52 protein-coding genes, 1 tRNA gene and 2 riboswitches (1 of these 55 cut by a window edge) are annotated in these 55,963 nt (G+C 68.0%); of the genes, 24 read left to right on the top strand and 29 right to left on the bottom strand.

Annotation, left to right across the window (positions count from 1 at the left end):
* The 4 genes from V3B30_RS17810 to dtd all read right to left on the bottom strand — a co-directional run.
* Positions 1–18: transfer RNA gene (locus V3B30_RS17810), tRNA-Ile, on the bottom strand (it extends 58 nt beyond the left edge of the window).
* Between the two features lie 52 nt (positions 19–70).
* Complete coding sequence (locus V3B30_RS17805) at positions 71–739, bottom strand: hypothetical protein (RefSeq protein WP_262083527.1); 669 nt, start codon at positions 737–739, stop codon at positions 71–73.
* Between the two features lie 134 nt (positions 740–873).
* Positions 874–2,727, bottom strand: a complete 1,854-nt coding sequence (rpoD, locus tag V3B30_RS17800; protein WP_100474042.1) for an RNA polymerase sigma factor RpoD — start codon at positions 2,725–2,727, stop codon at positions 874–876.
* Positions 2,728–2,817: 90 nt separating this feature from the next.
* Complete coding sequence (dtd, locus tag V3B30_RS17795) at positions 2,818–3,258, bottom strand: D-aminoacyl-tRNA deacylase (protein ID WP_262083528.1); 441 nt, start codon at positions 3,256–3,258, stop codon at positions 2,818–2,820.
* 61 nt (positions 3,259–3,319) lie between these two features.
* On the opposite strand from dtd, the gene V3B30_RS17790 reads away from it, so the two are divergent.
* The 4 genes from V3B30_RS17790 (at position 3,320) to V3B30_RS17775 (ending at position 7,573) form a co-directional block, all read left to right on the top strand.
* Positions 3,320–4,240: a lauroyl acyltransferase gene (locus V3B30_RS17790; protein WP_100474043.1), complete on the top strand. Its 921-nt coding sequence runs from the start codon at positions 3,320–3,322 to the stop codon at positions 4,238–4,240.
* Between the two features lie 85 nt (positions 4,241–4,325).
* Entirely contained in the window at positions 4,326–5,462 is a 1,137-nt protein-coding gene (gene ribA / locus V3B30_RS17785) for a GTP cyclohydrolase II RibA (protein WP_100474044.1), read from the top strand.
* 75 nt (positions 5,463–5,537) lie between these two features.
* Positions 5,538–6,038: a PH domain-containing protein gene (locus V3B30_RS17780; RefSeq protein ID WP_100474045.1), complete on the top strand. Its 501-nt coding sequence runs from the start codon at positions 5,538–5,540 to the stop codon at positions 6,036–6,038.
* Positions 6,035–7,573, top strand: coding sequence for a PH domain-containing protein (locus tag V3B30_RS17775; RefSeq protein WP_262083529.1), 1,539 nt, complete (start codon positions 6,035–6,037; stop codon positions 7,571–7,573). Before V3B30_RS17780 ends, V3B30_RS17775 begins: the two co-directional genes overlap by 4 nt.
* 52 nt (positions 7,574–7,625) lie before the next feature.
* Here V3B30_RS17775 and V3B30_RS17770 read toward each other — a convergent pair whose 3' ends face one another.
* A complete protein-coding gene (locus V3B30_RS17770; protein WP_100474047.1) occupies positions 7,626–8,684 on the bottom strand; it encodes a CDP-glycerol glycerophosphotransferase family protein in 1,059 nt (352 codons plus the stop codon).
* Between V3B30_RS17770 and V3B30_RS17765 the strand changes: the two genes are divergently transcribed.
* On the top strand, positions 8,683–9,489 hold the full coding sequence (locus V3B30_RS17765; RefSeq protein ID WP_100474048.1) for a glycosyltransferase family 2 protein: 807 nt from the start codon (positions 8,683–8,685) through the stop codon (positions 9,487–9,489). The genes V3B30_RS17770 and V3B30_RS17765 overlap by 2 nt on opposite strands.
* 30 nt (positions 9,490–9,519) lie before the next feature.
* Here V3B30_RS17765 and V3B30_RS17760 read toward each other — a convergent pair whose 3' ends face one another.
* The 5 genes from V3B30_RS17760 to def form a co-directional block, all read right to left on the bottom strand.
* On the bottom strand, positions 9,520–10,776 hold the full coding sequence (locus tag V3B30_RS17760; protein ID WP_100474049.1) for an O-antigen ligase: 1,257 nt from the start codon (positions 10,774–10,776) through the stop codon (positions 9,520–9,522).
* Positions 10,777–10,926: 150 nt separating this feature from the next.
* Positions 10,927–12,636, bottom strand: coding sequence for a glycosyltransferase family 39 protein (locus V3B30_RS17755; protein WP_262083530.1), 1,710 nt, complete (start codon positions 12,634–12,636; stop codon positions 10,927–10,929).
* Positions 12,637–12,659: 23 nt separating this feature from the next.
* Entirely contained in the window at positions 12,660–13,991 is a 1,332-nt protein-coding gene (gene rsmB, locus V3B30_RS17750; RefSeq protein ID WP_262083531.1) for a 16S rRNA (cytosine(967)-C(5))-methyltransferase RsmB, read from the bottom strand.
* Between the two features lie 3 nt (positions 13,992–13,994).
* On the bottom strand, positions 13,995–14,918 hold the full coding sequence (gene fmt, locus V3B30_RS17745) for a methionyl-tRNA formyltransferase (RefSeq protein WP_329809761.1): 924 nt from the start codon (positions 14,916–14,918) through the stop codon (positions 13,995–13,997).
* Positions 14,919–15,038: 120 nt separating this feature from the next.
* On the bottom strand, positions 15,039–15,551 hold the full coding sequence (gene def, locus V3B30_RS17740; RefSeq protein WP_262083533.1) for a peptide deformylase: 513 nt from the start codon (positions 15,549–15,551) through the stop codon (positions 15,039–15,041).
* Positions 15,552–15,677: 126 nt separating this feature from the next.
* On the opposite strand from def, the gene V3B30_RS17735 reads away from it, so the two are divergent.
* The 9 genes from V3B30_RS17735 to V3B30_RS17695 all read left to right on the top strand — a co-directional run bounded on the left by V3B30_RS17735 (position 15,678) and on the right by V3B30_RS17695 (position 25,210).
* A complete protein-coding gene (locus V3B30_RS17735; RefSeq protein WP_262083534.1) occupies positions 15,678–16,808 on the top strand; it encodes a LysM peptidoglycan-binding domain-containing protein in 1,131 nt (376 codons plus the stop codon).
* Positions 16,809–16,938: 130 nt separating this feature from the next.
* Positions 16,939–18,066 (top strand): DNA-processing protein DprA, encoded by a 1,128-nt coding sequence (gene dprA / locus V3B30_RS17730; RefSeq protein WP_262083535.1) that lies wholly within the window; start codon positions 16,939–16,941, stop codon positions 18,064–18,066.
* A gap of 43 nt (positions 18,067–18,109) precedes the next feature.
* A complete protein-coding gene (locus tag V3B30_RS17725; protein WP_005419622.1) occupies positions 18,110–18,583 on the top strand; it encodes a DUF494 family protein in 474 nt (157 codons plus the stop codon).
* A gap of 39 nt (positions 18,584–18,622) precedes the next feature.
* Positions 18,623–19,372, top strand: a complete 750-nt coding sequence (locus tag V3B30_RS17720; protein ID WP_100474055.1) for a pilin — start codon at positions 18,623–18,625, stop codon at positions 19,370–19,372.
* Between the two features lie 49 nt (positions 19,373–19,421).
* Positions 19,422–20,351: an RDD family protein gene (locus V3B30_RS17715; protein WP_262083536.1), complete on the top strand. Its 930-nt coding sequence runs from the start codon at positions 19,422–19,424 to the stop codon at positions 20,349–20,351.
* Positions 20,352–20,544: 193 nt separating this feature from the next.
* Positions 20,545–23,034 (top strand): DNA topoisomerase I, encoded by a 2,490-nt coding sequence (locus tag V3B30_RS17710; protein WP_262083537.1) that lies wholly within the window; start codon positions 20,545–20,547, stop codon positions 23,032–23,034.
* 98 nt (positions 23,035–23,132) lie between these two features.
* Positions 23,133–23,723 (top strand): Sua5/YciO/YrdC/YwlC family protein, encoded by a 591-nt coding sequence (locus tag V3B30_RS17705; RefSeq protein ID WP_100474058.1) that lies wholly within the window; start codon positions 23,133–23,135, stop codon positions 23,721–23,723.
* 43 nt (positions 23,724–23,766) lie between these two features.
* The gene (locus V3B30_RS17700; RefSeq protein WP_100474059.1) at positions 23,767–24,456 is read left to right on the top strand and encodes a hypothetical protein; all 690 of its coding nucleotides are present in this window, start codon (positions 23,767–23,769) and stop codon (positions 24,454–24,456) included.
* A gap of 34 nt (positions 24,457–24,490) precedes the next feature.
* Positions 24,491–25,210 (top strand): hypothetical protein, encoded by a 720-nt coding sequence (locus tag V3B30_RS17695; RefSeq protein ID WP_262083538.1) that lies wholly within the window; start codon positions 24,491–24,493, stop codon positions 25,208–25,210.
* 46 nt (positions 25,211–25,256) lie between these two features.
* On the opposite strand, the gene V3B30_RS17690 is transcribed toward V3B30_RS17695, so the two are convergent.
* The gene (locus tag V3B30_RS17690; protein WP_262083539.1) at positions 25,257–26,033 is read right to left on the bottom strand and encodes an SDR family oxidoreductase; all 777 of its coding nucleotides are present in this window, start codon (positions 26,031–26,033) and stop codon (positions 25,257–25,259) included.
* A 111-nt stretch (positions 26,034–26,144) separates the two neighbouring features.
* On the opposite strand from V3B30_RS17690, the gene V3B30_RS17685 reads away from it, so the two are divergent.
* Complete coding sequence (locus V3B30_RS17685; protein ID WP_100474062.1) at positions 26,145–26,360, top strand: hypothetical protein; 216 nt, start codon at positions 26,145–26,147, stop codon at positions 26,358–26,360.
* Positions 26,361–26,458: 98 nt separating this feature from the next.
* On the opposite strand, the gene sppA is transcribed toward V3B30_RS17685, so the two are convergent.
* The 4 genes from sppA to V3B30_RS17665 form a co-directional block, all read right to left on the bottom strand.
* Positions 26,459–28,381, bottom strand: a complete 1,923-nt coding sequence (sppA, locus tag V3B30_RS17680; protein ID WP_262083540.1) for a signal peptide peptidase SppA — start codon at positions 28,379–28,381, stop codon at positions 26,459–26,461.
* A 115-nt stretch (positions 28,382–28,496) separates the two neighbouring features.
* Positions 28,497–29,861 (bottom strand): MATE family efflux transporter, encoded by a 1,365-nt coding sequence (locus V3B30_RS17675; protein ID WP_100474064.1) that lies wholly within the window; start codon positions 29,859–29,861, stop codon positions 28,497–28,499.
* 206 nt (positions 29,862–30,067) lie between these two features.
* Positions 30,068–30,646: a DUF3106 domain-containing protein gene (locus V3B30_RS17670; protein WP_262083541.1), complete on the bottom strand. Its 579-nt coding sequence runs from the start codon at positions 30,644–30,646 to the stop codon at positions 30,068–30,070.
* Positions 30,639–31,643 (bottom strand): hypothetical protein, encoded by a 1,005-nt coding sequence (locus V3B30_RS17665; protein ID WP_262083542.1) that lies wholly within the window; start codon positions 31,641–31,643, stop codon positions 30,639–30,641. The genes V3B30_RS17670 and V3B30_RS17665 overlap by 8 nt, the downstream gene beginning before the upstream one ends.
* A 412-nt stretch (positions 31,644–32,055) precedes the next feature.
* Here V3B30_RS17665 and V3B30_RS17660 point away from each other — a divergent pair, with 412 nt between their 5' ends.
* The gene (locus V3B30_RS17660) at positions 32,056–34,233 is read left to right on the top strand and encodes a primosomal protein N' (protein WP_262083624.1); all 2,178 of its coding nucleotides are present in this window, start codon (positions 32,056–32,058) and stop codon (positions 34,231–34,233) included.
* Positions 34,234–34,328: 95 nt separating this feature from the next.
* Here the strand turns inward: V3B30_RS17660 and V3B30_RS17655 are convergent, their stop codons facing one another.
* Positions 34,329–34,949: a glutathione S-transferase gene (locus V3B30_RS17655; RefSeq protein WP_100474067.1), complete on the bottom strand. Its 621-nt coding sequence runs from the start codon at positions 34,947–34,949 to the stop codon at positions 34,329–34,331.
* 112 nt (positions 34,950–35,061) lie between these two features.
* Positions 35,062–35,841 carry an NYN domain-containing protein gene (locus tag V3B30_RS17650; RefSeq protein WP_100474068.1) on the bottom strand — a complete coding sequence of 260 codons (780 nt, stop codon included), beginning with the start codon at positions 35,839–35,841 and terminating at the stop codon, positions 35,062–35,064.
* Positions 35,842–35,964: 123 nt separating this feature from the next.
* Between V3B30_RS17650 and V3B30_RS17645 the strand changes: the two genes are divergently transcribed.
* Positions 35,965–37,245 carry an NAD(P)/FAD-dependent oxidoreductase gene (locus V3B30_RS17645; RefSeq protein WP_100474069.1) on the top strand — a complete coding sequence of 427 codons (1,281 nt, stop codon included), beginning with the start codon at positions 35,965–35,967 and terminating at the stop codon, positions 37,243–37,245.
* A gap of 82 nt (positions 37,246–37,327) precedes the next feature.
* Here the strand turns inward: V3B30_RS17645 and V3B30_RS17640 are convergent, their stop codons facing one another.
* The 3 genes from V3B30_RS17640 to V3B30_RS17630 all read right to left on the bottom strand — a co-directional run bounded on the left by V3B30_RS17640 (position 37,328) and on the right by V3B30_RS17630 (position 38,587).
* Complete coding sequence (locus V3B30_RS17640) at positions 37,328–37,804, bottom strand: hypothetical protein (protein WP_262083543.1); 477 nt, start codon at positions 37,802–37,804, stop codon at positions 37,328–37,330.
* Positions 37,805–37,807: 3 nt separating this feature from the next.
* Positions 37,808–38,239 carry a nuclear transport factor 2 family protein gene (locus tag V3B30_RS17635; protein ID WP_262083544.1) on the bottom strand — a complete coding sequence of 144 codons (432 nt, stop codon included), beginning with the start codon at positions 38,237–38,239 and terminating at the stop codon, positions 37,808–37,810.
* A 72-nt stretch (positions 38,240–38,311) separates the two neighbouring features.
* On the bottom strand, positions 38,312–38,587 hold the full coding sequence (locus V3B30_RS17630) for a GIY-YIG nuclease family protein (RefSeq protein ID WP_262083545.1): 276 nt from the start codon (positions 38,585–38,587) through the stop codon (positions 38,312–38,314).
* Positions 38,588–38,627: 40 nt separating this feature from the next.
* Positions 38,628–38,717: riboswitch (glycine riboswitch) on the top strand.
* Between the two features lie 13 nt (positions 38,718–38,730).
* Positions 38,731–38,834, top strand: a riboswitch (glycine riboswitch).
* An 85-nt stretch (positions 38,835–38,919) separates the two neighbouring features.
* Between V3B30_RS17630 and V3B30_RS17625 the strand changes: the two genes are divergently transcribed.
* Positions 38,920–39,537: a trimeric intracellular cation channel family protein gene (locus V3B30_RS17625; protein WP_262083546.1), complete on the top strand. Its 618-nt coding sequence runs from the start codon at positions 38,920–38,922 to the stop codon at positions 39,535–39,537.
* Between the two features lie 193 nt (positions 39,538–39,730).
* Here the strand turns inward: V3B30_RS17625 and V3B30_RS17620 are convergent, their stop codons facing one another.
* The 6 genes from V3B30_RS17620 to V3B30_RS17595 form a co-directional block, all read right to left on the bottom strand.
* The gene (locus V3B30_RS17620; RefSeq protein ID WP_262083547.1) at positions 39,731–40,804 is read right to left on the bottom strand and encodes a 3-deoxy-7-phosphoheptulonate synthase; all 1,074 of its coding nucleotides are present in this window, start codon (positions 40,802–40,804) and stop codon (positions 39,731–39,733) included.
* A 295-nt stretch (positions 40,805–41,099) separates the two neighbouring features.
* Complete coding sequence (locus V3B30_RS17615) at positions 41,100–41,357, bottom strand: hypothetical protein (RefSeq protein ID WP_262083548.1); 258 nt, start codon at positions 41,355–41,357, stop codon at positions 41,100–41,102.
* Between the two features lie 166 nt (positions 41,358–41,523).
* Positions 41,524–42,261 carry a DNA alkylation repair protein gene (locus V3B30_RS17610; RefSeq protein WP_262083549.1) on the bottom strand — a complete coding sequence of 246 codons (738 nt, stop codon included), beginning with the start codon at positions 42,259–42,261 and terminating at the stop codon, positions 41,524–41,526.
* Positions 42,258–42,758, bottom strand: coding sequence for a MarR family transcriptional regulator (locus tag V3B30_RS17605; protein WP_262083550.1), 501 nt, complete (start codon positions 42,756–42,758; stop codon positions 42,258–42,260). The genes V3B30_RS17610 and V3B30_RS17605 overlap by 4 nt, the downstream gene beginning before the upstream one ends.
* A 72-nt stretch (positions 42,759–42,830) precedes the next feature.
* Positions 42,831–44,129 carry an ATP-binding protein gene (locus tag V3B30_RS17600; RefSeq protein WP_262083625.1) on the bottom strand — a complete coding sequence of 433 codons (1,299 nt, stop codon included), beginning with the start codon at positions 44,127–44,129 and terminating at the stop codon, positions 42,831–42,833.
* 32 nt (positions 44,130–44,161) lie between these two features.
* Positions 44,162–44,869, bottom strand: coding sequence for a response regulator transcription factor (locus V3B30_RS17595; RefSeq protein WP_262083551.1), 708 nt, complete (start codon positions 44,867–44,869; stop codon positions 44,162–44,164).
* Between the two features lie 106 nt (positions 44,870–44,975).
* Here V3B30_RS17595 and V3B30_RS17590 point away from each other — a divergent pair, with 106 nt between their 5' ends.
* Both V3B30_RS17590 and V3B30_RS17585 read left to right on the top strand, forming a co-directional pair.
* Positions 44,976–45,905 carry a pepsin/retropepsin-like aspartic protease family protein gene (locus tag V3B30_RS17590; protein ID WP_262083552.1) on the top strand — a complete coding sequence of 310 codons (930 nt, stop codon included), beginning with the start codon at positions 44,976–44,978 and terminating at the stop codon, positions 45,903–45,905.
* 68 nt (positions 45,906–45,973) lie between these two features.
* On the top strand, positions 45,974–47,137 hold the full coding sequence (locus V3B30_RS17585; RefSeq protein ID WP_262083553.1) for a serine hydrolase domain-containing protein: 1,164 nt from the start codon (positions 45,974–45,976) through the stop codon (positions 47,135–47,137).
* A 49-nt stretch (positions 47,138–47,186) separates the two neighbouring features.
* Here V3B30_RS17585 and V3B30_RS17580 read toward each other — a convergent pair whose 3' ends face one another.
* From V3B30_RS17580 to V3B30_RS17570, 3 genes are all read right to left on the bottom strand, one after another.
* The gene (locus V3B30_RS17580; RefSeq protein ID WP_014038665.1) at positions 47,187–47,798 is read right to left on the bottom strand and encodes a DUF6445 family protein; all 612 of its coding nucleotides are present in this window, start codon (positions 47,796–47,798) and stop codon (positions 47,187–47,189) included.
* Positions 47,799–47,930: 132 nt separating this feature from the next.
* On the bottom strand, positions 47,931–49,580 hold the full coding sequence (gene groL / locus V3B30_RS17575) for a chaperonin GroEL (RefSeq protein ID WP_057500842.1): 1,650 nt from the start codon (positions 49,578–49,580) through the stop codon (positions 47,931–47,933).
* Positions 49,581–49,661: 81 nt separating this feature from the next.
* Positions 49,662–49,949 (bottom strand): co-chaperone GroES, encoded by a 288-nt coding sequence (locus V3B30_RS17570; RefSeq protein WP_006396661.1) that lies wholly within the window; start codon positions 49,947–49,949, stop codon positions 49,662–49,664.
* Positions 49,950–50,261: 312 nt separating this feature from the next.
* On the opposite strand from V3B30_RS17570, the gene V3B30_RS17565 reads away from it, so the two are divergent.
* From V3B30_RS17565 to V3B30_RS17550, 4 genes are all read left to right on the top strand, one after another.
* Complete coding sequence (locus V3B30_RS17565; protein ID WP_262083554.1) at positions 50,262–52,052, top strand: endonuclease; 1,791 nt, start codon at positions 50,262–50,264, stop codon at positions 52,050–52,052.
* Positions 52,053–52,120: 68 nt separating this feature from the next.
* On the top strand, positions 52,121–52,459 hold the full coding sequence (gene cutA, locus V3B30_RS17560) for a divalent-cation tolerance protein CutA (protein WP_262083555.1): 339 nt from the start codon (positions 52,121–52,123) through the stop codon (positions 52,457–52,459).
* On the top strand, positions 52,456–54,837 hold the full coding sequence (locus tag V3B30_RS17555; RefSeq protein ID WP_262083556.1) for a protein-disulfide reductase DsbD domain-containing protein: 2,382 nt from the start codon (positions 52,456–52,458) through the stop codon (positions 54,835–54,837). The genes cutA and V3B30_RS17555 overlap by 4 nt, the downstream gene beginning before the upstream one ends.
* Positions 54,834–55,397, top strand: a complete 564-nt coding sequence (locus V3B30_RS17550) for a TlpA disulfide reductase family protein (RefSeq protein ID WP_100474079.1) — start codon at positions 54,834–54,836, stop codon at positions 55,395–55,397. The genes V3B30_RS17555 and V3B30_RS17550 overlap by 4 nt, the downstream gene beginning before the upstream one ends.
* Positions 55,398–55,963 lie beyond the last annotated feature (566 nt).

The raw sequence follows: 55,963 nt of genomic DNA, 5'->3' as shown, positions 1-55,963 counted from the left end.
CCGTTGAGCTATAGGCCCGGCGCAGCCTCACAGTGTAGTGAGGCCGGCAAAGGGTTTCCACTGCGCGCCACTACTGCCCCAGGCGCTGCATCAACCGATCCAACGGCGCACGGTTGTGGTATTCACCGCGCAGGCGGCGTTCGCGCTCATCGCACTGTCCGTTGTCGGCCACTACCAGGTCGGTGCCGCGCAGCAGTACTCGCGTCGTGCAGCGCCCCTGATGCAGATGCAGCACGTCCTCATCCTCCTCTGGTGCAGCGCGACCCAGAACCCGCGGCGCCGCTCCCTCGTGGTTACCGGGCACGCTCAGCTCGAATGCGTCCCCCTTGGCTGCGATGTCGATGGCATTTCCGTCACTGCGCTCCCAATGGGCGACCCAGTCGGTCAGGCTGGTCTCGACGTAGCTGCTGGTTTTCATCACACGCGACTCCGGCGCCCAGCCCACCACCTCTTTGCTCGGCGAACGTGCTTTCACGCAGTAGTAGCTGTTCCAGCGGTCGCCGATCACCAGGCCGGTGCCCGGTTCCATCTCCTCGCCACTGCGGCACCCGTCCCGCTCCTCGTCCAGGCAGCCTTCTGCCTCGCCCAGCAGCAGCACCTGCCCGGCATCGACCACGCGGCCCACGGCATAGTCGAACTGGCTGCTGAAGAAACTCTCGGCATTGCATGCCGGTGGTTGTGGAGTATCCGCCCAGGCAACCAGCGGTGACAGCGAGAGCAGCAGGATCGGCAGTTTCATCGGCATTCCATTGACCAGTGCGAAAACAGGACACGCATCCTTTCCCGTCGCGCGCGACGCGGACGAACGCGGGCAAAAAAACAGACCCCGCTTGCGCGGGGTCTGTCGGGTGCTTCATATGCAGCGGATACCCGTCAATCGATATCCAGGAAGCTGCGCAGCTGCTCCGAGCGGCTCGGGTGACGCAGCTTGCGCAGGGCCTTCGCTTCGATCTGGCGGATGCGCTCGCGGGTCACGTCGAACTGCTTGCCGACCTCTTCCAGCGTGTGGTCGGTGTTCATGTCGATGCCGAAGCGCATGCGCAGCACCTTGGCTTCCCTCGGGGTGAGGCCGGCCAGCACGTCGCGCACGGTTTCAGACAGGTTGATGTTGGTGGTGTTCTCGATCGGGGACTCCACGTTGGTGTCCTCGATGAAGTCGCCCAGATGGGAATCCTCGTCGTCGCCGATCGGGGTTTCCATCGAGATCGGCTCCTTGGCGATCTTCATCACCTTGCGGATCTTGTCTTCCGGCATGTCCATTTCCTTGGCCAGCTCCTCCGGCGTAGCCTCGCGGCCGTACTGCTGGAGCATCTGGCGGGAAATGCGGTTCAACTTGTTGATCGTCTCGATCATGTGCACCGGAATACGGATGGTGCGCGCCTGGTCGGCGATCGAGCGGGTGATCGCCTGGCGGATCCACCAGGTGGCGTAGGTCGAGAACTTGTAACCGCGACGGTACTCGAACTTGTCCACGGCCTTCATCAGGCCAATGTTGCCTTCTTGGATCAGGTCGAGGAACTGCAGGCCGCGGTTGGTGTACTTCTTGGCGATCGAGATCACCAGGCGCAGGTTGGCCTCGACCATTTCCTTCTTGGCCTTGCGCGCCTTGGCTTCACCATAGGCCATGGCACGGCTGATTTCCTTCAGCTCTTCCAGGTCCAGCTGGGTCAGCTTCTCGATGTCGATCGTCGCCTGCTGTTCGGCGATGATCTGGTCCTTCACTTCGCGCAGGGCCGACGACCACTTCTGCTTGCGCTTCAGTGCGTCTTCCACCCACTCCAGGTTGGTCTGGTTGCCTTCCCAGGAACGGATGAAGTCCTTGCGCGGCATGCGGGCGGTAACGGTGGCCAGGTTCAGCACGCGGCGCTCATGGGCCTTGATCGACGCCATGGTGTCGCGCAGCTGCTTGGTCAGCACGTCGGTCAGCGGCAGCGGCAGCTTCAGAGTGACGAACACCGCCGACATCTCTTCGCGCAGGCGCGGCAGGTTCTTCTTGTCGCCCTTGGTCGCGGCCTTCCTGAAGGCGTTGAAGGCATCGCTCAGCGCCTGCATGCGCGCAGCGACTTCCTCCGGATCCGGACCGGTCGGCGCGGCTTCTTCATCGCCACCCTCGACATCATCGTCCTCGTCCTCATCGCCTTCGGCGTCGGCATCGCTGCTGTCATCGGCAGCGGCCGCCGGCGGCGCCGGCTCTTCGTCGACCAAGTCGTTGAAACCGACGATCACTTCGGCCAGGCGCTTCTTGCCTTCCTTGTGGGCTTCGTAGTCGGTCAGCAGCGACTCGACCGAGACCGGGAACTGGCCCAGGGCGGCCTGGACCTGCGAAAGGCCTTCCTCGATGCGCTTGGCGATGGCGATTTCGCCTTCGCGGGTCAGCAGCTCGACGGTGCCCATTTCGCGCATGTACATGCGCACCGGGTCGGTGGTACGGCCACCTTCGGTGTCGAGCGCGCTCAGCGCGGCGGCAGCTTCCTCGGCCGCGGTGTCATCGACTTCGCGGTTGCCGGTGTTGCCATCGTTGAGAAGCAGGGTTTCCACATCCGGCGCAACTTCATGGACATCGATGCCCATGCCGTTGATCATGCCGATGATGTCTTCGATCTGTTCCGGGTCGACCATGTCGTCCGGCAGATGGTCATTGACTTCGGCGTAGGTCAGGTAGCCCTGTTCCAGGCCCTTGCTGATCAGTTGCTTGATTTCGGATTGGGCAGGACGTTCGTTGGCCATGTAGTGCTCGCGCCACCGGCTAGGGAGAAATAGGGAACGTAGCATTATACCAGCCCGGGGCCCCGCCTGCCGGGCGGTGGTCCCGGCGGCCTAGGGCCTGAGAAGGAAGGTCACGGGACCGTCATTGACCAGGCTGACGACCATATGGGCACCAAATCGGCCCGTTTCCACCCCTGGCGCGTGATTTTCACGGCAGATCTCGACAAATTGATTGAACCCGCGTTCAGCCTCGTCCGGCGGCGCGGCGCTGGTGAAGCTCGGGCGCATGCCCGAACGGGTGTCGGCCGCCAGGGTGAACTGGCTGACCAGCAGCAGGCCGCCACCAGTGTCGCGCAGCGACCGGTTCATCTTCCCGGCCTCGTCGGCGAACACCCGGTAGCCCAGCAGGCGCTCGGCCATCCGCCGCAGCTGGGCCTCGGTGTCACCCGGCTCCATGCCGACCAGGGCCAGCAGGCCGGGGCCAATCTGGCCCACCGCCTCGTCATCGACATGGACGGCAGCCTGGCTGACACGCTGGATCAGGACGAGCATCGTAGGCTTCCAATGAACAGGGCCGGCCACGATAGCAGCGCCCTTGGCTAAACTGGCGCCGATGAATCCGCAACGCAAAGCCCGGCTGGTATACCGCGCCACCACCCTGTTCGCCCGCCTGCCCTGGCCGCTGCTGCGGGGGCTCGCGCGCGTCCTGGCGTGGACCTGGGTCCGTCTCAATGCCCGTGAAAGCCGCGTCACCCGGCGCAATCTCGAACTGATCTATCCGGAACTGGACGGCGCTGCACGCGACCGCCTGCACCGTGAACTGCTGCGCTCCACGGCGCTGCAGGCCATCGAGACCCTGCGCCTGTGGAGCCAGGAACCGGCCGACAACCTGCGCCTCCACCTGAAGCAGCGCCACGGCGAAGCCCTGTACGACGCGGCACTGGCCAGTGGCAAGGGCGTGATCGTGGCCGCCCCGCACTTCGGCAACTGGGAGCTGCTGAACCAGTGGCTGGCCTCGCGCGGTCAGATCGCCATCGTCTACAAGCCACCGGAGGACGAGGCCAGCGATGCCTTCCTGCAGTTGGTGCGGGGCGGCCAGAACGTGCAGCAGGTGCGCGCCGAAGGACCGGCCGTGCGCCAGCTGTTCAAGGTGCTCAAGGACGGCGGTGCCACCGGCATCCTGCCCGACCAGCAGCCCAAGGCCGGCGACGGCGTGTTCGTGCCGTTCTTCGGCGTGCAGGCGCTGACCATGACCCTGGTCAACCGGCTGGCCGAGCGCACCGGCGCTACCGTGCTGTATGGCTGGTGCGAGCGCATTGGGCCGGACATGGAATTCGCCCTGCATATCGAAGCGACCGACCCCGCCGTGGCCGACCCGGACCCGCAGGTGGCCGCCACCGCGCTCAACGCCGGCATCGAGCGCATCGCCCGCCGCGACCCGGCGCAGTACCAGTGGACCTACAAGCGCTATACGCTGCGGCCACCGGGCAGTGGCGAGGAAGACCCCTACGCGACCGAAGAGCATCCCCACTGACGGCCGCTCCACCCAGGTCCCCGGCCCCTGCGACCGGCGGCCGCACCACGTTGAATACGACGCCGGCGCCCCCATAGAGACTGCGATGTCCGCCTCCCCCGGTCCTGCCATGCCCGCTGCTTCTTCCCTGTTCGGCGACCCCGCCGCGATCCGCTGCGAACGCGCGGTGGCCGAACTGCGTGCCGGCCGCCCGGTGCTGCTCCACGATGGCCAGGGCCAGCGCCTGGCGGTGATCGCCCTGGACAGCGCCACCGCGAGCAGCTTCGCCGCCTTCGCCGGTGCCGCGCGCGAGCGCCACTACCTGTTCCTGACCGCCACCCGCGCCCGCGTGCTCGGCGTGGAGGCTCCGGAAGGCGCGCGCCTGCCGCTGGCCGGCATTGCCTTCGATGCCCTGCCCTCGCTGGGCTACCTGCGCGAGCCCGGCCCGATGCCGGACGGCTGGAGCGCCGGCGACGCCTTCGATGCCGGCGCAGTGGAACTGGCCCGCCTGGGCCTGCTGCTGCCGGCAATGGTGGCCGTGCGCCTGGATGCCGATGACCGCACCTTCGATGGTGCCGCCGAGGTGGCCCTGTGCGACCTCGCCGAAGGCGCCGCGCATGCCGCCCACGATTACGAACTGGTGGCGCGTTCGCCAGTGCCGCTGCGCGACGTCGGCATGACTACCTTCGCAGTGTTCCGTGGCGGCGTGGCCCAGCGCGACCAGGTCGCGATCATCGTCGGCGAACCGGATCTGTCGGCGGTGGTGCCGGTACGCGTGCACTCCTCGTGCCTGACCGGCGACCTGTTCGGTTCGCTCAAGTGCGACTGCGGCGACCAGCTGCGGCGCGGCCTGCGCAAGCTGAAGGAACTGGGCGGCGGCGTGCTGCTGTACCTGGACCAGGAAGGCCGCGGCACCGGCATCGCGGCCAAGATGCGCGCCTACGGCTACCAGCACGATGGCCTGGACACCATCGATGCCGATGCACAGCTGGGCTTCGGCGCCGACGAGCGCCGCTACGGCAGTGCGGTGGCGATGCTGCATGGCCTGGGCATTTCGCGCGTGGCCCTGCTCAGCAACAACCCGACCAAGGCACAGCGCCTGCGCAACGCTGGTATCGAGGTGCTGGACTGCATTCCGGTCACCGGCGAGATCACCGCCGAGAACGAGCATTACCTGCGCACCAAGGCTGATCGCGCAGGCCACATGCTGGACGTGGACGCGCTGATCCAGGCTGCGCAGTAACGCAGCCGACCTGCTACCGTCTGCGCGGTGCGGTTTCGGCCGCCATCGCCCGCCCTGCCACCTGACGGAGCCCGCGTGACCGACGTCCCCCTGCCTTCCCCACCCACCGATGCCTGGCAGTCGCTGCCACAACGCGCCGCCCGCCTCGCTGCACTGGAAGGTGCTTTCGGCGGCCTGTTCGTGCCGGGCCTGCCACTGGCTGCGGCCGCCTGGTTTCTAGATCTGCCCGGCGGCCTGTGGACGGCTGCTACCGGACTGTTGATCGGCATTGCCTTCGGTGCATGGCTGGGCCGCCGGCGCTTGACCCGCACCCGCTGGCGGTTGGATGCACAGGGCCTGGGCCTGCGCCGCGACCTGATGTGGCAGCTGGAAACGCGCATTCCCATTTCGCGCGTGCAGCACCTGGACCTGCGTCGTGGTCCGCTGGAACGCCGCGCCGGCCTGGCCACGCTGATCGTGCACACTGCCGGGACCCGCATGAGCGCAGTGACCGTAAGCGGCCTGGATGATGCCGACGCCGAGCGCCTGCGCGACACCCTGTCGCATCAGCTCGACCAGGACGCCGACGCCCTGTGAGCCAGCCACCGCCCCTGCCCGCGTCGCTGCCCAAGGGTGGCGAGGATCATCGCCTGCACCCGTGGTCATGGCTGTTCGTGCTGCTGATGCAGCTGCGCCACTACTTCCTGCCGCTGGTCGCGCTGCTGGTGTTCGGCCAGCGCGGCGACCGCGATCCGATGTGGGCACAGTTGATCCCGCTGTCGGCGATTGCCGCGCTGGTGCTGGTATCGGTGCTGCAGTACCTCAGCTACCGCTACCGCATCGGCAACGATGCGATCACCGTGCGCAGCGGGCTGCTGGCGCGCAACCGCCGCGAGATCCCGTTCGCCCGCATCCACAACGTGGAAGTGCGGCAGAACCCGTTGCACCGGCTGTTCGGCGTGGCCGAGCTGCGCCTGGAATCGGCCGGCGGCGTGCGCCCGGAAGCGGAGATGCGCGTACTGAAGCTGGACCAGGCGCTGGCGCTGGAACGATTGGTGCGCCAGCGTGGGCAGGCACCGCAGGCCGCTGACGTTGTCGCCGCCCCCTCCCTCACCGGGGCCGACGCCGAGCACGTGCTGCTGCGCCTGTCGAGCTGGGACGTGGTGCGCATGGGCCTGCTCTCCAACCGGGGTTGGGCACTGGCGATTGCCGCGTTCGGTGTGCTGTTCCAGACCGTGCCGCGGCCGGTGATGGACGCGGCCATCCAGCGTGGCGGCCAGGAAGCCTTCGGTTATGCCAGCCACCTGCATCCCGGCGTGGCCGGCGCCTTCCTGCTGCTGGCTGCCGCGTTGCTGCTGGGCTGGCTGGGCTTGCGAGTGCTTTCGGTGGTGCTGACCCTGTTGCGTTATCACGGCTTCACGCTCAGCGAGCAGGATCGCCGCCTGACCGTGTCGGCCGGCCTGCTCAGCCGCACCCGCAGCAGCGTGGCGCGTCGCCGCATCCAGGCCTGGACGCTGCGCGAAAGCACCCTGCATCGCTGGTTCGGCCTGCGCCAGCTGCGCATCGACAGTGCTGCAGGCGGCCCCTCGCGCGATGAGGACCGCGCCCTGCGCGAGCTGGCGCCGCTGGCAACCCAGGAGCGCTGCACGCAACTGGTGCAGCACCTGCTGCCACAGCTGCAGTGGCCTCCGAAGCAATGGCAGTCCATTCCGCAGCGTGGCTGGTGGCGGCTGTGCCTGGGTGCGCTGCTGCTGGTCCCCCTGCTGGCCGCAGCCGCCTACTGGCGCTGGGGATCATGGGGCCTGGTCGTGCTGGCCTGGCTGCCGGTGGCGCTGGTGGTGGCACATCGGCAGATGGCGCGCATGGGCTGGTATCTGGATGACCACTACGTGGCCGTGCGCGGCGGTTGGTGGAAGCGCTGGTGGCGCTGGGCCGAGCTGGACAAGGTGCAGGGCCTGCGCCTGCTGCGCTCGCCGCTGGACAAGCTGCTGGGAACCAGCAGCCTGCAGTTGGATACCGCCGGCGCGCATGGCGATGTGGCGTTGACCCTGCACTACCTGCCGCAGGCGCACGCGCAACATGTGATGGATCAACTGGCGGCGGCGCTGGCACGGCGCAAGCTGCGCTGGTGAGGGTGCACCGCGCATCCACGCATGGCGTGGATCTACTGTAGAACCGAGCCCATCAGCGCTGCGACGGGCCCCAGTACCCCAGGTCCTTGCGGATCTGCAGGTCGCGCACCCAGCTGCCGAATGGCTTGCGCCGCAGCGCGCCCATTTCACCGGACAGGAAATCCTCGGTAGCCGCAATCACCCGCTCACTGGAGCGACCATCGCGATACGGATGGATGGCGTCGGCGTAGCGCACGATCTCCGCCTGCAGCGCGGCGTCCGGATGCAGCGCACGCTGCAGCATCGCCGGCAGCTGCGCCGGGTCGTCAAAGTCGATCATGTGCGGCTTGGGCACGCGGTTGCGGAAGGTCACCACGGGCTTGTGCTGGACGATGAACTCCGAAACGATCGACGAGGTATCCGACACCAGCACGTCGGCGGCGCGTTGCGCGGCCATCACCTGTTCGGGCTCGATGAAGCGCGCATTGGCACCGGCCAGCGCGCGGTAGCGTTCGAACAACTCCGCTGGGCACTTCGGGTGCAGGGTCAGCAGCCAGTAGCGGTTGCCCTCGGCAATGTCGGCAGCAATCTGCGCAAGCAGGTGCGGGGCCGCGCTGAGCCGCTCGGTGAAGGTCGAACCAAACAGGATCACCGCACGGTCGCCGGCCGGCGCGCGCAGCGCGGCGCTCTCGCCGCCATCGTCGCGGAACAGCGGATCCAGCTTCGGCCAGCCGGTCTCGGCCACCGCGAAGTGGCCCTGCAGGGCGGCGATCTCGCGGAACGGCCCGGTGGTGGCCGGCCCCTGCGTGCAGTAGAGGTCGAACATGCCACGCACCCGGAAGTGGCCGCGCGCACTGTCCCGCTTCTCCACGTTGAAGCCATGGAACAGCTGCACCTTGGCGCCAGACAGGAAGGTCGGCACCCAGTTGGCGGCACTGAACACGGCACGCGGCCGCATTGCCAGGGCCTGTTTGAGGCCGATGGTGGGCACCCCGGGCAGGTGGCTGCCGGCGGCGCCGCCCTCGAACCAGGCTGCCACCTCCTGCCCGGAGGCGTGCAAGGCCTGCGCCAACGGGGCGAGAATAGGCAGCGCATAGCGCTCCGTCGCAAACAACAGGTACCCGGCCATCATGTCCTCCACGACCGCTCCCATCGAACGGCCTCGCATCTCGGCCTGCATTATCGCGTTCAACGAGGCCGGCCGCATCGGCGACTGCCTGGCCTCGCTGGCCTTCTGCGACGAGATCATCGTCGTGGACTCGTACTCCACCGATGCCACCGTGGCCATCGCCGAGGCCGCAGGCGCCCGTGTGCTGCAGCGCCCGTTCGATGGCTTCCGCAGCCAGAAGGCCTACTGCGTCGAGCAGGCCCGCCACGACTGGGTGCTGTGCCTGGACGCCGATGAGCGGATCAGCCCGGAACTGCGCGCGGCCATCGAGCAGGTCCGCGACGGCGGCTTCGCCGGCCATGCTGGCTACCGTTTCGCGCGCCTGTCGGAGTACTTCGGCAGATTCCTCCGCCATGGCAATGCCTACCCGGACCGGGTGATGCGCCTGTTCGACCGCCGCCGCGGTGGCTGGCGCGGCAAGCGCGAGATCCACGAGGCGGCCAGCGTCGACGGCAGTGTCGGTACGCTGCGCGGTGACCTGGTCCACTACCCGTACCGCTCGCTGCAGCAGCAGCTGGCCAAGACCGAGAAGTACGCGCGGATGATGGCCGAGCATGAGTTCGCGCGAGGCAAGCGGGCCACGCTGGGCAAGCTGGTGCTGGCGCCGGCCTGGCGGTTCTGGCGCGGCTTCGTGTTCCGCGGTGGTTTCCGCGACGGCTGGCACGGCCTGGTCTACGCCTACGTGCGCGCCAACTACGTGCGCCAGAAGACCATCATGCTGTGGATGCTGGGCAACGGCCAGGCCGTGGCCGACCCGCCGAACCCCTGATCGCCGGGCCCTGCCCGGCGCGCCGACGCATCACGTCCCGGTGACTGCCCGGTGGCGCGCGCCTTCGACGATCGCCAGGCCGGTCAACAGGCCGACCAGAGTCACGTAGAAGCTGGCCGTCATCTGGTGCGCGAACATCGACTGGGTCAGGCCGCACAGCGCGTAGGTGATCACCAGCATGACGCCGGCTGCGGCCGGCCCACGGAAGGTCGGCCGTCCGCTGCGGCGATGCAGGCGCACGAACAACCACAGCGGGATGCCGTACACCGCCAGCAGCAGAAGCAGGCCCGGTACGCCCTGGGTCGCCGCCCATTCGGCCACGTCGTTGTGTGCATGCCCCAGGTGGCAGCGCAACTCTTCCGGGTTCTCCCGGCAGACCGGCACGCGCTGCATCGCACTGTCGAAATGACCGATGCCAACACCTACCAGCGGGTGATCGAGGAAAGTCTCCCAGGCAACCTGCAGGCGCTCCACGCGGGCACCGGCGGAGGAATCACTGTCGCCCAGCTCCATCCGCTGCACGTCGCTGTGCAGCTCGCTCAGGCGGACCTGGTGGCGCAGCTCCGGTACCGACAGCAGCAACGTCGCACCGATCGCCAGCATGCCGGCCAGCACCGACAGGCGCGCCGCACCGGTGCGCCAGCGCAGGCTCAGCGCCAGCACCACCAGCAGCGCCAGCAAGGCGGCGAACACACCGCGGCTGCCGGTCAGCACGATGGTGCCGCAGCCGGCGGCCATGCCGAGGATCACCAGCGACCAGCGCCGCGACGGGCGGCAGAACACCAGCAGCACCATCAACACCATCACGATGTCGGCCAGCACGATGGCGTTGGTGAACAGCTCCGCGCGCGGGGCGCCACCCAGCACCTGCCACAGCGACATCGCGAAGGTGGCGAGCAGGCCGGTCAATGACCCATACCAGAGCCACCGCAGGTTGGGACGCAGCGCGCAGACCCACAGCGCGATCCATGGGATGACCACGAACCGCGAACGGTTGTCGACGTCACGCAGTCCCTGCTCGAACAGCACCACCGACAGCACGCCGAGCGCCAGCACCGCCAGCATCAGCCAGGCCAGTACCTTCACCGGCTGACCGGCCATGCCCCGCGCGCGCCACAGCAGCTCCGGCGCCAGCAGGGTGCTGAGCAGCAGCAGGAGACCATACGGCAACAGGTTGATCGGCACGGTCAGCACCAGTGCCGGCAGGCAGAACAGGCCCAGCTGGGCCAGCCCATGTGCTACCCCATGTCGCCCACCGACGGGAACGCCCAGCGGGTCGTCGGCCATGAGGTTCAGGTTGTCCGGTGAAGCTGGCACGTCGGGAAGTATCGCTGCAATCTGCTGGAAGAACGGGACGGACCAACGGGGCGTCCCAGCCTGCTGTTTTACTGCCTTTGGGCCCGCTTGGGCAGACTGGACAAGCGGAAATCGTGGTGGCTAGTCATGTTCCTGCAAACGCCGTCCACGTTCCCGCTCCTCCGCAGTGACCACGCAGGGCACCGTCACCGCCGCCGCCGGCACCAGCCACCAGCGCCGACGGTTGGCTACCCCGGCCAGTTCAGAGCGGTTGCGGTCGACGCACGACAGCATCGCGTACTCATGCACGAGCAGCCAACGGCGTCCCGGTGCCAGCCGCTGCCAGCGCGTGGCCGCCACCAGCTGCTCGTCCCAGTCAGTCTCGAATCCGAAGGTCGCTGCGGGACGGTCGGCCAGCAGCAGATGCTGTTCCTTCCAGGCCACCAGCCCCAGCTCGGCATCGGGGCCCAGACGTGTACCGACCGTGCGCATCAGGCCACGGGCGGAACTGGAATCGTTCAGCAGCGGGTAGCCGACCAGGCTGTACAGCACCCAGACCACCGCCAGGGTCGACACCAGCGCACGCTGCCGGCGACGACCACAGGCCAGCAGGCTCAATCCGCCCCACAGGCCCATCGCCAGGATCGTCCATGCCAGCGCGTCGACGGCCCCGGGCGCCAGCCCGCGGCTGTGGGTCAGGCGCAGCTCGAAGGCCGGGTCGCCCAGCAACGCCATCGCGCCGGCCACCGCCAGGCCAAGTGACAACAGGCCGGTGAACAGCCCCACCACGGCCTGCACGTCGCGCCGCTTCAGCAACCCCGGCAACAGCGGTGCCAGCGCCAGGCAGAACATCGGCAGCGCCGGCAGGATATAGACGTCGCGCTTGCCGGCGGGAATCGAGAAGAACAGCACCACCATCAGCCACCAGGCCAACGGCAGCAGATAGCGCGGGTCGTGGCGTTGCAGCCGGCGGCGCCAGGCCGGAATCGCCCAGGGCAGGGCCAGGAACGCCGGGATCCACATCAGCGGCATCGTTGCCAGGAAGTACCAGGCGGGCTGGTGGTGGTCCCAGGAATGGGTGTAGCGCCGCGCCGTCTGCTGTAACAGGATGTCGTCCATGTAGGCGCGGTACTCGTCCGAACCGGTGGCGAAGCCGGCCAGCAGCATCGGCGCCAGCCATAGCGACACCGCCAGCAGGAAGGCCAGCGGCGCCAGCCAGAAGCGCGCGTCGCGCGCGTGCAGGCCCACCCGTGGCCACTGCAGCGCCGCAGCGATTGCCGCGGGCACGATCATCAGCAGCGCCAGCATGCCCACGCCCTTGGTGATCACGCCGATGCCGGCGAAGAACCAGCCCAGCCACCACCAGCGCCAGGCGGGTCCCAGCAGCAGGTGGCGCAGCAGGCCGTAATTGGCCAGGGTGATGAACAGCAGCAGCAGTGGATCGATCTGCGCCTTCTTCGCCTGGAAGGTGAACTGCAGCGCGAACAGCAGCGCCCAGCCGGCATACAGCCCCACGCGCCGCGTCCACAGGCGTCGGCCCAGGTCGACCACGCACCACAGCGTGCCCAGCGCCGCCAGCAGCGACGGCAGCAGGAAGGCCACGCGCCACTGCCCGACCAGGCTGTACAGCGTGGCCTGCCACCACATCAGCATCGGCGGCTTGTCCGAATACAGCTCGGTCCCGCGATGCGGGAACAGCCAGTGGCCGCTGTCGATCATCTGCTTGGCCACCAGCGCGAAGCGTGGTTCGTCGGACGGCCACGGATCACGAAGGCCCAGCCCGGCGCCCAGCACCAGCAGGGCCATCACCACGAACAACCACGTCTCGCGCGACGCGCGGGATTTCAGCATGGGACTCGGAACGTCAGCGGGGGTCAGGCTGTTTTTAGCAGACGCGCGTAAAAGAAACCGTCAGCATCGCTGTCACCCGGCAGTCGCTGGCGCGCGATCCCCTCGCAGTCCAGGCCGAATGTGTCATCCAGCAGCTGTGCCTGCGCGTCCGGATGCCACTTCAGGAAGGCCCGCACCTGATCGACGTTCTCGGCGCGCAGGATCGAGCACGTGGCGTACAACAGCACGCCACCCGGGCGCAGCATCGACCAGCAGGCCTCCAGCAGGCGGGCCTGCACGCCGACCAGCGCATCGATATCCTCGGCGCGGCGGTGGAACATCACGTCCGGCTGGCGGCGGATCACGCCGGTGGCCGAACACGGAGCATCCAGCAGGATGGCGTCGAACAGGGTGCCATCCCACCAGGCACCGGGGTCGCTGGCATCGGCCACCAGAGTCTGCGCGCCCTCTCCCACACCGGTGCGGGTGTAGGTATCGCGGGCACGCGCCAGGCGCCGCGCATCGATATCCAGCGCCAGCAGGCGCAGGCTCGGGTCACGTTCCAGCAGGTGTGCCGACTTGCCACCGGGCGCCGCGCAAGCGTCCAGCACGCGGGCGGCGGACGCCGGTGCCAGCGCGTCCGCCGCACATTGCGCCGACAGGTCCTGCACCGACAGCGCACCGTCGGCGAACCCCGGCAGCTGGTTCACCGCGATGGGCGCTGCCAGGCGCAGCGCGTCGGCGCTCAGCGGGCTGGCTTCGGCGGCAATGCCGGCCTCGGCCAGCGTGGCCAGCGCCTTGTCACGCCCCCCCTGCTGGCGGTTGGCACGCAGCCACAACGGCGCCGGCTGCAGGCTGGCAGCGAAGATCGCCTCCGCCTGGGCCGGCCAGTCGCGCTCGATGGCATCGGCCAGCCACTCCGGGAAGGCATCGCGCGCAGGCTGTTCCGGGAAACCCTCACGCTGCGCACGGCGCAGGATCGCGTTGACCAGGCCGGCCTGGCGCTCACGGCCCAGCGCGCGGGCGGCGTCGACCGTGGCCGACAGTGCCGCATGCGCCGGCAGTTCCAGCACATCCAGCTGGGCGAAGCCCACCATCAACAGGGTGCGCAGGTCAGCGTCGCGCGCCGACAGCGGCTTCTGCATCCACGACTGCAAGGCGGCGTCATAGGTACTGCGGCGGCGCAGGACCGCAAAGCACAGCGCTTCCAGCAGGGCGCGATCGCGACTGTCGCCGAGCTTGGGCAGCGCCCAGGCCAGTTCCGCCTTCAGCGAGCGGCCACGGGTGAACACCTGCGCCAGCACGCGTGCGGCCAGCATGCGGGTGGCCGCGCCCGGCGCCGCCTTGGCGACGGAGAAATCATTCTGCTTCGACACCGCTCAAGCCCCCACGTGCAGGTCGCGGCGGGCATTGAGATAGTCGGCGGCAGTGATCGCCTTGCCACCTTCGCGCTGCAGCGTGCGCAGGCGCAGCGCGCCCTGGCCGCAGGCGATGTCGATGCCATCGCGGCTGGCCGCCAGCACCGTCCCCGGCGCCTGGCCATGGGCCAGGTCAAGGGCGACCGCACCGTGGATGCGCACGCGCTCGCCGGCCAGCGTCGCTTCGGCGATCGGCCACGGATTGAACGCGCGCACGGTGCGCGCCAGTGCATCGGCGTCCTGCGCCCAGTCCAGCCGGGCTTCGGCCTTGTCCAGCTTGTGCGCGTAGGTCACGCCCTGCTCCGGCTGCGGCCGCGCGATCGGCTTGATGCCGGCACGCAGCAGGCCCAGGCCATCGGACAGCACCTGCGCGCCCAGTTCGGCCAGCTTGTCATGCAGCTGGCCGCCGGTATCGGTAGCGGCGATCGGCAGCTCCTGGTGCAGCAGCACCGGACCGGTGTCGAGGCCGGCTTCCATCTGCATCAGGCACACACCGGTGGTTGCGTCGCCGGCCTGGATCGCACGCTGGATCGGCGCAGCACCGCGCCAGCGCGGCAGCAGCGAGGCATGCACGTTCCAGCAGCCATGGGTCGGAATGGTCAGCACCGCCTTGGGCAGGATCAGGCCATAGGCCACCACCACCATCAGGTCCGGCTGCAGATCGCGCAGCTGCTGCTGGGCAGCCTCGTCCTTCAGCGATTCGGGCTGGTAGACCGGAATGCCACGGGCCACCGCCTCGAGCTTGACCGGCGACGGCGCCCGGCCCCGGCCGCGCCCGGCCGGGCGATCAGGCGGGGTATAGACGGCCACGACCTCGTGGTGGCGCGCCGCGGCGCGCAGCGACGACACCGCGAATTCCGGCGTACCGGCAAAGACAATCCTCATGGCTACCCCACTTGCAGGATGGATTCGTGCAGGAAAGAAAACGGCGCCGTCGGCCGGCGCCGTACAGCCCGCGCGCGTCGCGCAGGCACGGGCCACCCGAAGGGCGGCCCGGATGGGCGATCACGCCACGTGCTTGCGCTGCTTGGCCAGCTTCTTCCGCACCATCTCGCGCTTGAGCGGCGACAGATAGTCGATGAACAGCTTGCCATCCAGGTGGTCCATCTCGTGCTGGATGCAGGTGGCCAGCACTTCACCAGCCTCCAGCTGCTGTTCCTGGCCGTTGCGGTCCAGGTACTTCACGGTGATGGTGTCGGCGCGGGTCACGTCGGCGAAGATGCCCGGAACCGACAGGCAGCCCTCCTGGTACACCCGGCCCCCGTCCTTGGCGACGATTTCCGGGTTGATGAACACAAGCGGTTCATTCTTCTCTTCGCTGACATCGATGACCATGAAGCGCTTGTGCACGTCCACCTGGGTGGCGGCCAGGCCGATGCCCGGCGCGTCGTACATGGTCAGGAACATGTTGTCGATCAGCTCCTGGAAGGCCGGCGTGGTGACTTCGGCGGCTTCGATCAACGCAGCCTTGGTACGCAGGCGCGGATCGGGGAACTCGAGAATGGGGAGAAGGGCCATGGCTGTTTCCGGATAGGGGGCCGGCACGCCGGCATACGTCGCAGATTCTAGCTCCAACGCTTGCCTTGCGCCCCGGTTTCTGGACTATAGTGCGCGGACCTGTTGGGGAATCAGGGCTTCACACCTATGTTGCTTCGTTTTCGTACGGTCGTCGCCGCGGCGATGCTGACCGTGGCTGCCTATGCTACCGCCGTGGAAGTGAATGGCGGGCACCCGGACACCTATGTGGTCCGAAAAGGGGATACGTTGTGGGATATCGCCGCACGTTTCCTGCAGAAGCCTTGGCTGTGGCCGGAGATCTGGCAAGCCAATCCGCAGATTGCCAACCCGCACCTGATCTATCCAGGTGACGTGCTGAGCCTGGCCTACCTGGACCGGGTGACCGTGTCCCAGGCCGGTCCGCGCCAGGAGGCCCCGATCGACGCCATTCCGCTGGCCCAGGTCGAGCCGTTCCTGAAGCAGCTGAGCGTTGTCGACAGCGTCAAGCAGCTGCCCTACGTGGTCGGCCTGGAGGACAACCGCCTGCGCGCGTCCGGCGGTGACACCGTCTACGTACGCCTGGCCGATGCCCAGGTGGGCCAGCGCTGGGCCGTGGTACGCCCGACCGTGCGGTACGCCCAGCCCAAGCCGACCGAGGACCTGACCGCCAATGGCGACGTCACCCCCGGCAGCGGAAACCTCTGGAAGGCCTACAACGCGCCCAACGCGCGCCGTGGCGTGCTGGGCTACGAGCTGGCCCAGGTCGCCACCGGCACCATCACCCAGATCGGCGGCGGCAAGGTCGAGGCCTCCACGCTGGTGCTGGACAAGAACGTCGGCGGCCGCGAAGTGCGCGCCGGCGACCGCCTGGTACCGGTCGAGGCCAGGCCGTACGACCTGCAGTTCATGCCCCACGTGCCCGCCGCGGGTGTCGAAGGCGTGGACGTGCGCGTGCTGGCGGTCACCGACATGTTCACCGCCGGTGGCCCGCGCGATGTGATCGCGATCTCGGCCGGCCGTGCCCAGGGCGTGGACAACGGCACCGTGTTCTCGCTGTGGCGCCCGGGCCGTCATGTGGCGCACCGCATGAAGTACCCGACCTCCTCGCGCATGGACGACTCGCTCAGCACCGGTGCGGGCCGGGTCTCGCTGCCGGACGAGTATGCCGCGCATGCGATGGTGTTCCGCACCTTCGACAACGTCAGCTACGCGCTGGTGATGCAGGGCGTGAAGCCGGTGCAGGTGGGCTACAACGCGCTGCACCCGGACGCGAAGTAACGGTTGCCGGGCTGCCCCGGCCACCGCAGGGAGTGCCGGCCGCTGGCCGGCAGGCACCTCCGGCAAAACCTGACAACCACATGCGAAGGCGCCCTAGGGCGCCTTCGTTGCATGCGGTCGATAGTGGGGAATGACCACGCATGCACATGAGGCGCTGCTGCGCCTGCTGATGGCGGGAGGCGCACTGGCGCCCCGACGGGCCCTGCTGCAGGCCGCAGGCGGTGCGCAAGCCGCCATCGCGCAAGGCACCGCGAACTGGCGCGCGCACGGTTGCACGCCGGAGCAGTGCGCCGCGCTGGAACGCCCCGATACCCGGGCCTGGGCAGCCGCCTGGCGCTGGCTGGAGCAGGACAACCATCACCTGCTGCCCTGCATCGACCCGGCCTTTCCGCCATCGCTGCTGGAGGTGCCCAATCCGCCGCTGGCCCTGTTCGTGGCCGGTGACCCCAGCCTGGCCTGGCGCCCATCGGTTGCGCTGGTGGGCAGTCGCTCCCCCACCCCGGGTGGTCGGGCACTGGCCGCACGTTTTGCCGGCTGCTTCGTCGAAGCGGGCCTGGCGGTGACCAGTGGCCTGGCCGCAGGCATCGATGCGGCCGCGCACCAGGCCACGCTGGAGGCCGGCGGCTGCACCGTGGCGGTGATCGGTACCGGCCCTGACCGGGCCTATCCGGACAACCACGCCCGGCTGCAGGCACGGATCGCCGCCGAAGGCGTAGTGCTCAGTGAGTATCTGCCGGGCACGGCTGCCCGCCCCGGCCACTTCCCTGCGCGCAACCGGCTGGTGGCCGGGCTGGCGCTGGCCACCGTGGTGGTCGAGGCCGCCCAGCGTTCGGGCGCGCTGATCACTGCGCGCCTGGCCGCCGAGGCAGGCCGGGAGGTCTGTGCCCTGCCCGGATCGGTGCTCAACCCGCGCGCGGCCGGCTGCCACCGGCTGATCCGTGAGGGCGCGGCGCTGGTCGAGCGCCCCGAGGAAGTACTGGAACTGCTCGCCCCCGCCCTCCGCCAGCAACTGCCGGGCTTGCAATCACGGCTGGCCACCCCCACTGAACAGGCACCGCCGGCACTCCTGCCGGCGCGCTGGGCCGACGACCCTGACTACCAGCGCTTGTGGCGGGCCCTGGACCACAACCCAAGCGGTATGGATTCACTGATCACGCGCTGTGGATTGACGGCGTCACAGGTGTCCTCCATGCTGCTGGCCATGGAACTGGCGGGAATCGTGGTGTGCGTACACGGCCGCTACTGTCGAACTCCCTAGTTTCTTCACCTCCACAGCGTCGCGCGACGCAGGCCGAGGGGCAATGAAAGAGAGCATCCTGGACGTACTGTTGTACCTGTTTGAACACTATTTCAGCGAAGATGCGGACCTGATCCGTGACCGCGATTCGCTCCAGAACGGTCTGATCCAGGCCGGTTTCAGTCCCACCGAGATCAACAAGGCGTTCGACTGGCTCGATGCCCTGGCCGCGCAGCGGCCGAGCGTGGCCCAGGCGCGGGTCGATGGCCCCGTGCGCATCTACCATGGCCCCGAGCTGGACAAGCTGGACGTGGAATGCCGCGGCTTCCTGCTCTACCTGGAACAGCACGGCATCCTCGACGCCGACCAGCGCGAGCTGGTGCTGGACCGCGCGATGGCCCTGGACCAGGACGAACTGGACCTGGACGACCTGAAGTGGGTCGTGCTGATGGTGCTGTTCAACCAGCCCGGCTCTGAAGCGGCCTATGCCTGGATGGAGACGCAGATGTTCATGGACGAGCCAGAACCCCTGCACTGACCGTACACTTGGGGGCATAGCGCATTCAGGAGCGTCCCCGTGAGCGAGTGGTTCCATGCAGAAGGCAACCGGCAGCAAGGCCCGCTGCCGGCGGAACGGTTGGTCGAGTTGTTCCGCAGCAACCAGATCTCCCTGGACACCCTGGTCTGGCGCGACGGCCTGCCGCAATGGCAACCGTTGCGCACCGTCGTCGATGAGCTGGGCCTGATCGTACCGGCGCTGGACGCCGCCGCGCCGGCCGTGGAACCCGAGCCCGAGCCCGAACCACTGCCGCCGCAGCCACCCGTACTGCCGCCATCCACGCCCTATGCCACCCAGACCCCGGCCGGGATCCTGCCGCCGCCGAAGAAGAAGCTCTCCGGCTGCGCCCTGACCGCGATCATCGTCGGTGGCCTGCTGCTGGTGCTGGTACCGATCGTGGCCATCCTCGCGGCGATCGCCCTGCCTGCCTACAGCGACTACACCGTGCGTGCCAAGGTCGCCGCCGCGGTCAATGCCCTGCAGCCGCTGAAACAGCAGGTGCAGCACTTCGCCGACGACGAAGGCCGCTGCCCCGGTGCCAACGATGCCGGCTTCCCGGCCCCGGGTGACTTCACCCAGGCCGGCCTGTCGGCGGTGAACATCGGTCGCTTCAACAACGGCCACTGTGGCATCGAAGCCACGCTGGCCGTGCCCGGCAAGAGCCTCGATGGCGACCTGCTGTGGCTGGAATATGATCGCGACAGCGGCCGCTGGGAATGCAGCGGTGAAAGCGACGACAAGTACCTGCCGCCGTCGTGCCGCGGCTGAGCCACGCGCACGCCAGCGCCTCCAAGGACGATCCAACAGGGAACATGCAATGACCGAGTGGTACTACGCCGAAGGACAGCAACGCCAGGGCCCGCTGCCGGCCCAGGACATCCGCCAGCGCTTCCAGCGCGGCCAACTGAACCTGGACACCCTGGTCTGGCGCGAAGGCATGGCCCAGTGGGCTGCACTTCGCCAGGTGGTCGATGAGCTGGGCCTGCAGACGCTGGCCGACGCCAGCACCGCCACCGCCAGCGGCGGCTTCGATCTGCGCAACGACTACGCTGCCATCGACAACGGCACTGCACCGCTGCCTGGCACGGGTGCGATCAGCAGCTCGCCCTACAGCGCCCCGGCCGCCGCCGGTGCCGGCGGTCCGCAGCCGGTGATCGGCGGCGAGGTGGTCTACGCAGGCTTCTGGAAGCGCGTAGCGGCCTACATGATCGACTACTTCGTGCTGGCCGTTCCGGGCGGCATCATCGGCGCCATCATGGGCGTGGTGCTCGGCGCCAGCATGGGCGCGGTGGGCAGTGGCGAAACGTCCATTGAGATCGTCGCGCAGCTCGCCAGCGCACTGATCAACCTGGCCATCGGCGTTGCCTACTACACCTGGTTCCATTCCTCGCAGGGTGGCGCCACGCTGGGCAAGATGGCGGTCGGCATCAAGGTCGTGCGCAGCAACGGTGACCGCCTGACCAGGGGCCGCGCCTTCGGTCGCTACTGGGCCATGCTGCTGAGCAGCTTCACCCTCGGCATCGGCTTCCTGATGGCGGCCTTCACCGAGCGCAAGCAGGGCCTGCACGACATGATCTGCGACACCCTGGTGGTCGACCGCTGGGCGTACACCGATCAGCCGCACCTGCAGCGCCATGAGCTGGGTACGGTCACCATCGTGATCCTGGTGCTGACCGGCCTGCTGTCGCTGGCGGGCCTGGTGCTGCTGGTGGCCGCAGTCGGCTTCATCGCCAAGATGGCCTCATGAACGGCCATCCTCACGCCTGGCTGCTTGACAGCCGCTGGCCGGGCGTGATTCCTCTAATAAGGTGAAACCTGAACGCCCGGCACACTACCGGGCGTTCAGCGTATTGATTTGTCCGTGGCCGCTTCACTAATGCGGCCGTTTGCTCCACCCTAGCGGCCCCTCCCCTGCGGCTCGCCCCACAGACACTGCTGCCATGCCCAAGCACCTGCTCATCGTCGAATCGCCGGCCAAGGCCAAGACGATCAACAAATACCTCGGCAAGGACTACACCGTCCTGGCCTCGTATGGGCATGTGCGTGACCTGATTCCGAAGGAAGGCGCGGTCGACCCGGACAACGGGTTCGCCATGCACTACGACGTGATCGACAAGAACGAGAAGCATGTCGACGCGATCGCCAAGGCCGCCAAGGGCGCCGACGACATCCTGCTGGCGACCGACCCGGATCGCGAGGGTGAAGCGATCAGCTGGCATATTGCCGAGATCCTGAAGGAACGCGGGCTGGTCAAGGACAAGCCGATGCAGCGCGTGGTGTTCACCGAGATCACCCCGCGCGCCATCAAGGAAGCGATCAGCCAGCCGCGCGCGATCGCCAGCGACCTGGTCGATGCCCAGCAGGCGCGCCGCGCACTGGACTACCTGGTCGGCTTCAATCTGTCGCCGGTGCTGTGGCGCAAGGTCCAGCGCGGCCTGTCCGCCGGCCGCGTGCAGAGCCCGGCGCTGCGCATGATCGTCGAGCGCGAGGAAGAGATCGAAGCCTTCATCGCCCGCGAGTACTGGTCGATCGCCGCCGAGTGCGCACACCCGTCGCAGCACTTCAACGCCAAGCTGGTCAAGCTGGACGGGCAGAAGTTCGAGCAGTTCACCATCACCGACGGCGACACCGCCGAAGCCGCCCGCCTGCGCATCCAGCAGGCCGCGCAGGGCTCGCTGCATGTCACCGACGTGGCTAGCAAGGAACGCAAGCGCCGCCCGGCGCCGCCGTTCACCACCTCCACCCTGCAGCAGGAAGCCTCGCGCAAGCTCGGTTTCACCACCCGCAAGACCATGCAGGTGGCGCAGAAGCTGTACGAAGGCGTGGCGATCGGTGATGAAGGCACCGTCGGCCTGATCTCGTACATGCGTACCGACTCGGTGAACCTGTCGCAGGACGCGCTGGCCGAAATCCGCGACGTGATCGCCCGTGATTACGGCATCGCCTCGCTGCCGGACCAGCCGAACACCTACCAGACCAAGTCGAAGAATGCCCAGGAAGCACACGAAGCGGTGCGCCCGACCTCGGCCCTGCGCACCCCGGCCCAGGTGGCGCGCTTCCTGACCGATGACGAGCGCCGCCTGTACGAGCTGATCTGGAAGCGCGCCGTCGCCTGCCAGATGATCCCGGCCACGCTCAACACCGTCAGTGTCGACCTGTCGGCTGGCAGCGAGCACGTGTTCCGTGCCAGCGGTACCACCGTGGTGGTGCCCGGCTTCCTGGCCGTGTACGAGGAAGGCAAGGACAACAAGAGCGCCGAAGACGAGGACGAAGGCCGCAAGCTGCCGGCGATGAAGCCTGGCGACCGCGTGCCGCTGGAACGCATCCAGGCCGAGCAGCATTTCACCCAGCCGCCGCCGCGTTACACCGAAGCGGCGCTGGTGAAGGCGCTGGAGGAGTACGGCATCGGCCGTCCCTCGACCTACGCCTCGATCATCCAGACCCTGCTGTTCCGCAAGTACGTGGAAATGGAGGGCCGCAGCTTCCGTCCCTCCGACGTCGGCCGCGCGGTGTCCAAGTTCCTGTCCAGCCACTTCACCCAGTACGTGGACTACGACTTCACCGCCAAGCTCGAAGACGAGCTCGACGCCGTCTCGCGTGGCGAAGAAGAGTGGATCCCGCTGATGGCCCGCTTCTGGGAGCCGTTCAAGGAACTGGTGGAAGACAAGAAGGAATCGGTTGACCGCGCCGAGGCCAGTGGCGCGCGCGAGCTCGGCACCGATCCGAAGACCGGCAAGCCGGTCAGCGTGCGCCTCGGCCGCTTCGGGCCTTACGCCGCCATCGGCAGCACCGCCGAGGACGCCGAGGAGAAGCCGAAGTTCGCCTCGCTGCGCCCCGGCCAGTCGATGCACACCATCTCGCTGGAAGACGCGCTGGAACTGTTCCTGATGCCACGTGCGCTGGGCGAGGACAACGGCGAACCGGTCAGCGTCGGCATCGGCCGCTTCGGCCCGTTCGCCAAGCGCGGCAGCACCTATGCCTCGCTGAAGAAGGAAGACGACCCCTACACCATCGACCTGGCTCGCGCCGTGTTCCTGATCGAAGAGAAGGAAGAAATCGCGCGCAACCGGATCATCAAGGAGTTCGAGGGCAGCGACATCCAGGTGCTGAACGGCCGCTTCGGCCCGTACATCAGCGACGGCAGGATGAACGGCAAGATCCCCAAGGATCGCGAGCCGGCATCGCTGACCCTGGCCGAGGTGCAGCAGCTGATGGAAGAAACCGGCAAGCCGGTGCGCAAGGGCTTCGGTGCCAAGAAGGCCGCCGCGAAGAAGGCTCCGGCCAAGAAGGCTGCAGTGAAGAAGGAAGCAGCGCCGAAGAAGGCCGCGGCCAAGAAGGCGCCGGCCAAGAAGGCGGTGAAGAAGGCGGTGAAGAAGGCTGCCGCAAAGAAGGCGCCGGCGAAGAAGGCCGTCAAGAAGGCCGCCAAGTAGATTCACGCCATGCGTGGATGAAGGGTGAGGGCGTGCGGACCAACGGTCCGCACCTACCGTCCGCACCCACCACCCCTTCTGCACGCAGCAGGGGGATAATGGAGGCCCACGCCGGGCCGGTGGCCGCCATGAAAGAACTCACCCTGGACTCTGCTGTCGCCACGCTCCGCGCCGGCGGCGTGATCGCCTATCCGACCGAAGCGGTCTGGGGCCTGGGCTGCGATCCGTCGCATGAAGCCGCGGTGCACATGGTATTGCGGCTCAAGCAGCGCCCGATCGAGAAGGGCATGATCCTGGTCGCCGCCGAACTCTCGCAGCTGGAGGGCTGGGTACGCCTGCAGGCGCTGCCCGACGCCCGCCAGCGTGCGGTGCTGGCCAGCTGGCCGGGTGCCAACACATGGATCCTGCCGGCCGGTCCGCGCGCCCAACCGTGGGTCACCGGTGAGCACAGCGGCATCGCCGTACGCATCAGCGCCCACCCACTGGTCGCCGCACTGTGCCGCGCCTGGGGCGGTCCGCTGGTCTCCACCAGCGCCAACCTGGCCGGTGAACCACCCGCGCGCAGCCGTGCCGAGCTGGATCCACGCCTGCTGCGCCTGCTCGACGGCCTCCTCGATGGCGAGACCGGCGGCCTGGCCCAACCGACCCCGATCCGCGACGCGCTCAGCGGCAACGTGCTGCGCTCCTGAGCGGACGATTGCACTGCCGCGCACAATCACGCACCCTGCCGCCATGAACCTGCTGCGCACCGCTTTGAGCCTGTGCTTGCTGCTGCCATGGACCGCACCGGCCGCCGAGGACGTGCGCGTCTACCGCTGCGTCGCCAGCAACGGCGCCGTGGCCCTGCAGGACAGGCCCTGCAGCAGCGGCCGGCAGGAAGTGCGTGACCTGCAGCGCCCGCGCGACCCGGCGCCCCGGGTGGTGCGCAGCGATGCGACACCCGCGCCTGCCGACGAAGTCCCGGTGGTACGCGATCGCGAGGTCCGCCACGTCTACATCCAGCCGCCACAGCCGTTGTACGAGTGCGTGAGCGACGACGGGCGCCGCTATACCAGCGACAACAACGAGGGCAATCCGCGCTGGGTGCCGTTGTGGACCAGCGTCTGGCTTCCGCACGGGCACCACGGCCCGGTCCATCCTGGCCCACGCCCGGCCTTCGGCACGCCGGTCGGCACCCCCATCGGTGGAGGAACCGGCTACCGGCCGCCCGCAGTGGGTGTCGGTGTGCAGGTCCCGGCCGGCAGCGTGCTGGTCCGCGACAGCTGCCATGCGCTGCCGCCGCAGGACGTCTGTGCGCGCCTGCGTGACCGCCGCTGGGAACTGGACCGTCGCTACAACAGTGCGCTGCAGAGCGAGCGCACTGCCATCAGCAACGAACAGCGTGGCATCGACGCACGCCTGTCGCGGGACTGCGAACGCTGAGCGCAGCGCCTGCCATGGCATGTACGCTGTGCGCATGAAGAATCCGATCTGGCTGGCCCTGGGCCTGTTCGCCGGCAATGCATGGGCCGACGACGGGGTGATCTACCGCTGTACCTCCAGCAGCAGCGACGTACCCACCCTGCAACGTACGCCCTGCCCCGCCGGCAGCAAGCAGCAGGTGATACGGGTTCCGGCGGCCGCCAGTGCGCCGCCGGCATCGGCCACACCGGCCCCCGTGCCGGCCCCGCCCGAGCCGGAGCCAGCGCTGGCTCCGCCTGCTTCTGCACCCAGCCCGCGACATCCCGGCGATGGCCGCACGATCATGGAGGCCGGCATGGTCGAGCGCGAGGGTGGCGATCTGATACTCGACAGCGCAGCACTGCCGCGCCAGGCCGATGCCACGCCGGACAGCAATGCACCACCGAAGCCACCGCTGCCACCGATCTTCCAGTGCACCGATAGTCAGGGCGGGGGCTACCTGCACGAGTACGAAGCCGCCCCCGGGCGCTGCGAACTGATGACCGTGCAGGGCCTGGGTGGCGCCACGCCGGTCAATGCCGCCGGCTGCGAAGTGGTGCGCGACCGCTGCGAGGAACTACCGGAGGCACAGCGCTGCAGCAGTTGGCAGCAACGCTTCCGCAACGCGCGCGGCCGTGAGCGGTTCGCCTCGCCGGAAAACCGCGACAGCGCCCGTGGGGAACGCGAACGGCTGCAGGGCGTGCTGGAGGCCAGCAATTGCCCGGTACCGGGGTGACAGCCACCCGTAGTGCCGGCCAGCGGCCGGCGTTACCACCGAACGATCAGAAGCCGTAACGCAGGAAACCGCCATCCACCGCGATGCATTCGCCGGTGACATAGCTGGCCGCCGGCAGGCACAGGAAGCCCACGGCTGCGGCCACTTCCTCCGGCTCGCCGATGCGGCGCATGGGCGTGCGGTTGATCACTTCCTCGTAGTAGTCCGGGTCCGACAACGGACCGGACGTGCGCCGCGTGCGGATGTACCACGGCGCCACCGCGTTGACCCGGATGCCATCCTCGGCCCACTCGACGGCCAGGTTGCGGGTCATCTGGTGCATCGCGGCCTTGGTCATGCCGTAGACCACGCCACTGCGCACATGGGTCAGCCCCGACACGCTGCCGACATTGACGATCGACGATGACGCGTGCCGCGCCAGCAGCGGATGCGCGTAGCGCGACAGCTCGAAGGCCGAGAACAGGTTGGTCTCGAAGATCTTGCGCCACTCGTCCTCGGAATACTCCGTGGCCGACCTGGTGACGTTGCCACCGGCATTGTTGACCAGGATGTGCAGGCCATCGCTGTGGTCTTCCACCCAGTCCAGGATCTGGCGGCGGTCCTCGTCATCGGAGACATCGGCCGCCAGCGCGTGCACCTGGTGCTGCGGATACATATCCAGGAGTTCGTCGCGCGCCGTCTCCAGCATGTCGATATCGCGGCCGACGATCATCAGGTCGGCGCCGAGCCCCGCCAGTTCATGCGCGATGGCCAGGCCGATGCCGGCGCTGGCGCCGGTGATCAGGGCGGTCTGGCCGTCCAGGCGCCACCGTTGCTGGGTCATGTGTCCTCCGGGGCCGCGCCCGCTGTGTTTCGATGCCGCAAGGATACGCGCTCACGGCGGGTGCCTGCGGGGGGTGCGACACTGCACGCACGCCTACCGCGGAGAGCCGCCATGCGCATGCTGATCCTGTCCTCGCCCCTCCTGCTGGCCGCCGTGCTGCTGGCGGCCTGCCAGCGGCCGCCGACGCCGAACCCGGAGAAGCCACCGGTGCCACGAGCGATGCCGCGCGCGATCAACGAACCGCTGGACCGTGCCAAGAGCGTGCAGAAGACCGTCGATGATGCCGACGCGCGCAAGCGCAGGGCCGAGGCCGACGCGACGCAATGACCGGTGGGGTCAGAGCCCTTTGCGCTGCAAAGGGATCCGACCCCATGAACGAAAACGCCCGGCCTGAGCCGGGCGTTTTCATTCGATAGCGTTGCCGGTCAGAACCCGCAGAAGCAGTACGCCAGCGCCTTCACCGGTGCGCCATTGCCTTTCTCGCGGGCCGCGTTCTCGACGAAGCGCAGCTGCGTATCCACCTCCGGCATCGTGCGCGCCAGCATCATCCGCGCCATGCCCGAATCGGACAGCATCCAGGCACCGGCACGGCTGCCGGCGAATCCGCTGACGAACTGCGCGAACGGCGTCGCCGCCTTCTCGATGTAGCGCACGCGGTAGGCATCGGCCTTGCCCAGCTTGGCACGGCTGGCCGCATCGGCCACCGCATCCTTCAGGCCACCGAAAGCATCGACCAGGCCACGTTCCTTGGCCTGTGCCCCGCTCCACACGCGGCCACGGGCCACCTCGTCCACGGCCTCGACCGGCTTCTTGCGGGCGTCGGCGACGCGACCGGTGAAGTCGGCGTAGCCCTTGTTGATCACCGACTGGATGACCTGGCCCACGGCCGGGTCCATCGGCCGGGTGACGTCGAAGGCACCGGCGAAACGGGTGGTGCCGACGCCATCGGTATGCACGCCGATCTTGTCCAGCGCGCGGCTGAAGTTCGGCACCATGCCGAAGATGCCGATCGAACCGGTGATGGTCGACGGATCGGCGTAGATGCGATCGGCATTCATGCTGATCCAGTAGCCACCGGAGGCGGCCAGGTCGCCCATCGACACCACCACCGGCTTGCCGGCGGCCTGCAGCGCCACCACTTCGCGGCGGATCTGCTCGGAGGCGAACACTTCACCGCCCGGCGAATCCACGCGCAGCACCACGGCCTTCACGTTGTCGTCGTCGCGCGCGGCACGCAGCAGCGCCGAGGTCGACTCGCCACCGATGCGGCCGGCCGGCAGGTCACCCGCGCTGATTTCGCCGGCAGCCACCACCACGGCCACCTGCGGGCGCGAGTCCACCGGGTTGCGGCGCGCGTCGAGCAGGGCCAGGTAACGACCGAAGTCGACGTTGCGGAAACCGCCATCGGCATCCTCGTCGGCCACGCCGCGCTCGATCATCAGATCCTCGAATTCTTCGCGGGTTTTCAGCGCGGTCACCAGCTTCTGCTGCAGGGCGAACTTGGCCAGGTCGCCACCGGCGGCAGCGATGCCTTCCGGCAGCGTGTCGATGCCAGCGGCGAGCTGCGCCGGATCCAGGCGGCGGGCCTTGGCGATGTCGCCCAGGTAGCGCTGCCACACGTCGTTCATCCAGAACAGGTCGGCTTCCTTGGAGGCCGGCGACGCGGCGTCGAGCACGTACGGCTCGGCCGCGGACTTGTACTCGCCCACCTTGAACAGGTGCACGTCCACGCCCAGCTTGTCCTGCAGGCCGGTGCGGAAGTACTGGCGGTAGCGGCCGAGGCCTTCCAGCACCACCGAGCCCATCGGGTCCAGGTAGACCTCGTCGGCCTGCGCGGCCAGCAGGTACTGCGACTGGCCCATGCTCTCGCTGTAGGCCACCAGCTGCTTGCCGGAGGCACGCAGATCCTGCAGTGCGGCAGCCACTTCACGCAGCGAGGCCAAGCCGGACGGCTGCAGCTTGTCCAGCTCCAGCACCACGCGCTCGATCTTCTTGTCCTGCTTGGCCGACTCGATCACCCGCAGCAGGTCGCGCAGCTGGATCTCTTCGGCACCGTTGTCACCCACCGCCTTGGCGAGCGCACGGCTGACCGGATCGGCGCTGAACTGCTCGACCAGGCGGCCTTCCGGCGCGATCACGAGCGTCGTGCGGTCCTGCAGCGACTTGCTGGCGCCGGCGCCCATGCCGGCGGCGATGACGAACATCACCAGCAGCAGGAACAGCAGGCCGAAGAACACCAGGTTGAGAATCAACCGGCGGGTGAAGTTCATGACGTCCCACAGCCCGATGAAGAAGCTGGCGACGGGATTGCGACGCGCCGGGGGCAGCGGGGGCACGGGTTGATTCATGGAACGCTCCGGATGGCTTCTTGCCGTGGTACCAGCATAGCCGGTGCCGCGTGATGCAGCATCGGACACAAGTCAGGGGATCGCCCGTCACGGGTGAACGTGGCGGGCGCGAAGATCAGGACAGCGCGGATTGCCCGATGCGCTGGCTGCTGCGGCGCAGGCGCCAGCCCATCAGGATGGCAGCGGCGGTCAGGCCGACGATCAGGCCGATCCACATGCCCTGCGGGCCCATGCCCAGCCCCAGGCCGAGCCCGGCGCCGAGCGGCATGCCCAGTCCCCAGTACGCGAACATGGCGATGAACATCGGCACGCGGGTGTCCTTCAGGCCGCGCAGCGCGCCGGCCGACAGCACCTGGATGCCGTCCGGGAACTGGAAGGTGGCCGCGTACAGCAGCAGGGTCGAGGCCAGCCCGGCCACTGCCAGGTCGTTGGTGTACACACCCACGATGGCATCGTGGCCGAACAGCAGCACTGCCGCCGACAACGTCTGCGTGCCCATGATGATCGCGTAGCCGGCCCAGGCCGCGCGCCGCACGCCGAAGCCATCGCCACGGCCGACCGCATGGCCGACGCGCACGGTGGTGGCCTCGGCCACGCCCATCGGGATCATGAAGCACAGCTGCGCGACGTTGATCGCGATCTGGTGTGCCGCCGCTTCATTGGCGCCGAGGCGGCCGATCAGCAGTGCGGTGACGATGAACAGGCCGCCCTCCATCAGCACGGTGATGCCGATCGGCAGGCCGGTGCGCAGCAGCTCCCAGATCGCCTTCCAGCGCGGTCCTTCGAAGTGCGAGAACAGCTGCAGGTGGGCGAAGCGCTTGGTGAACCACAGGTAGGTGGCGAAGGCGATCGCCTGCAGCCACATCATCACCGCCGAGGCGATGCCCAGGCCTTCGGCGCCCATTTCCGGGAAGCCGAGCTTGCCGTTGGCCAGCACATAGCCCATCGGTGCCAGCACCAGCAGGCCACCGAAGCCCAGCAACATGGTTGGCAGCGTCCAATGCATGCCCTCGCTGAGATAGCGCATGCAGAAATACAGGGTCAGCGCAGGCCCGCCCCAGCGCACCGCATGCAGGAACGCGGTCGCACCCGGCACGATGTCCGGCGCGATGCCGAATGCCGGCAGCAGCGGCGGCACCACGGTGAGGAAGGTGAACATGATCAGGCCCAGGCCCAGCGCCAGCCACAGTGCCTGGCGGAACAGCGGGCCGATCTCGCGCTCGCGGCCGGCGCCATGCAGCTGCGAGACCGAGGCAGTGAGCGAGATCAGGGTACCGATGGGGATCAGCATCGGCAGCCACAGCAGCGCCGTACCGATGGTGACGGCGGCCAGTGTGGCCGTGGCGTGGTGGCCGGCAATCACGTTGTCGACGAAGGAGATCAGACCGGTGGACACATGGCCCAGCACGAGCGGCAGGGCGAGCAGACCGGTGGCGCCGACTTCCTTGCTGAAGCGCGGCGTGGAGGTTGCAGTAGACATAAGGTGCTTGACGCGAACTGCGGTTGCGCGCGAAGGGCACAGGCACCGGGTTGCGGGCGCCCATCTTACGCGGGCGGCGCGTGCATTCCCATGACATGGCGTGAATGCTGGGTTTCAGCAGCCCCACACAAAAAGGGGACGGAGGGGATTAAGTCGCATCCGGCACTAACCGGCCTGAAACGACTTAATCCCCTCCGTCCCCTTTTCTACTGGCCAGCCTGGCGCTTGAGCCAGCTGTCGCGTTCGGCCGCGGGCACGGCGAGGAAGGCGCTGCGCACGGTGTCGCGTTCCTGCGGCGGCGTGCGCTGCGCGACCAGGGTCAGCTGGGCCAGCTGCGCCGGGCTGAGCTGGCGCAGCACGGCCAGCGCGGTCTCGCGCTGCTCCGGCGGCACGAAGCCGAACAGGCCATGCAGCTTGGGGAATTCCAGGCCCAGTTGCGGGCCCAGCCGCCACCCGTCGCGGAACGCCTGGTCCTGATCGTGGAACTGTTGGCGCAGGCGCTGCTGCTGGTCTGCGGGCAATGCATTGAATCGCGCAGCCGCCTGCCGGATGCGCTCGCGCTCTCCTTCCGGCAACGCGCGCCAGGCAGCGTAGTCGGCGCGGCGCTGGCGCTGCTGCTGCGCATCGAGCTGGGTGAATCCAGCAGGGGTTGCAGTGGCCGGCGCCGGCGCGGCCGGCGAACTTCCCGGAACAGCTGGCGGCAACGGCACGCTCAACGACTGCGGTGCGGCGGACAGCGACAACGGCAGGGCCAGCAACAGGCTGGCGAACACGGGCTTATTCATCGGCAGCAGCGGTTTCCAGCGTGGCGCTGGCCGGCTCCGGCCGGCTCGGCTTGGATTGCGATTCATCCACCGGCAGCGGGCCGCCCGCGGCGGTCCACGCATACAGGTCGGCATCGGCGACCAGCGGGTAGTCACGATCGGCCAGCATCGTGGCGTCGTCCGCGGCCTGGGCCGTGGTGGCATCCGGGGTGGCGTTGACCTTGCTCGGCGGCAGGGATTCCACCGTCACCGGACCGGCTTCGCCCACCACGCCCTCCGGCAACGGTGCATCACTGCCGAAGGAATGCCCCTGCCAGTAGCGCCAGCCCAGCGCAGCGGCCAGCAACACCGCCACGGTCACCAGCAGGATCAGCGGACCGCGCCAGCGCGGCTTGGCGTTCGTGCGACGGCGCGTGCCTTCGGCGGTGGCACGCTGATCGCGCTGCGGTGTGCGCCAGCTCGAGGTCGGGGTTTCATTGTGGGCGGCCGGTGCGGCTGGCTGCTGCAGCTGCTGCAGGCGCGTTGCCGGCAGCTCACGGATACGCGCCTGCACCTGTTCGGCCAACTGGCGCCAGGCCGAGGCATCGGGCTGGCCGTGGGCATCACGCGGGCAGGCGTCGGCCAGCAGGTGCTGGTAACCGGCCTCGTCCTGGTCGAGCACGCGCATGGCGATGCCCTCGTCCAGGCTGCCGCCCACCCGCAGCAGCAGTGCCAGGCGCGGCAGCGGCTGCATTGCACCCAGCGCGGCCAACGGTGGTGCCCACTGCCCACCCACCGGCTCGCGCAGCGCCTGGCGCTGGCCCAGCAGGGTCCAGAAACGGGTCGGCCACTGCGCCATCGGCAGGTCGCTGGCGACGGCGGCAAAGGCGCGCATCACCGCCACCAGGGTCTGTTCGGCGCGCGCAGCATCGCCGCATTGCAGTTCAGCGACCACCAGGGCACGGCGCTCGACACCGCGCAGGAACGCCGACAGCGCGCCGGCCGCGGTCGAGGAAACAGGGGCGGGCACAGCCGTCATCGGTCACTCCAAAGGTCTGCCGGCATGATAGCGGCAGGCCATCGATGCCCGTAGGACTTGCGCCCACAGGCACTTCGTGCTGCAGGTTGTGCACAGCACCACGCCCCCGCAGCGAAAAACTGGGCCATCCAGCTGAATCCACTCTGTTTCAGCATTGTTTCACACCCAACCACTTGATTTTGAAGGCCTTTATCATATGGCGATTTTTTGACCAACCCGAGCATGAGGCCGTCGCTATCGGCCTTCTGCGCATCCGCTGGCCGTTAACGCACAACGTTATCCACAGAACATGTGGATAAGACTGAATCTCCAATGGACACCGATATTTAGGTGACATTTATGATTCAACAGGCGTCGCGCTGGCGCTCCCGCGCCCGCCATTCGCGCGCGCATGGGCCGTTACACTGGCCCGATGCTTTCACCGATTCCGACCCTGCAGGTCGCCCTGCCCGTCCCCCTGCCCCGCCTGTTCGACTACCTGTCGCCGGAGGGCGATGGCCCTGCGGTCGCGGTCGGCTGCCGCCTGAAGGTGCCGTTCGGCAACCGGGAGCTGGTCGGTGTGGTGGTGGGGCATGGCCAGGCCGACGACGGCCAGGGACTGCGCCAGGCCCTGGCCTGGTGCGACCCGCAGCCGCTGCTGCAGGGTGAGCTGTGGCAGAGCCTGCAATGGCTGGCGCGCTACACCCACGCCCCCTTGGGCGAGGTCCTGAGCACCGCCCTTCCCGGCCCGTTGCGCCATGGCGAGGCCGTGCCCGACACCCACCACTGGGGCTGGCAACTGACCGCGGAAGGCCACGCCCAGCGCGAAAAGCTGCGCGCCGGCAGCCGCCCGCGGCAACTGGCTGAACTGCTGGCCGAAGCCATCGTGGATGAGGATGTGCTGGGCGAACGCATGGAAGACTGGCGCGCTACCGCGCGCAGCCTGGCCAAGCGCGGGCTGGCCGAGCGCGTCGCGCTGAGCGTGGCTCCCCAACACGCGCAGCCGTTACCCGGCCCCACGCTCAACCCGGACCAGGCCGAGGCCGTGGCCGCGATCAATGCCGCCGACGGCTTCCAGCCGTTCCTGCTGGATGGCGTGACAGGTAGCGGCAAGACCGAGGTCTACCTGCAGGCGATCATCCATTGCCTGGCACAAGGCAGGCAGGCGCTGGTGCTGGTGCCGGAAATCGGCCTGACCCCGCAGACACTGGCACGCTTCCGCGGCCGCCTGGGCATCGCGGTACATGCGCTGCATTCGGGGTTGAACGACAACGAGCGCGCGCGCGTCTGGGCAGCGGCCTCACGCGGCGAAGCGCGCGTCATCGTCGGCACCCGCTCGGCGGTGTTCACGCCGTTGCCCCAGGCCGGCCTGCTGATCGTCGACGAGGAACACGACGGCAGCTACAAGCAGCAGGACGGCATCCGTTACCACGCGCGCGATTTCGCCCTGGTCCGGGCCAAGTCGCTGGGCATTCCGGTTCTGCTGGGCAGCGCCACGCCCTCGCTGGAAACCCTGCACAACGCCTACGCCGGGCGCTACACCCACCTGCGCCTGAAGCAGCGCGCCGGCGATGCACGGCCGCCACGCGTGCGCATCCTCGATGTGCGCAAGCGGCCGCTGCATGACGGTCTGTCGGCCGACGTACTGGCCGGCATCGGCGAGCACCTGCAGCGTGGCCAGCAGGTACTGGTGTTCAAGAACCGCCGCGGCTATGCGCCGGTGCTGCTGTGCCACGACTGCGGCTGGACCGCGCCGTGCCAGCGCTGCGATGCACCGATGACCGTGCATGGTGGCGGTCGTCGCCTGCAATGCCACCACTGCGGCGCGCGGCAACCGGCGCCGCTGGCGTGCCCGGCCTGCGGCAGCCTGGCGCTGCAGCCGCAGGGTATCGGCACCGAACGCCTGGAAGAGCACCTCACCGCGGCCTTCGCCGATTTCCCGGTGGTGCGCATCGACCGCGGCACCACCTCGCGCCGCGACGCGCTGGAACAGCAACTGGCGAAACTGGGCGACCAGCCCGGCATCCTGGTCGGCACGCAGATCCTGGCCAAGGGCCACGACCTGCCCAAGCTGACGCTGGTAGTGGTGGTGGGCATCGACGAAGGGCTGTTCTCCGCCGACTTCCGCGCCAGCGAGAAACTGGCGCAGCAGCTGATCCAGGTGGCCGGTCGCGCGGGGCGTGCACGTGACCCCGGCGAGGTCTGGCTGCAGACCCACCATCCCGGGCACCCGCTGCTGGAAACGCTGGTGAGTGGTGGCTACCACCCGTTTGCGCAGGCCGAGTTGAACCAGCGCCAAGCCGCCGGGTTCCCACCGTTCGCGCACCTGGCGCTGATGCGTGCCGAAGCGCAGCAGGTGGAGCACGCCAACGCGTTCCTGCTGGCCGCGCGGCAACTGCTGGGCGAGCAGAACGTGGTCGAAGCCTACGGGCCGATGCCGGCGCCGATGCCGCGGCGTGCCGGCTACCAGCGCACGCAGCTGCTGCTGTCGGCCGTGCAGCGGCCGCCGCTGCATGGTGTGCTTTCGCAGTTGGTGCCGCGGCTGTATGCGCTGCCGGAAGCCCGCAAGGTGCGCTGGTCGCTGGACGTGGATCCGACGGATCTGTATTGAGGGTCGGAGCCCACCCGCTGGGTGGGATCCGACCCCGATGGCCAGGGGTCGGATCCCTTTTCGCAGAAAAGGGCTCTGACCCCGAACGCCACCGCTTACGTCAGCGGCGTCATCACGCCGCGCTGGTAGGCCGGTCGCTCGCGCAGGCGCGCATACCACTCGGCCAGGTGCGGCAGCTCCGGGCGCTGGATCGGCAGTTCGAACCAGGCGTAGATCAGCGAACCCAGCGGGATGTCACCCATCGCGAATGTCTCGCCCGACAACCATGGCTGTTTCGCCAGGGTGGCATCGGCCATTGCCAGGTAGTCACCGGCGCGCACGATGGCGGCATTGATCCGCGCTTCGTCACGGTCGGCTGGCGCGGTGCGCATGATGCCCCATACCAGGTCGCTGTAAAGCGGTGCCATCCGCGACGTGCTCCAGTCCATCCACTTCTCGGCCTGGGCGCGCTGCATCGGGTCTTCGGCATACAGGGTGCCCAGTGCGTAGCGCGCGCTCAGGTAGCGCACGATGGCGTTCGATTCCCACAGCGGCAGGCCGTGGTCTTCGATCACCGGCACCAGGCTGTTGGGGTTCATTGCCTGGTATTCCGGCGTCTGCGTGCCACCGTGGCTGCCACCGACTTCGATGGACTCATACGGCAGGCCGATCTCCTCGGCGCACCACAGTACCTTGCGGACGTTGCTGGAATTGCGGCGGCCCCAGATCTTCAACATGCGGGTTTTCCTTGCTGGCAATGCGAGCGGCAACGATACGCCTGATCGGAGATGGAGTGTGGGTGGCGGAAGCCGGATCTGGCACCTGGGCGTTGCCGGCCAGCGGCCGGCACTAGCGGTTCTTTTTCGGCAGCGCGCGCACGTAGGACGACTTGCCGTCCTTCTTCAGTTCGAACAGCCCGATGGCCGCCAGCAGATCACTGAGCTTGCCGTAGCCGTAGTTGCGCGGATCGAACGAGGCCTGGTTGCCGATCTGGCTGCCGACCGGCCCCAGGTGCGACCAGCCGTCCTCGCCCTCGGCCGCAGACACCGCACGGCGCAGCATCTTCACCAGCCGCGTATCGCTGCGCATCTCCGCCCCGCTCTTGCGTGGGCGTGCATCATCATTGGCGACGGGGTCGCTCGATGCCTGTTCGCTCGATGCCTGCTCGGCATCCGGCACGCTGGCATGGGTCTGGCCCAGCGCTTCCAGGTAGGTGAACTTCGAGCACGCGTTGACGAACGGTTCGGGCGTCTTCTTTTCGCCGAAGCCATACACCTTCACGCCGTCGGTCAGCAGGCGCATCACCATCGGGGTGAAATCGGCATCGCTGGACACGATGGCGAAGCCATCAAGGTTGCGCGCGTACAGCAGGTCCATGGCATCGATCACCATCGCCATGTCCGAGGCATTCTTGCCCTTGCTGTAGGCGAACTGCTGGATCGGGCGGATCGCATATTCGTGCAGTACGGCTTCCCAGCCCTTCAACCGCGGGCTCTTCCAGTTGCCATAGGCGCGGCGTACGTTGGCCACGCCGTAGCGGGCCACTTCGGCCAGGACCTCGTCGATCTTCGAGGCCGGCGCGTTGTCGGCGTCGATCAACAGGGCGATGCGCTTTTCCGGTTCGCTCATGGGCTCCTCAGGGGCCGTTGCCTGAACCCGAGTATCGCCGATCCACGCGGGCGCTGACGTGACAGGCAGCCGCCGTGCGAAGATGCCAGGCGCTTCCCCCAATGCCCCCACTGGAGTGAGTCGATGAGTCGCGAGCGCGTTCCCCACCTGGTCGTTGTCGGCGGCGGTTTTGCCGGCCTCTGGGCCACCCGTGCCCTGGCCCGCGAACGCATGCGCATCACCTTGGTCGACCGCCGCAACCATCACCTCTTCCAGCCGCTGCTGTACCAGGTGGCCACCGCCGGCCTGTCGGCGCCGGATATCGCCGCGCCGCTGCGCCACATCCTCGGCCACCAGCGCAACGTGGAAGTCCGCCTCGGCGAAGTGGTCGCCATCGACAAGCAGGCCCGGCAGATCCGCATGGCCGATGGCAGCACGCTGGACTACGACAGCCTGCTGCTGGCCACCGGCGCCACCCACGCCTACTTCGGCAACGACCAGTGGGCCGATGATGCCCCCGGCCTGAAAACCCTGGACGATGCCATCGCATTGCGCCGCAAGCTGCTGCTGGCATTCGAGCGCGCCGAGGCCGAGCCGGACCCGGCGAAGAAGGCCGCATGGCTGAGTTTCGCGGTGGTCGGTGGCGGTCCCACCGGTGTTGAACTGGCCGGCACCCTGGCCGAGATCGCGCGGCATACGCTTCGCAACGAATTCCGCCACATCGATCCGGCCAGCGCCAAGGTGCGGTTGGTCGAGGCTGGGCCGCGCGTGCTGTCCTCGTTCCCGGAAGTGCTTTCGCTGAAGGCGCGCCGGCAGCTGGAAAAGCTGGGCGTGGAAGTGCTGACCGGTACCCCGGTGAGCGACATCGACAGCCAGGGCTTCAAGCTCGGTGAGCAGTTCGTGCCGGCCCGCACCGTGGTCTGGGCCGCCGGCGTGGCCGCGTCACCGCTGGCGCGCACGCTGGACGTGCCACTGGATCGCGCCGGCCGCGTGCAGGTGCAGCCGGACCTGACCCTGCCCGATCACCCGGAGCTGTTCGTGGCCGGCGACCTGGCCGCACTGAACCAGGCCAATGGCAAGCCGGTACCCGGCGTGGCGCCTGCCGCCAAGCAGATGGGCAAGTACGTGGCCGGGGTGATCCGCGCGCGCCTGCATGGCAAAGCCGCACCGGGGCCGTTCAAGTACGCCGACTACGGCAACCTCGCCACCATCGGTCGCATGGCCGCGATCGTGCACCTGGGCCGGCTGCAGCTTTCAGGCATCCTGGCCTGGTGGTTCTGGCTGGCCGCGCACGTGTTCTTCCTGATCGGCTTCCGCAACCGCATCGTGGTGCTGCTGAACTGGGCCGTGGCGTACTGGAGCTACCAGCGCAGCGCGCGCATCATCTTCGGTGATGACCAGGAAGACCGGCGGCCGAGGCGGTAGGACCGAAGACGGATAGGGGTGCTCTGCCTGGGAGTAGATCCACGCCATGCGTGGATGCATGTCTGTGCAGGCCGCATGGAGCTCAGCCACGCATGGCGTGGCTCTGCTGCCTCATCGGGCCACCCGGCACCCGCCGTCTCGACCATGCCCGGCAGAAATCTTCCTTCCTCGCGGTGTCGGCAATCTGTGCGGTACTCCAATGCCGGGTGATCCAGATCGTCAACGCGGTGCTGCTCAGATGCCAGCGCAGCATGCCGTGCCGAGGCTGCCGCCACAGGTGGCGTCGGGCAATCCAGTAAGCCTCGCGCTCCACTTCAGGCACCTTCTTCTGCCTCGCGTTCGTATCGAACAGCTGCGCGGCGAAGCGCCAGGGATTCATCGTCTGGTATCCCGCCCGCGGTTCACTGCTGCATGCGGCCACACCACTGGGCGTGCGGTCGGCAGGGTTCGGTCGACCTTCCACCAGCGCCAGTCCAAGCAGGTACAGCAGGCCAGGCAGCAGTGCGATGCCGGTGACCAGCACGACGACGGAGAGCCATGCCTTGCCCGCAGCACGCATCGCTCACGGCGCCTTCGGTTTCGGGTACCACAACGCGTTGACGATGACCCAGCGCTGGTCGAAGCGCCCCATGTGGAAGTAGTCGACGAACCACGGGGTTTCCAGTCGTACCGAGGCCGCGTTGCCGGTCACGTCCAGCACCGTGCAGCGGCGGTCCCATTGATCCTTCGGGGTCTTCAGCGCGCCCTGCTTCGTCAACGAGACCAGCTCTTCCTTCGACATGCGGCGCAGGCCCAGGCGTTCGTCGGGTGTATCGCCGAGCACCGCGCGCTTGGCCAGGTCCGGGTGCAGGGAACGGTCGACACGCTTCGGGTCGGCCTCCAGCTGGCCATCGACGTAGTCGTGGCAGGTGGCTTCGATGGCCGCGAGGGTGACCGGGTCGGCGGCAGGGCTGGTTGCTGCGGAGAGAGCGAACAGCAGGGCGATCGTGGACATCCGGGTCTCCAGCTCTGGGCGCGGGGCGATCATCGCATGGGCCGGGCAGGCCCATCCACGCATGGCGTAGATCTACAGAAGCGTCTCGGCAGGTGCCTGCAGCCAGGCCAGCTTGCGTTCGCGCGGCTGCTGCTTGAGCTGCCATTCGGCGCGTGAGGCGCCGGCCCGGTCCGGGTACTCGCGCACGGCCAGTACCCGCAGCGGCGGCCGGGCCCGGGTGTAGCGCGCGCCCTTGCCGGCCTGGTGGGCGGCGAAACGCGCGTCCACGTCGGTGCTGATGCCGGCGTAATAGCTGCCATCGCGGCATTCGAGCAGGTACAGGAACCACGGGCGGAGGGACGGGGCCATGGCCGGATTATGCCGTGCTGCACTGCAGCGGATATACTGGCGCCCGAATGCAGGAGAGAGGCGCCGCGCTGGCGCCCGCCGAAGGCGCAGGCTCCCATGATCGCTCAGGCCGGTGGGCTGGAATCCCACCAACCATGCATTCGACTCGCCGAGCTGGAGAGAGGTCACCGGGCACGCCCGGGACGATCCGCCGAAGGGGCACGCGGCCTACGCCGCTGAACTCTCAGGCAAAAGGACAGCGGGAGCGGCACCGGTCATCGTCATCCCGTCATTGCGCAGGCAGTGGCGATAGTGGCGCATGGCCGGCCCCACCGCGCCCGGAGCCTGTCCCCATGCTGCTGTCCATCATCTACCTGATCGCCATTTCCGCCGAAGCCATGACCGGCGCACTGTCCGCCGGCCGCCGCCGCATGGACCTGTTCGGCGTGGTCATGATCGCCTGCGTCACTGCCCTCGGTGGCGGCTCGCTGCGCGACATCCTGCTTGGCCATTACCCGCTGGGCTGGGTGAAGCATCCCGAGTACCTGGGCTTCACCGTATGCGCGGCGCTGATCGCCACCTGGATCGCACGCTGGATGCACCACTTCCGCCGCACCTTCCTGGTACTCGACGGGCTGGGCCTGATCGCGTTCACCCTGATCGGCTGCTCGATTGCGCGCGAGGCTGGCCATGCCATGCCCATCGTGCTGATTGCCGGCATGCTGACCGGCGCGTTCGGTGGCGTGCTGCGCGACATCCTCTGCAACGAGGTGCCGCTGATCTTCCAGAAAGAGTTGTACGCGATCATCGCGCTGCTGACCGGTGCGGCCTATCTGTTGCTGCTGCACTGGGGAGTGGCCGATGCCACCGCGATACTGTGCTGCCTGGGCGGCGGCTTCGCATTGCGCCTGCTGGCGATCCACTACCGCTGGGAAATGCCGAAGTTCGTGTACCACGACGAAGTGCATTGAAGTTCGCGTTCGCCGAGCACGGGGTTCGACGGCGTGGATCTGCTGCACCACCCCGGCGATGTACCTGGCGCTGTCGCTGGTGCGCAGCGCCAGGCGCATCGCCGGTGCAGATGGGCCGGTCTCCAACTCCGGCCGGCCCTGATCGCGGCCGCACCCCCGCAGGCGCTGGCCGCCATCCACACACGTGCCGCACTCAGGCGGCTTCGGACACCTCTACGTCGCGACGGGCGCGCACCGCCGCAGCCAGTCGCTCCAGCACCGTCACGGTGGTGTCCCAGTCGATGCAGCCATCGGTGATGCTCTGCCCGTAGACCAGCGGCTGGCCTTCCACCAGTTCCTGGCGGCCACCGACCAGATGGCTCTCGATCATCACGCCAACGATGCGCTGTTCGCCGTCTTCCAGCTGAACGGCGATGTCCTCGATCACCTTCGGCTGGTTCTCCGGGTTTTTCAGGCTGTTGGCGTGGCTGGCGTCGATCATCAGGCGCGTGGGCAGCTTGGCCTTGGCCAGCGCCTGGCAGGCGTCGGCAACGCTGCCTGCGTCGTAGTTCGGCTGCTTGCCGCCACGCAGGATTACATGGCAATCCGGATTGCCGGTGGTCGATACGATGGCGGTGCCACCCTGCTTGGTGACCGACAGGAAGTGGTGCGGATTGGACGCCGCCCCCACCGCGTCAGCGGCGATCTTCACGTTGCCATCGGTGCCGTTCTTGAAGCCGACCGGGCATGACAGCCCCGAAGCCAGTTCGCGATGCACCTGGCTTTCGGTGGTGCGTGCACCGATCGCGCCCCACGCCACCAGGTCGGCGATGTACTGCGGCGAGATCACATCGAGGAATTCGACACCGGCCGGCAGGCCGAGCTTGTTGATGTCGCGCAGCAGGCCACGGGCGATGCGCAGGCCCTTGTCGATCCTGAAGCTGCCGTCCAGGTCCGGATCGTTGATCAGGCCCTTCCAGCCCACCGTGGTGCGCGGCTTCTCGAAGTACACGCGCATGACGATTTCCAGTTCGCCGGCCAGCGCGTCACGTAGCGGCTTCAGGCGCTGGGCATACTCGATGGCGGCCTTCGGGTCGTGGATCGAGCACGGGCCCACCACCACCGCCAGGCGGTCGTCACGGCCATGCAGGATCTGGTGCAGGGCCGCGCGCGAGGCGCTGACGGTGTCGGAGGCTTCATCGTCACAGGGCAGCATCGCCAGCAGCTGGGCAGGCGGTGTCAGCGGTTCGATGGTGCGGATACGCAGGTCGTCGGTGTGCGGGGGCATTGCGGGAGATCTCCGGAACGTTGGGGGTCCCCAGCGTGGCGGCATGAAAAAAGCCGCCAGGTTCGCTGGCGGCTTTCGGGAATGCGTCTGAAGCTTTCTTCAGGGTGAGCGCAGTCCTTCCTCCGCCAGTGGCTTCGGAAAGTAATACCAGTAAAAGCGGGTGGCGGCTGCGTTCATGGGTTGTATTGATAACACAGCTTTTGCGCAGTGCAAAATGTTTCATCCGCAACTGGGGACACGGTTCAGTGAGGTGCGCTCCAGCGCGGCCTACCCGGCAGCAGCCAGCCAATGTTGCTCATCTGCCATGCACTTCCACGTCCAGCAGGAGCCCTTCGTGGATGTCGGCCCAGCGCTCCAGCACGCGATCCAGCTCCTGCCTGGCCTCATCCAGCTGCTCGGGGTTGAGCAGGGAACGGGCGGTGTAGAGGTCGGAGACCAACCGCCGCAGGGCCGCTTCCGGGATGGCGACCGATGGCCCTTCCAGCCCCGGCAACTGCAATGCCGGGCTGTCGCCAAGCGGGCCGAACAGCGTGACCTGGAGCGTGCTCTGCATGATCAACTTCCCTGCGGATGGACATGGGCAATGCACTGTTTACCGCGTCCGGGTGACAGGCGCATGTGCCGGCCCTGCCGTGAATCCGGCACGGTGGGCGTGCACCGCGCTGCTGCAGCGAAGATTCTTCCTTGAGGATCATGGAATTGCCGGCCAGCGGCCGGCACTACCGCAGCGAGCGCATCGCGCGCTTGCGGATGCAGGCGTTGGCGGTGCTGTCGTGTTCGCGCTGCCAGCGCGCGCAGAGATCGCGCAGCCACTGCGGCTGTGTCTTGCCGGCATCATTGAGCCAGTTGCCGACGGAATCCTGCACATAGCGTTCCGGGTCATCGGCCAGTGCTTCCAGCAGCGCCACGGCCTGTTCCGGATGTTGCTTGAACAGGGCGATGTGCGTGGCCCAGACACCGCGTGGGCGCAGTGCCTCGCAGGCGAAGCGGCGCAGGTTGGGCGATCCTTCCTGCGTCCACGGCTGCAGGTACTCCAGCGCCTGCAGTGGTGCGGCAACAATGTCGGCACGCAGCGCCAGCCACGCCCATTCGCGCACGCCGAAGTGTGGGTCATCGGCCAGCGTGCGCATCTGCTGCAGCTTCTCTGCCAACGTTGCGCGAGCATCGCTGCCGATCAGATAACAGGCCCAGCCGCGCACGGTATCGCAGCTGTGATGCTGCCAGAGCGCGGGCGTTCCCTGCCCCGCCTCACGCAGCAACTGCGCGGCCAAGGCCATGCGCTGTGTGATGCCCTTGCCCGCGGCATCGCGCATGCGTTGCAGCGCTTCCGGTTCCAGCAACGGCGCCACGCACCGCAGCAACTCACCGAAGTCCACCGCCAGGCACTCGGCCAGATGGGTCGTCGCAACGCTGCCGCTGTTGAGCGCATGCAGGCGATGTGCAGACATCGCACTCATGCCCCGCTCCCGCGCCCGGCGTCGGTGTGCTGCCAGACCTTGTGCAGCAGCTGCGACAGCTGTAGCTGTTCACCAGCATCCAGGCCGTTGAACAGGCCGCCGATCCACTGTGTGTGCTGCTCGAACAGCGCTTCAGCCAAGCGCGCACCCTTTGCTGTCAGCACGATCTGCAGGCGACGGCCATCTTCCGCATCGCTGCGACGCAGCAGCAGGCCTTCGCGCTGCAGGCCATCAAGCAGGCCGCTGATGGTGGCGCGGGTCACACCGGATCGCGCGGCCAGCTCATGCGGCGGCAGCGCGCCATCGGCCCCATGCAGCAGGAACAGCACGATGAACCGACCCTCGCTGAGCCCGTGCGGTGCAAGCCGGACAGCGCAGTCGCGATCGATCGACGAGGACAGCGAGAGCAGCCGGAAGCACAGGCGCAGCTGCGCGATGTTGGCGTGGCCGCGTCGCTGCGCTTCCTCCAGCAGCGCTTGGTGCTTGGTTTCGATCATCTCATGCGCGCGATGTAATTAGGCGCCTAATCATACATGCGGGAAGCCGTCATCTGTAGACCACACCGGTTCTCAGGCGAACGGTCCCAGCAGCAGGCGCGCGATCAGCCCGCCACCCTCACGGTGCAGTAGCTGCAGTTCGCCTGCGTGCCGCCTGGCCACATTGGCGGCCACAGCCAACCCCAACCCGGCGCCACCGGTGGCGCGGCTGCGCGAGCTCTCGCTGCGCTGGAATGGTTGCAGCAGGCGTGCACGGTCGGCCTCGGCGATGCCCGGGCCGCGGTCCATCACATCCAGCTGCGCCCTGTGGCCGGCCATGGCGAGCTGCAGCTCCACGGCCCCGGCGTAGCGCTCGGCGTTGTCGACGAGATTGTCGATCGCGCGCCGGATCAGCAGCGCATCGCCGTTCCAGCGCAGCGTGTCCGGCCCCTGGAGGGAGATGCCGACTCCGCGCAGCAGCGCCGCCTGCACGCAGTCCTCCAGCAGCGCGGCCAGATCCAGACTGCGCATCTGCAACGGCTGCAGTTCACCGCGTGCGTAGTCCAATACCTGCTCGATCATCGTATCCATGCGCTCGATGTCGGCCACCATCCGCGCCGCCTGGGACGCGGGGGCGAACTCGGCGCGCAGGCGCAGCCCGGTCAATGGCGTGCGCAGGTCATGCGCTACGGCGGCCAGCATGTGGGTCATGTCCTGTGCCTGCGCATGCAGGCGATCGCGACCGGTGCTGATCGCAGCGGCCAGCATCTGTACCTCGCGTGGGCCGTCATCCGGCAAAGGGGCTGCGGCCTGCAGGTCCACCCGTGCGCTGGCTTCGGCCAGGCGTTGCAGCGGGCGTCCCAGCCGGATCGATGCCCACGCCGCCAGCGGCGCCAGCAGGACCGCACCAGCCAGCAGCGCAAGCACTACCTGGCGGCGCCAAGCCGCCAGATCGCTGTGATCGCTGCCGACCACCTGCCAACGGCCATCGGCCTGGCGTACGCCCAGTTCAAACGGCGGCCATTGCATGGCGCTCAGTACCGCCGCCTGCGCCTTCAGTACACCGGCCCGCGCCGTGGCATCGAGCACGGCCCCACCCTCGATGACCTGCACGTCCGGCGCCTTGCCCTGCCCGCTCCAGACCAGGCGTACCTCCTTCGCCGGCAGCCCCATCTGCAGCGCCGCCAACTGCGTGAGCCAGTCACTGGCACTCCCCTGTGGAGGCGCATCCTGCGTCGCCAGATGCAGGCCCAGTGGCGCTGCGGCCTGCTCCCCGCGCAGCACCTGCACGGCCTGGTCCAACCGCATCGGCGGAGGCGCGGGCCGGGGCATCCAGCCAACCACGGCCACGCTGACCAGGGTCGCCAGCAACAAGCTGGCCAGGGCCAGCATCGCGATCCAGCGCGCCGTCGGCCACCGGCTGCTCACAACACCTGTACCTCGGCCTCGAAGCGGTAGCCCTCACCGCGCAAGGTCTGCACCAAGGCTTCAGCACCGGGTGAGGCCTGTCCCAGCTTGCGTCGCAGCCGACTGATCGCCAGGTCGACCGCACGATCGACGCTGTCACTGGGTTCACCGCGGCTCAGCTGCAGCAGTTGCTCACGCCCCAGCACCCGCCCGGGGCGTTCGGCCAGCACCAGCAGCAGGCTGAACTCACCGCGGCTGAGCATCAGTTCGTTTCCGTCCGGTGCCAGCAGGCGGCGTTGATCAGGCAGCAGTCGCCAACCGGCAAAGCGCAGTTCGCTGGTCACCTGCGCGCGCAGCTTGTGCTGGCGGCGCAGCAGCGCGCGTACCCGTGCCAGCAGCTCCCGCGGATCGAACGGCTTGGCCAGGTAGTCGTCCGCCCCCATCTCCAGTCCGATCACCCGATCCGGCGCGCTTCCCATCGCCGACAGCATCAGGATCGGGATGGCCCGTGCCTGCAGCCGGCGGCAGACCGAAAGCCCGTCCTCGCCGGGCATCATCCAGTCGAGGATGATCAGGTCGGGCCGTTCGCTCTTCAGCACCACGTCGAGCGCCGTCGCGTCCGCCGCGACCCGCACCAGGAAGCCATGCAGCAGCAGGCAATCAGCGATGGCATCGCGGATGCTGGCGTCGTCGTCGACAACGATGACACGGGCGGGAGTCGTCATGCGGGCAGTATCGGGCCGGTCTGTATCAGGACGGTATCAACAGCGATATTCCCGCGATACGCCGCTGCGCGCCAATGGGTGCCCATGATCACTGCGGAGATTTCCCTTGCGCCTCATCCTCCTGTCCCTGCTTGCTGCGCCGCTGCCTGCGCTGGCGTCCGATGGCCCCGAACATGTGCTGCCGATGTGGATGCAGGGTGGTCATCCGGCAGTGGCCGTCCTGCTGGACGGACGCGCCGAACCGCTGCGCTTCGTGGTCGACAGTGCCGCCGGGGCAACGCTGGTCGATACCCGCGTGACGAGGCGCTATGGCCTGGAGGATGCGGATGCGGCGGTATCGCACGCCCAGGGCGCAAGTGCGAAGGCGGCCCGATTGCAGCGCACGCGCAGCACGTCCTGGCAGCTGGGCAGCTGGCAGCTGCAGGCCCGTGGCATGCAGGTCGACCTGTCGTCGCTGTCCAAGGACGATGATCCGGCCATCGACGGCTTGATCGGCAATGACCTGACCGGACGCTGGGACACGCGTTGGGACTTCGGCGGCAATCGCCTGGCGCTGTGGACGCCCGGCCAATTGAGCCTGGAAGGACCGGGTTGCCAGCCCAATGCGCTGCCCGGGCGCACCGCCGGCCTGCGCCAGTTCGGCTTCATCACACTGGCACTGGGTACGCCGGGCGTGGAGGCCATTGCCGTGGTCGACACCGGCGCAGCGCAGACTGTTCTCAACGCCGAAGCGGCTCGCGCATTGGGGCTGCGCACCGACGGCAGCGACGCACGGGTACGCATGCGCGAAAAGGGCACCGAAGGGCTGGGCGGCGGTGCGCAGGCCACCTGGCTGTACACCTTGCCCGGGATGACCGGCAGCGGCTGGCAGCATGCGCCGATGGAAGTCCGGATCAGTGAACTGCCGGTGTTCAAGGCGATCGGCCTGGAGGCGCGGCCGGCGCTGATCCTCGGTGCCGATGCGATGCGCGGCGGCCAGGTGGACATCGGTGAGGGTGCCGCACGGATCTGCCTGCGCCCGCCGGTGTCCAGCTGACCCCAGGGCCATGACGCCGGCAGCGGGCTGGCGTAGCATCGCGCCACGTCCAGCCGGGAGTTCCACGCATGCGCCGTGCCGTCCTGTTCTTGCTGAGCCTGTTCCCGATGGCGATCCTGGCCGCACCGCCTCCCGTACCCTCGCCCGACCGCATTGACGCCGAAGCACGGCGCCTGATGCAGGCGGCCCATGCGCGCGGCATGGCGCTGGCGGTGATCGATGGCGGCAAGGTGATGCACGTGGCCGCCTACGGTGAACGCAACGCCGCAGGCGAACCGCTGCGCACCGACACCGTGATGTACGCCGCATCGCTGACCAAGATGGCCTTCGGCCACCTGGTCGCACAGCTCGCCCAGAACGGAGTGATCGATCTGGATGCCAGCATCGCCACCGCGCTGGACATGCCGCTGCCAGACTACCCGCCCGAACCGAAGAAGTACGCCGACTACAGCGTGCTGGCCGGTGATGCGCGCTGGCGCCAGCTCACGCCGCGACGGCTGCTGAACCACGCCAGCGGCTTTGCCAACTTCGGCTTTCTCGAGCCGGATGGCCGCTTGAAGTTCCACTTCGACCCCGGCAGCCGCTACGCGTACTCCGGGGAAGGACTGATCCTGCTGCAGTTCGTGATCGAGCGCGGGCGACTTGGCGAGGATGTGGGGGCGTTGATGCAGCAGCGCGTATTCGATCGCTTCGGCATGACGCGGACCAGCATGACGTGGCGTAGCGATTTTGCCGGCAACCTGGCCGATGGCTGGACTGCGGAAGGTACGGCCGAGCCGCACGACGAGCGCAGCCGGGTACGTGCAGCGGGATCGATGGATACCACCATTGCCGACATGGCCCGCTTTGTGGCTGGCTATGTGCGCGGTGAAGGACTGTCGGCTTCAATGCGCAACGAGCTGGTGCGGCCGCAGCTGCCGATCACCACCACCAGCCAGTTCCCCACGCTGCAACCGGAGCTGCCCGCGGCGCAGCAACACAGGGATCTGGCCGCAGGCCTGGGCGTGGTGACCTTCCGCGGCTCGCAGGGCGCAGGTTTCTACAAGGGCGGCCACGATGACGCGGTCGGCAACACGCTGGTGTGCATCGAGCGGTACAAGCGCTGCGTGGTGATCCTGGGCAACGATGTACGGGCGGAGGCCACCTTCCCCGCGCTGGTGGCGTTCGTGCTGGGCGATACCGGCGTGCCATGGCAGTGGGAATACGGCGCGGCGAAGGCATTCGTCGAATGACGGCGCGATGATGCCTGCGTGGCGAGCGCAGCGTGGATGGTTGCCTCGCTCAGCGCGCCTGCTCGAAGAACATCAGGTACACCAGCCGGCCATTCTCCAGGCAGTCGCCGAACGCTGGCCCGGCGGTGTGCCAGAACCAGGGCCGCAGCAGCACCAGCCGGTTGAAGCGCATCGGGATGCGCATGGTCATTTCCCACTGGCTGTCGTCGTTGCTGTCGCGCTCGATGATGTCGCGATGCATGTCGCCACCGTTTGCATAGCCCAACGCGGCCAGCTCCGCTGCATCCAGGGCCATGCGCTCGGTGCCGGTGCGGCGGTGGCGGAAGAACTCGGTGCCGCCCTCGCAGTGCTCCGGTGCACTCAGGTAGAGGATGCCCGACCAGTGCGAGTGATCGGCATGTACCTTGGCGCGGCCGGTATCACCGGCCAGGGTGATCCGGAACTTGCCGTGCGACTGCAGCGGGTTGACCGGCCGCAGCGGTTCGTTGACCAGCCGCGAGACCGCACCGGACAGTCCATCCAGATCCAGCCGCTGCTGCGAATTGCGGCCGGGGAACGCGCCCTCCTGCACGGGATAGGTCAGGCCCAGCGCCGCCTGGCGCAGCCCCTGCGCATCGGCAGGAGAAAGGAAGTCGTCGACGATGATGAACGAGGTAGGCATGGCCACCGAGCGTAGCGATGCGCTGCGGCGGCGGCAACCGGGCAACGAAAAACCCCGCCTTGCGGCGGGGTTTTTCTTTACATCGGGACGGCGCGCCGACCAGGGTCGGCAACGACCGCCGGGGGCGTGGACTTAGAAGTCCATGCCGCCCATGCCACCCATGCCGCCCATGCCACCGGCGCCGCCCATGGCCGGCTCGTCCTTCTTCGGAGCTTCGGCAACCATGGCTTCGGTGGTGATCATCAGGCCAGCGATCGAGGCAGCGTTCTGCAGTGCGGAACGGGTCACCTTGGTCGGGTCCAGGATGCCGAACTGCAGCATGTCGCCGAACTCGCCGGTGGCGGCGTTGTAGCCGAAGCTGCCGGTGCCTTCCTTGACCTTGTTGATGATGACCGACGGCTCTTCACCGGCGTTGGCCACGATTTCGCGCAGCGGGGCTTCCATCGCGCGCAGGGCGATCTGGATGCCGTGGTTCTGGTCTTCGTTGGCACCCTTCAGGCCGGCCAGTGCGGTGACCGCACGGACCAGGGCAACGCCGCCGCCCGGGACCACGCCTTCTTCAACGGCTGCACGGGTGGCGTGCAGGGCGTCGTCGACGCGATCCTTCTTTTCCTTCATTTCGATTTCGGTCGACGCGCCGACCTTGATCACGGCAACGCCGCCGGCCAGCTTGGCCACGCGTTCCTGCAGCTTCTCGCGATCGTAGTCGGAGGAGGTGTCCTGGATCTGGGTCTTGATCTGGCCGACGCGTGCATCGACGGCAGCCTTGTCACCCACGCCATCGATGATGGTGGTGTTTTCCTTGGAAACCTGCACCTTCTTGGCGCGGCCCAGGTCCTTGATGGTGGCCTTTTCCAGCGACAGGCCGACTTCTTCGGAGATCACGGTGCCGCCGGTCAGCACGGCCATGTCTTCCAGCATCGCCTTGCGACGGTCGCCGAAGCCCGGCGCCTTGACGGCCACGACCTTGACGATGCCACGGATGGTGTTGACCACCAGGGTCGCCAGCGCTTCGCCTTCGACTTCCTCGGCCACGATCAGCAGCGGCTTGCCGGCCTTGGCGACGCCTTCCAGCACCGGCAGCAGGTCACGGACGTTGGAGATCTTCTTGTCGTGCAGCAGGATGTACGGGTCATCCAGGTCAGCGGTCTGCGACTGCTGGTTGTTGATGAAGTACGGGGACAGGTAGCCGCGGTCGAACTGCATGCCTTTGACCACGTCCAGCTCGTTGTCCAGGCCCGAGCCTTCTTCAACGGTGATCACGCCTTCCTTGCCGACTTCCTTCATCGCGTCGGCGATGATCTGGCCGATCGACTCGTCCGAGTTGGCCGAGATGGTGCCGACCTGGGCAATTGCCTTGTCGTCGGCGGTCGGCTTGGAGATGTTCTTCAGCTCGGAGACGGCGGCCACGACGGCCTTGTCGATACCGCGCTTGAGGTCCATCGGGTTCATGCCGGCAGCCACGGCCTTGGCGCCTTCGCGGATCAGGGCCTGGGCCAGCACGGTGGCGGTGGTGGTGCCGTCGCCGGCGTCGTCGTTGGTGCGCGAAGCGACTTCCTTCACCATCTGCGCGCCCATGTTCTCGAACTTGTCAGCCAGTTCGATTTCCTTGGCGACGGAGACGCCGTCCTTGGTGATGGTCGGTGCGCCGAAGCTCTTTTCCAGCACGACGTTGCGGCCCTTCGGGCCCAGGGTGGCCTTGACGGCATTGGCGAGAACGTTGACGCCGCGCACCATGCGCGAACGGGCGTCTTCACCGAAACGAATATCCTTGGCAGCCATTGCGATTACCTCGATGTTTGCACCGGGCCGGGCCCGGCAACGAAAAGGGATGTCTTACAGGAAAGCAGGTCGCGCCGAAGCTCAGCCGATGACGGCGAGCACGTCGTCTTCGCGCAGGACCTTGTACTCGACGCCTTCGCTCTTGTACGAGCTGCCGGCGTACTGGCCGTAGATGACCTTGTCGCCGACCTTCAGCGACGGAGCGCGCACGCTGCCGTTGTCCAGCGGCTTGCCCGGGCCAACGGCCACGACTTCACCCTTGGTGGACTTTTCCTTGGCCGAATCCGGAATGACGATGCCACCGGCGGAGATTTCGTCGGCTTCGATCGGCTTGACCACAACGCGGTCGTGCAGCGGCTTGATGCTCATAAGAGACCTCTTAAGTTATTGATTGGTCTGAAAAAGTCCGGCGATGTTAGCACTCGCTCATGGCGAGTGCCAGAACCGCACGTGAAGAAACCCGACAACGTCGGGAGCAGGGCAGAGATGGAGCCCACCGATCCCCTTTCAAGGGCGGGAGGCGAAAAAATTTTTCCGCCTCGCTCATGCGGCGACGCAGCGGATCCGGCCAGATTCAGTGACCAGCGTCGCACTGTCAGATATCTGACGTTCATTTACGACAAAGTGTCACTGGATCGGCCTTAGGCTCGGCCGCGCATTCCCAATCACAAGGAGTAGTCGATGCGATTGCTGTCCCCGCTTGCCGCCGCCTGCCTGCTGGCCCTGGCCGCTGCGCCGGCCCAGGCCGAGGTCTTCATCAATGAACTGCACTACGACGACAGCACCGCCGCCGGTGACGTCGGCGAAGCGATCGAGGTCGTGGCCACCGCAGGTGAGGACCTGTCCGGCTACCGCCTGTACCTCTACAACGGCAGCAATCCGTCGGCGGCCGTGGTCTACGCCAACAACCCGGTGCCTGCCGGTAGCGCCGCAGGCTGCGGCAGCGCGACCATCGCCGTGGTCAACTACCCGACCAACGGCCTGCAGAACGGCGCGAACGACGGCATTGCCCTGGTCGATGCCAGCGGCAAGGTGGTCCAGTTCCTCAGCTACGAGGGCGCCATCACCGCCTCCGCTGGCCCTGCCGCCGGCATGACCAGCCAGAATATCCCGGTGGCCGAAACCAACAGCACCGCGGCGGGCACCTCGCTGCAGCTGACCGGCAGCGGCAGCCAGTACGCCCACTTCACCTGGGCCGAGTCGGCCACGCAGACGTTTGGCAGCTGCAACAACGGCCAGACCTTCAGTGGTGGCAGCACCCCGGGCCCGAACACGCCGCCGTCGGTCTCCACCACCACCCCGGCGCAGGGCAGCGGCACCTTCCCGGCCGCCGCCGACCTGGAAGTGGTGTTCAGCGAGACGGTGAACCTGGCCAGTGGCGCCTTCGCCCTGAGCTGCGGCACCTCCGGCAGCGTGCCGCTGACCTTCCCGGCCAGCGGCCGCAGCGTGAAGCTGTCCACCAACACCGCGCTGGTGGCGGGTGAGGCCTGCCGCTTCGACATCCGTGCCGCGCGCATCACCGACCTGCAGGGCGCGCATCCGGCCGCCGACAGCCGCATCGCCTTCACCGTAGCCAGCACCGGCGGCAATCCGGACCCGGGCAACCCGGGCGTGCCGGCCGGTTACTACTCCAAGGTCAACACCAGCAGCCCCAGCCAGCTGCGCTGCTCGCTGCACGCCACCATCAAGGGCCACACCGCCTACCCGTACAGCGGCTCGGGCACCAGCACCTGGACCATCCTGGAAATCGCCGACGAGGATCCGAACAATGCCGGCAGGATCCTGGATGCCTACCGCAACCGCAGCTACGCCAAGGTGACCGATCGCGCCGGCAGCGGCGGTGGCCTGAAGTACAACCGCGAGCACACCTGGCCGAACTCGCTGGGCTTTGCCACCACCACCGGTGACAAGGGCCTGCCGTACGCGCCCTACACCGACACCCACATGCTGTACCTGACCGACGCGCAGTGGAACGCCGACCGTGGCAACAAGCCGTTCGGCAAGTGCGACGCCAACTGCGGCGAGCGCGCCACCGAGGCCAACAACGGCCAGGGTGGCGGCAGCGGCGGCTATCCGGGCAATTCGAACTGGGTTCGCACCCCGGACGGCAACGGTGGCACCTTTGAAGTGTGGGGTGCACGCAAGGGCGACATGGCGCGTGCGGTGCTGTACATGGCGATCCGCTACGAGGGCGGCAAGGATGCGGCCACGGGACAGTCCGAGCCGGACCTGGAGCTGACCGATGACCGCAGCAAGATCGTCAAGACCAGCAGCTCGCCGGCCTACATGGGGCTGCTGTCGACGTTGATCGACTGGCATCTGGCCGACCCGCCGAGTGCTGCAGAACGCGCCCGTAACGACGTGATCTACAGCTTCCAGGGCAACCGAAACCCATTCATCGACCATCCCGAGTGGGCGACCCCGGCCCTGTTCACCTCGGCCAAGCCGGCGACCTGCCAGCTGGCCAACTGACCGCGCAACGCAGCGGTCCACTGCCGCCGCCGGGCCCTGACCCGGCGGCGGCCCTATACTCGACGGTCATGTCGACCGTCGATCCTGTCCTGCTGCTGTTGACCACCTGCCCGGACCGGGCCAGTGCCGAGCGCATCGCGCACGCGCTGGTCGGCGAGCGCCTGGCCGCGTGCGTCACCCGCCTCGATGGCGCGCAGTCGACCTACCGCTGGCAGGGCGAGGTGAGCACCGACGCCGAACTGCAGCTGCTGGTGAAAACCACCGCGAGCCGCGTCGATGACGCGATTGCCCGGATCGTCGAACTGCATCCGTATGAACTCCCGGAGTGCATCGCGGTCGAAACCCGGGCCGGCCTGCCGGCGTATCTCGACTGGATCCGGGCACAGACCCGGGAGGACACTGATTGAAGACTCTGTTTGCGCGCGGCGCCGCCTTGTGCGCCCTGTTGTGGCTCTCGCTGCCGGCTTTCGCGCTGGATGAGAAGGACCTGCTGCCGGTGGACCAGGCGTTCGCACTGACCGCCAGTGCACCCGAACGGGGCCAGGTGCAACTGCGGTTCAAGATCGCGCCGGGCTATTACCTGTATCGCCACCGCACCAGCGTCAAGGCCGACCCGGCCTTCAATGCCGGCGCGCTGCAGATGCCCAAGGGCGACAAGCACCACGACGATTTCTTCGGCGAGGTCGAGACCTATCGCGAGCGCCTGCAGGCCACCCTGCCAGGCACACCGACCGACGCTGCCGGCACCATCAGCCTGGAAGTGCGTTACCAGGGCTGTGCCGACGCCGGTGTCTGCTACCCGCCGCAGAAGCGCGTGGTGCAGGTCACCCTGCCGGGCGCCGGCGCGGCAGCCGCGGTGCCTGCCGCGCGTGCCGGTGCAGCGAACCCATTCAACAATCCGTTGGCCGGCGCCGGCAACGCGGGCGGCCTGCGCCTGCCGGGGGCAGCCAATAACGGCCAGGCACTTCCGCTGCCGTCGGAACAGGCGTTCGGCTTCGATGCCATCGCCAGTGACGGCAATACCGTGCTGCTGCGCTTCAGCCCAGCACCTGGCTATTACCTCTACCGCGACCGCACCTCGCTGAAGCTGGAAGGCAGCGCCGGCGTGCTGGCCGACAAGCCGCGCTGGCCGGCCGCGCAATCGCATCGCGACGAGCACTTCGGCGATGTCTCGGTCTACTTCAACCAGGTGGAAGTGCCGCTGCCGCTGCGCCGCACCGTCACTGACGCAGTCGACAGCACCCTGGTGGTGACCTTCCAGGGCTGCCAGACCGATGGCATCTGCTACCCGCCGATGACCCGCCGGGTGAAGCTGTCGATTCCGGCTGGCAAGCTCTCCGCCAGCACTGACCAGGCGCCAGCGCGCAACGAGGTGATCAACCCGCTGCGCGCCGCCGGCGCGCCGCGTGAATCGGCCAGCGGCGCACCGCTGCGCCTGCTGCCGACCGTCCCCAACGATGGCAACGCCGCTCCCGCCGCCACCGGCAGTGAGGGTGCAGGCAATGAGCTCGCCGCCGATGCGCGCGATGGCAACGCCCTGCGCACGCGTCCACCGGCGACCACGCCGAACCCGGACCGTTCGTTCGTCTGGGTGCTGCTGCTGGCGCTGGCCGGTGGCCTGGTGCTTAACCTGCTGCCCTGCGTGCTGCCGATCCTGTCGCTGAAGGTGCTGAGCCTTGCGCAGAGTGGCGAGAGCCCGCAGCGTGCTCGCAGCCATGCACTCTGGTACACGCTGGGCGTGCTGGTCGCGTTCGCGGTGATCGGTGCGCTGATGGTGGGCCTGCGTGCGATCGGCAACGCGGTTGGCATCGGCTTCCAGCTGCAGCACCCGGGCGTGGTGGCCGCACTGGCGTACATCATGTTTGCAGTGGGCCTGAGCCTGTCGGGCGTGTTCACCCTCGGTGGTGGCATCGGCAATCTTGGCCAGTCGCTGGCCAGCCGCAGCGGTCCGGCCGGTGATTTCTTCACCGGTGCGCTGGCCTGCGTGGTCGGCAGTGCCTGCGTCGGCCCGTTCATGGGCGGGGCGATTGCCTATGCCTTCATTGCCCCGCCACTGAAGGCGATGACGGTGTTCCTGTTCCTCGGCCTGGGCCTGGCGCTGCCGTTCCTGCTGATCGGCTTCGTGCCGGCACTGGCACGCCGCCTGCCCAAGCCCGGCCCGTGGATGGAAACGCTCAAGCACGTGCTGGCCTTCCCGATGTATGCCACCGCGCTGTGGCTGCTGTGGGTGCTGGGCAAGCAGCGCGGCGTGGACGGCATGGCACTGGTGCTGGGTGGCCTGCTGCTGTTCGCCTTCGGCCTGTGGCTGTTTGAACGCAACCGCTGGACCGGCTCGCGCGCGGTGACTCTGCTAGGCGTGCTGCTGGCAATCGGTGCGCTGGTTCCTGCCTGGGGCGTGACCCAGCTGGCACCGCCGGCACGGGCCGCGCAGTCCGCCAGCGAGAACGTGGTCGAGTATTCGCCGCAGTTGCTGGACCGCCTGCGCGCCGACAACCGCGTGGTGTTCGTCAACATGACCGCCGACTGGTGCGTGAGCTGCAAGGCCAATGAACGTGCCGTGCTGTCGCGGCCGGAGTTCAAGGAACTGCTCAAGCGCACCAACGCGGTGTACATGCGTGGTGACTACACCAATGTCGACCCGCAGATCACCACGTTCCTGGAAGAACACAAGGCCGTGGGCGTGCCGCTGTACGTGGTGTACGGCCCCGGCGCGCCGCCGACCGTGCTGCCGACCCTGCTGACCCAGGCGGTGGTCGAGGAAGCGCTGCTGCGCACCGCACGATGAAGTGGCAACGGCCAGCGCTGCTGTGGACAGCGGTGCTGGCCGCCGGCCTCGGCCTGTGGGCCGGGCATCGATTGGCACCGGCGCCGGCTGCACCCGGGCCCATGCCAGTGGCGCCTGCTGCCGCGGTTGCGGCACCCGCCCTGCAGGTCGGCGATAGTCTCCCCGCGTTGTCGCTGCCCGATCTTGAAGGCCGGCCGCTGGACCTGCGCCAACACGCTGTCGGCCGCCCGCTGCTGATCAACGTCTGGGCCAGCTGGTGCGCGCCCTGCGTGGAAGAAATGCCCGAGCTGGCGCGCTTTGCCGCTGCCCAGGACGACCAAGGCGTGCAGGTGCTTGGCCTGGCGCTGGATACGCCGGAGGATGTGCGCCGCTTCCTGCAGCAGGTGCCGGTGGACTACCCGATCGTGATCGAGGCACCCGGGCCACGCGATGCCAGCGTGCAGCTGGGCAATGCGCAGGGCCTGCTGCCTTACAGCGTACTGTTCGATGCACAGGGGCGGCTGGTGAAGGCGAAGCTGGGACCGTTCGCCCACGGCGAGATCGACAGCTGGGTGAAGTGAGGGTTCGGCAGGGCTGCGCCCTGCACCCGCAGAGGCCGTCAAGCCACGGCAACAGCAACAGCAACAGCAACAGCCAAAGCCAATGCGGTTCCGGATTGCTGGTGGCCTGGCGGGGCGGTGCGGCTGGGCAGGACACGCCGTAACCCCCCCTCCGGGGTCCGGCCCAGCCGCTGGCGGCTGTGCGTTCGGGCGCTTGCGAGCAGTGCTTCGCAAGCAAAGCGCCCTCACCCATGGGGGCTCGATGGCGCCATCCATGGCGCCAACGGTCCTGCCCAGCCACGCCGCCCCGCCTCTGACAGACTCCCGCAGCTGTTGGTCGGTGTCGACCTTGGTCGACACGGTAGATCCACGCCATGCGTGGATGACTCTCCAACGAAATCGAATATTTCGACGTTTGAACGAAAAGCGTCCATGCATGGCATGGATCTACGGCAGGTCCCGAGAAACTGTCGAAGGCGGGGTGGGGGGGGGGGGGGGGGGGGGGGGGGGGGGGGGGGGGGGGGGGGGGGGGGGGGGGGGGGGGGTGGGGGGGCGGGGGGGGGGGGCCCCCCCCCCCCCCGCACCCC

Origin of the sequence: Stenotrophomonas sp. SMYL41, from assembly GCF_036319965.1 — a bacterium.
GTDB lineage: Bacteria > Pseudomonadota > Gammaproteobacteria > Xanthomonadales > Xanthomonadaceae > Stenotrophomonas > Stenotrophomonas maltophilia_R.
Note: the sequence above shows the minus strand (reverse complement) of the source record. Positions and strands in the feature narration are given on the sequence as shown.

Coding starts and splice junctions, on each gene's coding strand:
- def (WP_262083533.1), bottom strand. CDS start 15,551: ATGGCCCTTCTCCCCATTCTCGAGTTCCCCGATCCGCGCCTGCGTACC.
- V3B30_RS17665 (WP_262083542.1), bottom strand. CDS start 31,643: ATGACGGCTGTGCCCGCCCCTGTTTCCTCGACCGCGGCCGGCGCGCTG.
- V3B30_RS17655 (WP_100474067.1), bottom strand. CDS start 34,949: ATGTTGAAGATCTGGGGCCGCCGCAATTCCAGCAACGTCCGCAAGGTA.
- V3B30_RS17695 (WP_262083538.1), top strand. CDS start 24,491: ATGAAGAATCCGATCTGGCTGGCCCTGGGCCTGTTCGCCGGCAATGCA.
- V3B30_RS17675 (WP_100474064.1), bottom strand. CDS start 29,861: ATGTCTACTGCAACCTCCACGCCGCGCTTCAGCAAGGAAGTCGGCGCC.
- V3B30_RS17790 (WP_100474043.1), top strand. CDS start 3,320: ATGAATCCGCAACGCAAAGCCCGGCTGGTATACCGCGCCACCACCCTG.
- V3B30_RS17585 (WP_262083553.1), top strand. CDS start 45,974: ATGCGCCGTGCCGTCCTGTTCTTGCTGAGCCTGTTCCCGATGGCGATC.
- V3B30_RS17650 (WP_100474068.1), bottom strand. CDS start 35,841: ATGAGCGAACCGGAAAAGCGCATCGCCCTGTTGATCGACGCCGACAAC.
- V3B30_RS17705 (WP_100474058.1), top strand. CDS start 23,133: ATGGAGGCCCACGCCGGGCCGGTGGCCGCCATGAAAGAACTCACCCTG.
- V3B30_RS17735 (WP_262083534.1), top strand. CDS start 15,678: ATGTTGCTTCGTTTTCGTACGGTCGTCGCCGCGGCGATGCTGACCGTG.
- V3B30_RS17770 (WP_100474047.1), bottom strand. CDS start 8,684: ATGATGGCCGGGTACCTGTTGTTTGCGACGGAGCGCTATGCGCTGCCT.
- V3B30_RS17600 (WP_262083625.1), bottom strand. CDS start 44,129: ATGCTGGCCCTGGCCAGCTTGTTGCTGGCGACCCTGGTCAGCGTGGCC.
- V3B30_RS17700 (WP_100474059.1), top strand. CDS start 23,767: ATGAACCTGCTGCGCACCGCTTTGAGCCTGTGCTTGCTGCTGCCATGG.
- V3B30_RS17685 (WP_100474062.1), top strand. CDS start 26,145: ATGCGCATGCTGATCCTGTCCTCGCCCCTCCTGCTGGCCGCCGTGCTG.
- fmt (WP_329809761.1), bottom strand. CDS start 14,918: ATGAGGATTGTCTTTGCCGGTACGCCGGAATTCGCGGTGTCGTCGCTG.
- V3B30_RS17760 (WP_100474049.1), bottom strand. CDS start 10,776: ATGGCCGACGACCCGCTGGGCGTTCCCGTCGGTGGGCGACATGGGGTA.
- V3B30_RS17570 (WP_006396661.1), bottom strand. CDS start 49,949: ATGAGCATCAAGCCGCTGCACGACCGCGTTGTGGTCAAGCCGATCGAA.
- V3B30_RS17640 (WP_262083543.1), bottom strand. CDS start 37,804: ATGCGTGCTGCGGGCAAGGCATGGCTCTCCGTCGTCGTGCTGGTCACC.
- rpoD (WP_100474042.1), bottom strand. CDS start 2,727: ATGGCCAACGAACGTCCTGCCCAATCCGAAATCAAGCAACTGATCAGC.
- dprA (WP_262083535.1), top strand. CDS start 16,939: ATGACCACGCATGCACATGAGGCGCTGCTGCGCCTGCTGATGGCGGGA.
- V3B30_RS17635 (WP_262083544.1), bottom strand. CDS start 38,239: ATGTCCACGATCGCCCTGCTGTTCGCTCTCTCCGCAGCAACCAGCCCT.
- V3B30_RS17805 (WP_262083527.1), bottom strand. CDS start 739: ATGAAACTGCCGATCCTGCTGCTCTCGCTGTCACCGCTGGTTGCCTGG.
- dtd (WP_262083528.1), bottom strand. CDS start 3,258: ATGCTCGTCCTGATCCAGCGTGTCAGCCAGGCTGCCGTCCATGTCGAT.
- V3B30_RS17645 (WP_100474069.1), top strand. CDS start 35,965: ATGAGTCGCGAGCGCGTTCCCCACCTGGTCGTTGTCGGCGGCGGTTTT.
- V3B30_RS17595 (WP_262083551.1), bottom strand. CDS start 44,869: ATGACGACTCCCGCCCGTGTCATCGTTGTCGACGACGACGCCAGCATC.
- cutA (WP_262083555.1), top strand. CDS start 52,121: ATGTCGACCGTCGATCCTGTCCTGCTGCTGTTGACCACCTGCCCGGAC.
- V3B30_RS17550 (WP_100474079.1), top strand. CDS start 54,834: ATGAAGTGGCAACGGCCAGCGCTGCTGTGGACAGCGGTGCTGGCCGCC.
- V3B30_RS17580 (WP_014038665.1), bottom strand. CDS start 47,798: ATGCCTACCTCGTTCATCATCGTCGACGACTTCCTTTCTCCTGCCGAT.
- V3B30_RS17630 (WP_262083545.1), bottom strand. CDS start 38,587: ATGGCCCCGTCCCTCCGCCCGTGGTTCCTGTACCTGCTCGAATGCCGC.
- V3B30_RS17620 (WP_262083547.1), bottom strand. CDS start 40,804: ATGCCCCCGCACACCGACGACCTGCGTATCCGCACCATCGAACCGCTG.
- V3B30_RS17690 (WP_262083539.1), bottom strand. CDS start 26,033: ATGACCCAGCAACGGTGGCGCCTGGACGGCCAGACCGCCCTGATCACC.
- V3B30_RS17610 (WP_262083549.1), bottom strand. CDS start 42,261: ATGAGTGCGATGTCTGCACATCGCCTGCATGCGCTCAACAGCGGCAGC.
- V3B30_RS17565 (WP_262083554.1), top strand. CDS start 50,262: ATGCGATTGCTGTCCCCGCTTGCCGCCGCCTGCCTGCTGGCCCTGGCC.
- sppA (WP_262083540.1), bottom strand. CDS start 28,381: ATGAATCAACCCGTGCCCCCGCTGCCCCCGGCGCGTCGCAATCCCGTC.
- V3B30_RS17715 (WP_262083536.1), top strand. CDS start 19,422: ATGACCGAGTGGTACTACGCCGAAGGACAGCAACGCCAGGGCCCGCTG.
- V3B30_RS17660 (WP_262083624.1), top strand. CDS start 32,056: ATGCTTTCACCGATTCCGACCCTGCAGGTCGCCCTGCCCGTCCCCCTG.
- V3B30_RS17615 (WP_262083548.1), bottom strand. CDS start 41,357: ATGCAGAGCACGCTCCAGGTCACGCTGTTCGGCCCGCTTGGCGACAGC.
- V3B30_RS17625 (WP_262083546.1), top strand. CDS start 38,920: ATGCTGCTGTCCATCATCTACCTGATCGCCATTTCCGCCGAAGCCATG.
- groL (WP_057500842.1), bottom strand. CDS start 49,580: ATGGCTGCCAAGGATATTCGTTTCGGTGAAGACGCCCGTTCGCGCATG.
- ribA (WP_100474044.1), top strand. CDS start 4,326: ATGTCCGCCTCCCCCGGTCCTGCCATGCCCGCTGCTTCTTCCCTGTTC.
- V3B30_RS17765 (WP_100474048.1), top strand. CDS start 8,683: ATGTCCTCCACGACCGCTCCCATCGAACGGCCTCGCATCTCGGCCTGC.
- V3B30_RS17605 (WP_262083550.1), bottom strand. CDS start 42,758: ATGATCGAAACCAAGCACCAAGCGCTGCTGGAGGAAGCGCAGCGACGC.
- V3B30_RS17725 (WP_005419622.1), top strand. CDS start 18,110: ATGAAAGAGAGCATCCTGGACGTACTGTTGTACCTGTTTGAACACTAT.
- V3B30_RS17710 (WP_262083537.1), top strand. CDS start 20,545: ATGCCCAAGCACCTGCTCATCGTCGAATCGCCGGCCAAGGCCAAGACG.
- V3B30_RS17755 (WP_262083530.1), bottom strand. CDS start 12,636: ATGCTGAAATCCCGCGCGTCGCGCGAGACGTGGTTGTTCGTGGTGATG.
- V3B30_RS17670 (WP_262083541.1), bottom strand. CDS start 30,646: ATGAATAAGCCCGTGTTCGCCAGCCTGTTGCTGGCCCTGCCGTTGTCG.